This window comes from Rhizobium sp. BK661 (assembly GCF_024808825.1).
Classification (GTDB): Bacteria; Pseudomonadota; Alphaproteobacteria; order Rhizobiales; family Rhizobiaceae; genus Rhizobium.
Genome location: NZ_JANTYT010000021.1, coordinates 1 through 56,727, shown reverse-complemented (window position 1 = coordinate 56,727; position 56,727 = coordinate 1). Strand labels below are relative to the sequence as shown.

Genomic DNA, 56,727 nt, shown 5'->3' with positions numbered 1-56,727 from the left:
CCGCGCCAAGTCAGAGATCGAGGCGTGGATCGCAAGCCTGGAAGCGGTTGCAGCCTGTGGCATCCCGATCGTCTGTTACAACTTCATGCCCGTCGTTGACTGGACGCGCACGGACCTTGATCACGTCATCGAAACCGGTGCGACAGCCATGCGGTTCGATCATGAGAAATTTGCTGCCTTCGATCTTTTCGTGCTGAAGCGCGCAGGCGCCGAAAAGCAATACTCTAAAGACGACAAGGCACGCGCCGCTGAGGTGTTCAAATCCATGGACGAAGTCGAGGTTGCGGAGATCACGCGGATCATCACCTCCGCGCTGCCTGGCTCCACGACAGAGCCGCTGACCATCCCTGCGTTCCGCGACAAGCTCGCCGCCTATGCCGGGATTGATGCGGATCGGTTGCGCCAACACCTCATCGAATTCCTGCAGGCGGTAACACCGGTCGCCGAAGCCCGGGGAGTGAAGCTGACGCTGCATCCCGATGATCCACCCCGCTCACTCTTCGGCCTGCCGCGCATCGCGTCGACGGAACAGGACTATGCGGCACTCTTCGACGCAGTTCCATCAGCCGCCAACGGCATGTGCTACTGTACTGGCAGTCTTGGTGTGCGTGCAGACAACGACCTGCCGGCGATCGCCCGGCGCTTCGCATCGAGGATTCACTTTGCGCATTTGCGTGCGACGAAGCGGGAAGGCGACGGAAGGACATTTCACGAGAGTGCGCACCTGGAGGGCGACGTCGATATGGTTGCGGTCCTCAGGGAGCTTGTTGCAGAAGACCGGCGCCGCAGTCCGAGCCAGTCGATTGTCTTCCGCTCAGACCACGGACACAGGATGCTCGACGATCTGAACAAAAATGTCACGCCTGGCTATCCGGCAATTGGACGGATGCGCGGCCTCGCCGAGCTTCGCGGCATATTGTATGCCTTGGACGCAAGGCCGGACTGACAGATATCACCACCTGCTCGCGCGCATCCCTGGGACCAAACATTGGGGATAGCGGGCGGACCATCCCGGCCAGGCTCGGCCGGGATGGGAGATCCACTATCGGGAACAAACTTGCGCACAAACCATTTCTCTTCCTGCAGAGAGGAGAAAACGATGACGTATGACCCCAATGATCCCGTTCGAAACCCCGATCCCAATCCGGATCTGCGCACCATGCCCGTGCGTCGAAAAGGCCCCTCATGGCTCGGATGGGTTGTGGCTGCCGCGGTGATTCTCGTCGCAGCCTTTGCGATCACCGAATGGTTTGATCGCCCTGGCACTGACCCGAATCCGACGGCCTCAACGACCCAGACCGAGCCGGTGAAGCCGCCGGTAGCGCCTGCCCCGGCTGCACCATCCAGTGAACCTGCAGCACCGGCACCGGTAAATCCGTCGACGAGCGGCACCACGCAGCCGTAAGTCGCAGGAATACGGCAACTCGCATTAGAGGACCCGTGCCCCGGAAAGCGCTGACTTTCCGGGGTCTTTCGTCTTTTGAGGGCAGTCCTTAGGATCTTAGCCAGCACACCGCTTCGCTTCGCTTCGATAGGAAGGCGCGAGGCGGGATTCTTTCACAATGACAGCACTCTCTACCGGATGCATCATCGCCCTGCTTCTGGCGTCGGGCGCACTCGTCGGTGCGCTGATCAGCCGCCGCCTTCCCAACCATCACCTTTCGACGGAGTCCAAGGAGGCCATCAAGCTTGCGACTGCGATCGTTGGAACTCTCGCGGCCCTCGCGCTCGGCTTTCTGGTCGCGTCTGCGAAGACGACATTTGATGACGCCGAAACCGAACTCAGGGAATCGGCTGCAAGGCTGGTCCTCCTGGATCGCGTCCTGGCGCAGTATGGTTCAGGGCTTGTCGAGGTTCGAAAGCAGCTCTCGGCCCTCGTTTCGGCTCGCATTGAGCGCAGTTTCGAAGGGGGAAAGCGGACCGCGATCGCCAGTTCACCCGAGGACGACCCTGGTATCGAACCGGTTCAGAGGGCATTGAGAGCATTGACGCCTGACGATGAGGTCAAGCGCCTTCTCAAGAACCGGGCGCTTGATATCAGTGGTGCCATAGCAGAGTCCCATTGGCTGGTCCTTGAAACAGGCGAGGACGGTCTGCCGGGCGCATTTCTCGTCGTGCTGACGTTCTGGCTGATCGTGATCTTTTTCACGTTTGGCCTGCTATCGCCCTTCAACGGAACGGTCATATCGATCGTCGTGGTCTGTGCGATATCCGTGGGCGGAGCGATCTTCATCGTCAACGACATGGCCCACCCCTATGGAGGGCTAATATCGGTATCGGACGAGTCTCTGCGAATTGCCCTGTCACGCATGGGTCGCAACTGAGCCGTTTATGAAACGGTTCAAGGCGCGGCGCGCTCAGTGTGTTGCGGCGCGCTTCCTCGAGGCTGCAAGTATATAGTCGTCCGCAATGTCGGCGATCGCCATGGCGATTTCGGTCGGCGTGAAATCCAAAACCTTGTCACCCTTGATGATCTGGTAGACGGCCTCTTCCAGTTTTTCCCGGCAGGCAGAAAGCCTGTCCGCATGATTGACCTCTATGGCTCGTAGTTGCATGCTCTTTCTCCCGCCAATCGGGCGCACGCGATGTGCGCTTTACGCTGAAATGAGTTGAGCAAGGCGCCCGGACCTCAACTTACCCTAGCCATGACCATAATCAGAAAAAAAGGAAGCGCTTGTGAAATCGACGTGACACCAGCATAGATAGAGTCGCGAACTGTATATCACCACCGATCGGTGTCGGTTGGCCGCGTTCTGTTGGTCGTTCCCACGTTTTGAAGCAGAGTAGGGACGCGACATTCACGCCTTTTACAAGAAATTGTGGCAATAGCATTTCGGTTCTTGAATAAATTTACTCTCGGTTGTATTTTTCGGCAAAATTCATATAATGCTAGTCTGACACGAGCAACGGGGATTGTCATGAAGGCCAAAACTCCAAACGCCATTGACGCCTATGTTGGTGATCGGGTCAGGCAGCGGCGAAAGCTTCTTGGCCTCAGCCAGGTCAGTCTTTCGGAATCACTGGGCATCACGTTCCAGCAACTGCAAAAATACGAAAAGGGCGTCAATCGTATCGGCGCCAGTCGTCTGCAGCGGATCTCGGAAGTCCTCGGAGTTCCGATCGGCTTTTTTTTCGAGGAAGGCAATGACCGTGGCATGGGACAGCACCTCAGCCCGCATGCAGACGAGGTGGCAAGCTTCATCGCATCGAAGGAAGGCCTTGCCCTCACGCGGGCCTTCATCGCGATCGACGATCCGAATATCCGCCGCACCCTGCTCGCACTCGCAAGAAGCCTCGGCTCATCACAGGCCGCCGCTGACGAGCCCGAAAGTTGGGACCGAGTGGACAATCTGAGAGGATAGTCCGTGCTGTATCTCCGGACCTTCGGCGAATTGCGCATGACCGATGGTACGGGCAATGCCTTGGCATATCCCGCAAAGGCATTGCTGACGATAGCCTATCTTTTTACCTGCACCGATCATACGCTGACGCGTCAGGAGATTGCCGCCTTTCTCTGGTCTGACGCGGAGCCGGATCAGGCGGGTCTCAACCTCAGGAAGCTGATTTCACGCATACGCCAGATCGATGAAAGCGATAGGGCACCACTCGAAATCACGCAATCGGCTGTCCGGTTGCGAACCGGAGTGCTGAGCGCCGACCTGCAGGTATTCGACGAGCTTCGGCCACCGATGGAGAAACTCAAGGCGGTCAGCGAACTACTTCAGCGTGATTTCGCCGGCAGCGTGAGATCGGTCAACAAGGCCATCGACAACTGGATCGCAAGGCAACAGGAAATCCATCTGACCAAGATGCGCCAGGTGCTCTTGGAGGCAGCCGGCTCTGCTACCAGCACTGAGGATTCGCGCACTATATCTGGAGCAGCCGTCCAGATCCTCGAACAGAATCCGACCGATGAGCCGGTTCGTGCAATCCTGCAATCACTTCCCGGAATTGCAGCGAGCCGTCAGCAGCCGGCAATGCCATCATTTCGAGCGATGGCTGAGGCCAGCTCCCCAACGGCTGACGGCGATCCGCCGGACCAGCGTGGGCTTGGCCGCCTGCCGCGGTTGGTGCTACTTCCCCCGACATCGCAGGGAGGCATTGGCGGGCTTCAGCTTGCCGCTGCGCTTGTCGAGGATGTGACGATCGAGTTATGTGCACTGCGCAACCTTTCCATCGTCGCTCCCCACACCGCAGAGCAGATCCGTCGCGATTCCGACAAGGCGGCCATCATCGCGCGCCACTCGATCTCCTATCTCCTCGACACGCGACACTCAGGTGAAGGACTTTATGCCCAGCTCGTCTTTTTCCCGACCGACGAAATTATCTGGGCGATGCGATTTCCGATGGACGCGGCAACGTTGCCGACCCAGCGGCGTCTGATCGCACAACACCTGGCATCCTCTGTTGCTGATGAACTTGCCAGGAACGAGCAAGGCCGGTTGAGCCTGGAAGCCAATCCGCAGGCCTATCATGCCTACCTCGTTGGTGCGAGCCTCATTGGGAAATTGACGTTGCCCCACATCCGAAGGGCCCGGTCAGCCTTCAAGGAGGCGTTGAAATACAACCACGGTTTCGCCCCGGCATTCACGGGCCTGGCCCGAAGCTATACCAGCGAGTGGCTGGTGACTGCTCAGGGCAATTCGGAGCTTCTGAACCTCGCCGAGCAGAACGCAGTCAAGTCCATCGAGTATGATGAGATTTCTGCCGGGGGGTTTCGCGAGCTCGGCGTGACAAAGCTCTATCTCGGGGACGTCGATGAGAGCGTCGCTGCGCTCAGCCACGCAGAGAATTTGAGCCCCCACTTCGCCGATGTGATCTACAGCCATGCCGATACGCTGGTCCATGCCTCCCGACCGGGGGACGCACTGGAAAAGATCAAGAAGGCGATCGCGCTTAATCCGCTGGCGCCGGACAGCTACCTCTGGTGTGCCGCCGGGGCGAGCTACTTTCTCGAGCAGTACGAGGATGCGGTTGCCTACGTCGAAGCGATGAAGGACAAGACACCGGCCCATCGCATCGCGGCTGCAAGCTTGGCAATGATGGGCGATCGCAGGCGGGCACATGTCTACCGACAGCGTGCTGCGGCTCTCAATCCGGTGTTCGACGTCGAAAAGTGGCTATCCGTCGTGCCGTTCAAGGAGCAGTGGCAGAAGGATCTCTACCGTGAGGGTCTCTTGAAGGCGGGATTTTAACGGGCTTATCAACTGGAGAGGGAATGTCATGACAAAGGCAGTTGTGTTCGGCGTCGAAGGAGACGACACGCTCTATATTGCGGATCTGGAAGCGGGGACGGTGAAAGCACTGGATTCTGCCCCTGGCGACCTGGGCAAAATAGCAGCAATGAGGAAGGGCGGCGTCAAGGTCGTCAAGAAGGTGGATTTCGCTGTGGCGGTTTCTTCGGCGAAGGCAGCCTTCTCCGGTCACGTGGAGCCTTGAGTTCTGGTCCTGTCTGATCGTGCGCGTTACACCGACCGTACCGTTGCGGCCAGCGAGACGCTGTTGCGCACCGTTCCGCTCCTGGCGGGCTTCGGCATCACACGTGTGGCGCGGCACACCGGACTAGACTTCATCGGCCTTCCCGTGTGGTGCGCCTACATTCCAAACGGTCGGTCGATTGCCATCAGCCAGGGCAAGGGGCTGACCGACGAGGACGCCAGGGTGTCGGCCATCATGGAGGCGCTGGAGCGGGTGGTGGCGAACGCCCCGTCTGTTTCAGTGCGCCGTGCATCGGCGAGGAAATTGAAGGCCGAGGGTCTGGCGTTCGATTCCCTTCCCTCCCTGATTGGTCGCCATCAGCAGGAAATCCAACCAGACGAGGAGGTCGACTGGGGGCTTGGCGCTGATCTGTTGGCCGACAGGGGGGTCTACGTCCCGGTCGATGCGGCGGTGCTAGACAGAACAAGACACAATCGCTTCTGGATGTCATCCGACGGGCTCGCGTCCGGCAATACGCCTGAGGAAGCCATCCTGCATGGCCTACTCGAGCGGATCGAACGGGACGCCTATTGTCTTTGGCAGGTTGGAAGCGAGGAGGATCGGCTTGCAAGTTGTCTCGATGCCGCCTGCATCGGAGACCCCGTTCTGGACGGACTGCTTGCGACCATCGAAACAGCGGGACTTGATATCAGGCTGTTCGATATGACGACCGACATCGGGGTTCCCTGCGTCACGGCAGTCATGGGTGCGCGTGAACCGCACCGTCAAGGCGCGCGCTTTGTCGAAGTCACCGGTGGCAGCGGCGCCCACCTTTCCATGGCAAGGGCGGCGATCAGGGCCGTTACCGAGGCTGTCCAGTCCAGAATGACCTTCATCAGCGGCGCCCGGGACGACATTCCGGCCGAGCTGTTTCGCACGCCGGCTCCCGCCGAGACCTTGCGCCTCCTGGATGCCGTTCCGCTTGGCCGCGACAGCCTCGCCCCTTTTTGCCCGGGCAACGTCACGGACCACCTCCGCGTGGTGCTCGATATCTTGCGTTCTCATGACGTCGGTCCGGCGATTGCCTTGTCGCTCGCGCCGCCGTCCCTCCCCTTCCATGTGGTCAAGGTCTTCATGCCAGCGCTCGAGAACCCCGAGGGGGCGCGTGCACACCTTTACGGTCCGCGTGCGCTTGCAAAGGCAATTTGCTCATGAGGGTCGTGTTCGTCGGGCCGAGCCTGCCTGCGAATGCACACCCCATGGCGACCGACATCCTTTTCCGCCCGCCGGCGGTTCAGGGCGACGTGCTTGCTGCCGTCCGCAGCGGGGCACAGGTCATCGGTATTGTCGATGGAGGGTTCGAATACACCGCCCCGGTGCTGCACAAGGAAATCCTCTATGCCCTCTCGCACCGGGTTCATGTCTTCGGAGCGGCAAGCATGGGAGCGCTTCGGGCAGCCGAGTGCAGGACCTTCGGCATGGTTGGGATCGGCCGGATCTATGAAGAATATGTGTCCGGCGCAATCGTTGACGACGCCGACGTAGCACTGCTGCACGGGCCATCCGAGCTCGGCTACCGGCCACTCACCGTCCCGATGGTCAATGTCAGGGCGACACTCGATGCCATCGAGGTTTGCGGCGAACTTGATCCGGCCCACCGTCTGGAAATCGAGCGCGCTGCGTCAGTGACGTTCTTCAAGAAAAGGACATGGAAGACGGTTCTTGAGAATGCAAACATGACCAATGCGGAAAGAAGGGCCTTGTTACCTGTCCTCATTTCACGGGAGGTCGATCAGAAAGCAGCTGATGCGGGCGCGCTTGTAAGGGCGGTCAAGGATGCGGATCTCGAGGCAGCGCCACACGCACCGCAATGGATTTTCAACAACACGCTGCCGTTATGGAACGGTGAATAGTCACTGGCTACGGCACAATGCAACAAGAACGTGTGTCACGGGTTTTTCACGGGCCTTTTGCGCGTGCCGCGACTAATCTCCATCCTGTTCGAGGGAGAGCAGAGATGAGTGCGACATCAGAATGCCGGACGATCGGTTTGCGGAGCGATGAGCGGTCCTCCGACGAGTTGGACGAACTCGTCGCGCTGGCCCGGATGATCGCCTTCGCCAAGGGCGCTGCGGAGGATATCGATCTTTCCGGGGCAATGCATTGCCTTGGCATGGCATTGAATGAGGTTCTGCGCGAGATCGGCGACGGTTCGCATGATGGATTGGCGGATGCGATAGCCACCAAGGGCTCGATCTGCCTGAACTGATAAAGATGAGGGGACGTTGGGGGAGAGGCCGGCGCATGTTGCGCCGGCCTATTTCAATTTCTTGGAATAGACACAGAGCTTTTCGGAGTGCTCGTAGTCATTGCTCTTGTAGTACTCCGCAACCCCGCCGGTGCTGCGGGAGACGAGCCAGACAAAAACGAACCCAAGAATACGGGCTTCTGCTTCCAGATGGTTCAATAGGCGCGAACCGATGCCTGCGCGCTGGTGCTTCGGCCTTATTGCGATCTCGGCAATATGGATACCCCGTCCCATGACGGAGGTGTGAGGAAGTCCGAAGGCAAAACCGATCGGCTGTGTTCCATCGAATGCCGCCACGGCCAGGCATTTGGGTGTCGTCGTCAGTTCGTCGATCCGCGAAACTGCGTTGTCGATCGTCCACTCTTCATGCCAGGGATGCTTGGCGTAGGCTTCCACAATTATATCCGCGCTTTCCAGCGCCTCTTGCCTGGTCATGCGTCTATAAACAATCGGCATACACCCACTGTCACCGTCAGCGTGGTTTACGCTACTGGTGCCTTCCTGTTCACTCTACCCCGGAAACCTTAGACCATAGGCCGCGCGCTGTGTGTCGTGACTTCGCCGTGACACTCGTTTTGCGCGAGATCAAACAATGAAATCATTGGATAAGTTCCAGACCGTCGCCACGGATGCACCCTTTGTATATGGGGCATTGGCACTTTTTTCCTCGCGAGATCGCGGTCTGCGTTGATACCAAAGGAAAGCCCCGTAATCGTTCGCCAGGCCCCATGCGTGTGCCTTGAAGCGACCTGCCAAGCATTCGGCCATCCCTACCTTCTCTCCTTCAAGCCCATCACCGATGGAATGGCGACCGGTGCCCTTAAGAACTGATCCATTTTCAGATCGCAGGAAGACCTCAGGCCGCTTACATTGCATCAACGCCTCGAGCGCACGGGCGTCCGCGACGCGGAATGGAATACCGGCGCTCGCGCGCAGTGCTCGGGGCCCGCTGCTGGTCCATTCGATCTCGAGCTTCACGCCAATTGGCGCAAGTACCGGCAGGTCAGCCTCCTCGAGGATACCATGCCCGACAAGGCAGCGGCGGGGTTGTTCACGTTCGAGGACAGGAGCTGGCGAATCTCGAGGGCGTGAACGGCGTCACCGCGTCAACTCCTTACGGTTTCGGACGGGGCAGCAGCTTTAGCCCCGCCCCCAGCTACGCCAGCCAAGCCGACACAGGTCATGTGGCGCAATATTGCGACACATGACCCACTGCAATCACGGCAGTCCAAAACACAACCGGGCGGCCGAGAATTGCCAAAGCGGCGGCTTTGAGCCAAGCTGCAATGAGAATTGGTTGGAGGAGCCAATGCACGAACTCGCCGCTCATGCAGAGCACGTCTATACCTCAGCTCAAAGGGATTCTGCCGCCGCAAACTCGTCTGTCGTTGCGTCATGGCGGCGATGTATCGCCATGCACAGACTCTCGCCCGAACAAATGCGACCGCCGATCCGTGTTAGTGAGCATGAGCTCCAAGAGGCCCGTGATGCTTCGCAAAGCCTGATTGCAGATGCTTCGGTCGAACTCGATCGGTTGTTCGCGACAGTTGGCAAGAGCGGTTGCTGCCTGATCTTGAGTGACCATAAAGGGGTTGCGCTGGAACGCCGCGGCATCGCGGGGGATGACAGGCACTTCCATGAACTTGGACTGTGGCCCGGGTCCATCTGGACCGAAGCCAGCATCGGTACGAACGGGATCGGGACTGCGATCGCGGATGAGAGGCCCGTCACCATTTTGCGGGATCAGCATTTCTTCAGCTCCAACATCAGCCTGAGTTGCACGACTGCACCGATTCGCGATCACCGCGGACAATTGGCTGCTGCGCTGGACATCTCGTCATGCCGCGACGACGTAAACGAGGTTACACTGGGTATTCTCGCACAGATGGTTCGCGACGCGGCGTTGCGTATCGAAGTCAATCTGTTCCGGAGCGCTTTTCCAGGTGCCCGCTTCCTTGTCGTTCCGACGGCTGGCAATCCGACCGCGGCGCTCCTTGCCGTCGACCGCCATGATCTCGTCCTTGGCGCGACGCGGGCTGCGCGACTGGCCCTTAAGCTGGACGACAGGCGTCTTTCCGCGGGACTGCCCGCGGCCGATGCACTGCAGGAACAGAACCCGGCACCAAACCAGGACCTCGTCGACGCCGAGCGCGCGGCATTGTTGCGTGCCCTGTCCCGTACAAGCGGAAACGTCTCCCAGGCAGCCGTTGCACTCGGCATGAGCCGGTCGACGCTGCACCGGAAAATGAAAAGACTTAACCTGCATTGATGGCGACAGCGCCAGCGCCGCGCTGTCGCAGGAGTGCTACACAGTGCACTGCGGTATCCCTTGGCGGCGCTTTCACACGCCGCAAAACTCGCGCAGGCTTCCTCTCACCGGTTCACTCCAGAACCTGGACCTTTGAAGGGAGGATGACATGCTGCATCAGAAGATCGTCGAGTCGCCATTCAGGACGAGTTACGGCAACTTCATAGGGGGCGAGTGGCGCGAGCCTATCGAAGGACGCTATTTCGACAACATCACCCCTGTCACCGGAGGCAAGCTTTGCGAGGTGGCGCGTTCGAGCGAACTCGACGTCAATGCCGCACTCGACGCCGCACATGCCGCCAGGCCGGGTTGGGCACGGACATCGGCGACCGAGCGATCCAATATCCTGATGAAGATCGCTCAGCGAATGGAAGACAAACTCGAGCTTCTGGCGCGAGCCGAGACGTGGGACAATGGCAAACCGATCCGCGAGACAATGGCGGCTGACATTCCGCTGGCTATCGACCACTTCAGATACTTTGCCTCCTGCATCCGCGCGCAGGAAGGCTCTATCGGCGAGATCGACCACGATACGGTTGCCTACCATTTTCACGAGCCGCTCGGCGTTGTTGGCCAGATCATACCCTGGAATTTTCCGATCCTGATGGCGGCGTGGAAACTCGCTCCCGCTCTTGCTGCCGGCAATTGCGTGGTCATCAAGCCAGCCGAACAGACGCCTGCATCCCTGCTCGTCTGGGCAGAGCTCGTCGGTGACCTGTTGCCTCCGGGCGTGCTCAACATTGTCAACGGGTTCGGCCTGGAGGCTGGAAAGCCGCTGGCCTCCAGTCCTCGCATCGCAAAGATCGCCTTTACCGGCGAAACGACGACGGGCCGACTGGTCATGCAATATGCGAGCCAGAACCTTATCCCGGTGACGCTTGAACTTGGCGGCAAATCGCCGAACATCTTCTTTGCCGATGTGATGAGTGAAGAGGACGATTTCCTGGATAAGGCACTCGAAGGCTTTGCTATGTTCGCGCTGAACCAGGGGGAGGTCTGCACGTGCCCCAGTCGCGCTCTGGTTCAGGAATCGATCTACGACCGTTTCATGGAGAAAGCCGTCAGGCGCGTCGAAGCCATCAGACAGGGAAATCCCCTGGACCAAGCGACGATGATCGGAGCCCAAGCCTCGAACGAGCAACTCGAGAAAATCCTTGCCTACCTGGATATTGGCAAGCAGGAGGGCGCCGAGGTCCTCGCAGGTGGATCGCGCAATGAACTCGGCGGTGAGCTCGCCAACGGCTACTACGTGAAGCCCACCATCTTCAGGGGGCATAACAAGATGCGCATCTTTCAGGAGGAAATCTTCGGGCCGGTCGTTGCTGTTACCACGTTCAAGGATGAGGCCGAGGCACTGGAGATTGCCAACGATACACTCTACGGGCTCGGTGCCGGCGTCTGGAGCCGTGACGCCAATCGTTGCTACCGGTTTGGCCGCAATATCGAGGCCGGACGGGTATGGACGAATTGCTATCACGCCTATCCTGCCCACGCCGCCTTCGGTGGCTACAAGCAGTCAGGCATCGGTCGCGAAACCCACAAGATGATGCTCGATCATTACCAGCAAACGAAAAACATGCTGGTGAGCTACAGCCCAAAGGCGCTCGGTTTCTTTTGAGGTCACTCCTGCGGCGAATGGCCCGCTCCACTGAAGGAGCGGGCCGGAAGAAGGAGGAGAAGGATGGAATTGAGCATGAAGGATGAGCCCCGTGTCATCGCGACGGACAACGCGATAGCATTGATTAAGGAGATCCGGCGGGATCATCCGGATATTCTGTTTCATCAGTCGGGCGGTTGTTGCGATGGCTCGTCGCCAATGTGCTACCCGTCGGGTGATTTCGTCGTCGGCGACCACGACATCAAGCTGGGGGAGATTGCCGGGGTCCCTGTCTATATCAGCGCCACCCAGTTCGAGGCGTGGAAGCACACGCAGCTGATCATAGACGTCGTTCCCGGTCGTGGCGGAATGTTCTCACTCGACAATGGACGGGAGAGGCGGTTCCTGACCCGGTCACGTCTTCTTGGGCGGACCCCGTGACGAGACGACACGATCGCAGATTGCTGCTCTGGTCGACCGGATTGCGGGAACCGTCGATCGGACGACCGGAAACGGCGCCCGGGCGCAAGCGTGGAGCCGTTTTCCAGGCCGTATCATTTTGTTCAGCCCGCACGCGCCCGTTGAATTGATGATTTGCTCGCCCGTTGTTCCACCTGGTCCTTCCTCATCGCTCCCGGCACGTCGACTTGCGCGTGCCCGGGAAAGCATAGTGAAAATGTCTGACAATCGGAATAATCAATCCGGCCCGCGATATGAACTGAAACTGAATTTTCCGCGGCCTCTTGATATTTCGAAGAAGGGGTGCCATTTACCGCTCACCGCCCGTATCGACGGCCTGCAGACCTGCCCGCAGAGGCTGGTCGCGTTTGCTGTCCGGGAAAGAAAAGGCGCTCCCCGACCGGGTTGAGCGCCTTTTTCTTTTTGACATCCGCCACGGTTCGCCCGAAACAGGTAGGCCTCGACGGAGAAGCCTGCAGATGAACGACAATGTTATCCAATTCCGACGTCCAAAGCCGCCAAGGCCACCAAGGCCGCGTTTGCGGAAGCTTGCCATAGCAGCCGGCGTGCTTGCCCTGCTTGTCGCCGCCTGGGGGTACTTCACGCTTTTCGGTGCGCCGACCTGATCGACGACATCGGCGCCGCGGCTCGGGACAGCTCGGCGCGGTTCCTTGGGAACGTTCTTTTTCGTCGGGACTTTTCTCGGTGTCTTTCTCGTCACAGCATTGCGCTGTTCACTGCGTGCATCGTGCATGAGCATGTCCGGATGCGGCGGGATTCAGCCAGAATACCACTGCGCCAGAAATGTGCATCGACACCGAGAGAAGCTGATGAAATCGTCTGAACTCGACAATGTGGACCGCAAGATCCTTCAACTGCTGCAGGTGGATGGCTCCCTCAGCCACGCGGCGCTCGCGGAGCGCGTGGGTGCCTCCGCTGCCTCCTGCTGGCGTCGGATCAAGGCGCTCGAGGCATCCGGAATGCTTGGACCAACCGTCAGGCTTGTCAGCCCCGAGGCGGTCGGCCGCGGCCTGACCGTGTTCTGCCAGGTTCGCATGAAGTCGCATGATCCGGCCGCGAGGAGCGACTTCGAGCGTTTTGCCGAAAGTCACCAGGAAGTCCTCGAATGCTACTCGATGTCAGGAGACTGGGACTATCTCTTGCGTGTCGCTGTCGCTGACGTAAAGGACTACGAGCGCTTGCTCATGAAAGGCATACTGACACACCATGCGGTGGCAACGTCATCGTCGCATTTCGCGTTGAAACGGGTCAAATATTCGACGTCTGTCCCGGTTTGAAATGTGCAATGGACTAGTGGTCGTTCTGCTCGTCAATGACATCGCGCAAGGTCATGGCAGCCTCGGTTCGATTTCCAACGCCGAGCTTGGCCATGATCTGGGTCATATGATGCTTGATTGTCTTTTCATGCAACTCGAGCTTGCGTGCAACAAGTTTGTTGCTCATTCCCGACGCAACAAGGTGAAGCACCTCCTGCTCACGGTTTGTGAGCATTGAGATCGCGCTTTGCTTGCTCGGTTCGGGCGCGGCACGGTTGGACAGCAACCGTGCCGAAAGGGCCGGCGCCACATAGCTTTCACCATCTGCGACATTGCGAATGATTTCTGCAAGGGTTCTTGCCCCGACGCCTTTCAGGACATAGCCCTTCGCACCACGATCAAGTGCTGCCGTCACGTCGTCACTGGACTCCGACACGGTCAGCATGACGATCTTCTGCGTCGGTAGACGGTCCAGAATCGCGGAGATTGCATTCAAGCCGCCACCGGGCATCGAAATATCGAGGAGCAATACGTCGGGCTGCTGATCCTCTGCAACTTTGATGGCATCGTCCTTCGAGCTTCCTTCCGCGACGATCTTGAACCCCTCGATTTCTGACAGGCTCCGCGCCACTCCTTCCCTGAACAGCGGATGGTCATCGACCACTGCAACGCGGATTGCTGTTTTCATGACTGGCCGATCTCCTCAATCGTGACAGGTGGCACCGTGCTTTGGTAATCGAAGCCGGGGCCCGCATCGTCGGGCCGTCCAGTTTCGTCTGGACCGTGAACATTATTCCGATCGGCCTGCGCGTCAAACATTACGATGGTATGACGGTCCAGTTCAGACCATAGGTCCATGGCAGACCAGACCTTGGTCCTGCAAAGGCGGCCAAATTGGACTGACCGAGTGCCATCCCGCGGGCGCTTTTTGGCCGTTTCCGGAGAGACGCGGCCGGAGCCAAGCATTTGCCGAATCTCTCGAATCGAGCTAGTTCTCAAACTACGGAAATTTATCGAATTATCGCCATCTGGCGAAACAACTGGCAAAACAATCATTCGCGAACGATGTCAGCATCTGGGTCATTGAAGCGAACTGAGGGAAGAAACGTGAATCGGCATCTGAGCAGCCTCGACTTTATGCAGAGCTTTTCCACCAAATTGGAGCTTGCCCTGCAAAATCTTTCGATGGCGCAGTACCCACCTGACGCGCGCCGCGAGATGCGAAAATTCTCTTCGTCAGAGGTCGCAGGGCTTCTCGACGTGTCGGAAGCCTATATCAGGCAGATCGTTCTCAAGGAAAAAGGGCCAGCGCCCGAGACCACCACCAATGGCCGGCGCATGTACACGCTCGAGCAAATCCTCGAACTGCGCCTGATGCTCGCCGAAAAGGGCCGCAAAAAGTGGATGAACCCGAGACGCGTGGCCGGTGAAGAGTGCCAGATCCTCGCGGTCACCAACTTCAAGGGCGGATCGAGCAAGACGTCCACGACAATTCACCTTGGCCACTACCTCGCTCTGAAGGGCTATCGCGTCTTGGCAGTCGATCTCGATCCCCAGGCGTCACTGACCAGCCTGCATGGGATGCTTCCCGATTTCGATCCGCGCGAAGATGAGACGCTTTATGCGGCCATCCGCTTCACGGACCCGAAACCGACAAAGTCCCTCATCCACTCCACCCATATTGCTGGCTTCGATGTGATCTGTGCCGGTCTTGATCTGACCGAGTTCGAGACCGCGGTTGCACTCGAGATGCGCAAGAACGGGGGCACCAGCTTCCTGCTGCGCGTATCCCAGGCGCTTGAGCAGGTTGCCGATGATTATGACGTCATCCTGATGGATTCGGCCCCTTCCCTGAACTTCCTCACACTATCGTCCCTGACGGCTGCCACCGGCGTGATCATTCCGGTCCCCGCGCACATGCTGGACGTCGATTCAACGGGAAAGTTCCTGGAACTTGCTTCGTCCTACATGCAGATCCTGAGCGAGATGGGGACTTCTGCACAATGGGATTTTGCAAAGTTTCTCGTCACGAAGTTCGAGGCCAACGATCATCCACAAGCCAACATGACCGCATTGATGCGGCAGGTCTTCGGTGAGGACCTGCTGTTGAACATGGTAACCAAATCGACCGCGGTTGCCGATGCCCTGACCTGGAAGCAAAGCCTTTACGAGGTGCAGCGTTCGCGTTTCTCGGCACCCAAAACCTATGACCGAGCCATGGAGTCCATCAACGCTGCCAATGCCGAGATCGAGAAGCTGCTCTGGGCGGCATGGGGGCGCGAATGAGCCGCAAGGATTCCCGCGGAATGTTCGCCAACGTGCTCGGTCAGCTTGAGCAGCCGAGCGCCGCGCCGAGCGTGAAGCCCACCTCGTCACCGCACCTCCTCAAGGTCGCGGCGGGGGTTCGGCAGATCCAGGAAAAAGGCGAGGCTCTCGACAGGCTCCTGAAAGATGCAGACCATGTCGTGGACGTCGACCCGATTGACGTCGCGCCATCCTCCATCCCGGACCGCTTTGATGGCGCCTACGACGAGGCCGCAGTCGAGGAAATAGCTGCGTCGATAAGGGAGCGCGGTCAGATCGTCCCCGGTCTCATCCGTCCTTTCAAGGGTGATGGTGCACCCTATCAGATCGTGTTCGGGCGACGTCGCCTCGCCGCAGTCAAAATGCTCGGGTTGAAGTTCCGAGCAATCGTGCGTGAGCTCAGCGATGAAGAAGCAATCATCTTTCAGGGCGAGGAGAACGCCAGCCGCAACGATCTGTCCTTTATCGAGAAATGTGCATTTGCGCTCTCGCAGGAGCAGGCAGGCTACCGGCGCGATGTCATCTGCGCATCACTTGCGACCGGAAAGTCGCATCTCTCCGAGATGCTGCGGATCGCAACGGCAATCCCGCGAGACGTTTTGGTGCAAATTGGTCCCTCGCCCGAGATTGGCCGTCGTCGCTGGATTGATTTCGCCGATGCATTCGCCGCCAGCCCGGGCGGGGCAGACCGTATCCGCCAGGCGCTCGGCCAGGACAGACATGGCGGCCCCAAGGATCGGTTTGCCGTCGCTCTCGCGGCTCTGAAGTCCGAAGCTGGCCCGGCGTCCTCACTGAAAGCCGCCACCGAAATTCGCGCAAACGGTTTTCTGATTGCGACTGTCAGTCATGCCAAGTCTGGGTCGAAGATCAGCTTCAACAAAGCGGTTGCGCCCAGTTTTATCGATTTTCTCAACGATCGCATGGAGTCGCTTCACAGCGAGTTCGTTCAGTCGACACAACGCAACAGCAAAGGATGATCATCGCAAAAGAAAAAAGCTCCCGAACGTTGCCGTCGCGGAAGCCCTTCTCATAGGTTAGCAGCTAGAGAATCGCATTTCCGTGAATCCCTGTCAAGTATGGGCACCTTTTTGGTGAGTGGATTTCTTTTGCCTTCGTCAAGGTGAAGGTGATGGAAACAGGACATGTGACGACGCCTTTCGGGCGGCGGCCGATGACGCTTGGCATGCTCTCCAGCCAGAAGGCGGCGAGCGAGCTCAAGCCCGATCAATCGGTCGACAAATGGAAGATTTACAGGGCGCTTTGCGAGGCAAAGCCACTGCTCGGCGTAACCGACCGGGCGCTGGCGGTCCTCAACGCCCTGCTCAGCTTCTACCCGGCAAATCTCCTTTCCGAGGAAAGCGGTCTTGTCGTCTTTCCGTCAAACAGCCAGCTTTCGCTGCGTTCGCACGGCATGGCCGAGCAGACCATCCGTCGCCATCTCGCCGTGCTTGTGGAGGCCGGCCTGATCATCCGCAAGGATAGTCCGAATGGAAAGCGGTACGCGCGCAGAAACAAGGAGGGCTCGGTCGGAGATGCGTTCGGTTTCTCCCTCGCTCCCTTGATCGTCCGGGCTGAGGAAATCGAGGCGCTGGCAGCTGAGGTCGCGGCGGAACGGCTGCATTTGCAAAGACTGCGCGAACAATTCACCCTCTGCCGCCGGGATGTTTCCAAACTGATCGAGACCGCGATCGACGAGGAGCTTCCGGGCGACTGGGAAACGGCCTTCACCTATTTCCGTGAACTTGTCGACGCCGTGCCGAGAACGCCGGCAGCCGATGAAATAGCCGCAGCGCTGGAGGCAATGCAGATCTTGCGTGACGATATTGCCAACAGGCTGGAAACATTGTTGAAAGCAAAAAAACCGAGCGGCAATCCCGCCCGAAATGAACGGCACATACAGAATTCAAACCCCGACTCTATTTTTGATCTTGAACCCGCTTTTGAAAGAAAGCAGGAGGCAAATCCGGCGTCCCCGATTGAGCCCCCCGCTGAAAGGACGAGACAGAGATCAGATGGGCGCAGTGGGGTCAATCCGCAGGAGCGCGCCGGCAACGACAATTCGTTAAAGTCGTTCCCGCTCGGAATGGTTCTGCAGGCCTGCCCGGATATGGCAGGCTATGGCCCCGGGGGCTCGATTACCAATTGGCGAGACATGATGGCGGCAGCGGTTGTGGTTCGGGGCACCCTCGGTGTCAGTGCGTCAGCGTACGAGGACGCGTGCAACACGATGGGACCGGAGAACGCAGCGACCGTTATGGCGTGCATTCTCGAACGAGGCGGACACATCAATTCAGCTGGCGCATATCTGCGTGATCTGACGCGAAGGGCAGAGCGCGGCGAGTTCTCGATCGGTCCAATGTTGATGGCACTGGTTCGTGCACGAGGGGCCGGATCGCGCCGGGCCGGGTGAGGTCGACCTCGTGTCTCGAATAAGGCTGAACAGCTGGATGTGCTGGGACGAAGATCGATGCCTCGCCAACGGAACGGACACGATGCGAATAGGTCGCAACGTTGAATTGCTGTCGAAGCGGCCAGGGAGATGGGGCCGCCTGCGTGTGCCGAGGATCTTGGACCGACCCAAGCAGGGCCGGTCTTTAACGTGCATAGAGCTTTTAGGCTGGGCGCTTGTGAAGCGGTACGGCCCTGTGCCAGTTCTCGAGGATCCGGCCATCGGTATGGGACTGCGTCGCCCAGCGGATCCCGTTCGAAATCACCTTGTGCACGGTCTTGTCGTGGTAGATCGGATAAGTCTCGTGCCCAGGACTGAAGAAGAAGATGCGACCGCGGCCACGTCGGAATGTGCATCCGCTGCGGAACACCTCACCCCCAGAGTACCACGAGATAAAAACCAGTTCGTCGGGTGGAGGAATGTCGAAGGGTTCGCCGTACATTTCGGAAGCATTGACTTCGAAATAAGGGGGCAGCCCCTCGGCGATCGGATGGGATGGATCAACGACCCATACCCGCTCGAGATCCCCTTGTGGCGTTTCGCGCCAGGAGAGGTTTGCGTTGGTTCCCATCAAACGGCGAAACAGCTTCGAGTGATGGCCGGAATGAAGAACGAGCAGACCCATTCCCTTGAGGACACGTTGCTGGATCCGGTCGATCAGCGCGTCGCTTACCTCTTCATGCGCCATGTGCCCCCACCACAGAAGGACATCGGTGTCGTTGAGAAGAATGTCCGGCAATCCCTCATGCGGGTCATCGAGCGTTCCCCTGCGTATCTCGAAGTCGGCATTGGCGATCCCGGTCGCAATCGCGCCGTCGATACGGTCGGGATAGATTTCCTGAACCTCCTTGTGGAGTTGCTCGTGGCGGCCTTCGTTCCAGATGGTGACCTTGATTGTCATGGTATCCTCGATGTTATGAAGCTTTTGCCGGGCGAATGACGCGGCCGGCGGAATCGAACAGGTGGCAGGCGGAGGTGTCGACCGCCAGGGACACGCGATCGCCCGGTCGCACTGTGATGTCACCTTCGGAGCGGACAACAATCGGCTGTTCCTGCGAACCGACAGTCATGTATGTCTCGACGCCCAGCCGCTCGACGATCATGACCTCGGCCGAAAAGTCCCCCTGCCCTACCGCTGCGATCTTCAGGTGCTCAGGCCGGATGCCAAGAGTAGCCTCACCCTGTGGCACTATCCCACTCGCGTCCGTCAGGTCGAGCGAGAGACCAAACGGGCTCCGGACATGGGCCTGACCGGCGGTCGATCTGGTGATCGCGATCGGGATAGTGTTCATCTTCGGGGAGCCGATGAAAGTCGCAACGAATTCATTGTCAGGCTGATGGTAGAGCGTCATTGGAGCACCCTGCTGGGCAACGACACCTTTGTTGAGGACGACGATACGATCGGCCATGGTCATCGCCTCGACCTGGTCATGCGTCACGTAAACGACGGTTGCCTTCAGCTCGCGATGCAGGCGCTGCAATTCGGCACGCATCTGCACGCGCAGGGCGGAATCGAGATTGGACAAGGGCTCATCGAACAAGATCAGTGACGGCTTCTTGATGATGGCCCGACCGATCGCAACGCGCTGGCGCTGGCCGCCGGACAGGGCGGCCGGCCGACGATCGAGATAGTCGGTCAGTTGCAGGATCTCGGCGACCCCCTCGACCTGCCGGCGGATTTCGGCCTCCGGAACCTTCTTCAGGCTCAGTGAGAAGCCGATGTTCTCGGCCACGGTCATGTGCGGATAAAGGGCGTAGGATTGGAAGACCATGGCGATGCCACGCTTGTCGGGCGGCACGTCGTTGATCCGCTTGCCGTCAAGCATGAGATCGCCGTCGTCAATGCCCTCAAGACCGGCGATCATGCGCAGCAAAGTCGATTTTCCGCAGCCGGACGGGCCGACGAAAACCGCGAATTCGCCGTCTTCCACCGTGATGTCGACGCCCTTGATGACCTCCAAAGCGCCGTAGAATTTGCGAACGTTCCTGAGATTGATCATCGTAATGTACTTTCTGGTGTCAGCCTTTGACGCCGCCGGCAAATGTTTGCACGAGGAAGCGACGCGCAAAGCCGAAGGCTACGACTGCCGGCAGGAGGTAGATAAACGCGAGTGCCGCAAGCAGCCCGTAGTCTATCTCGTTGATGCGCAGAAATGCGCGGAACAGGCCGAGTGGCAGGGTCTGCAATTCCGGCGAAGAGAGGAAAATCAGCGGAAGCAGGAAGTCGCCCCAGGCAGACATGAAGGCGAACAGTCCGGCGGCAGCCAACCCCGGCAGCGCCAGCGGGATCAGCACACGGCGAATGCGCTGTATCAGGGTGGCGCCGTCCATCAGTGCCGCCTCTTCGTAGTCGCGTGGCAGACCGTCGAAGAACGTCTTCATGATCCAAAGGGCCAATGGCAGCTGCATTGTTGCAAGCACGAGGATCAAGCCGAGATAACCATCGATGAAACCGGTCCAGCGCATGATCGGTCGAGTGTATTCGCCGAAGATCGGCCTCAGAATGGCACCTTCAGCATTGTTCAATGTCAAAAGGAACTTGTAGAGCGGCACAACGAGCGCCGTCGGCGGAAGGACACGGATCAATAGGATGGCATAGAGAAACGGCAGCTTCCACCACGCTCGGGTTCGCGACAGCGCGTAGCCGCCAAGGCCGGCCAACACCATCACCAGCACGGTCGCTCCACCGACAACGAAGAGCGAGTTGAACAGCCACTTCGCGCCGTCCTCCTTGGTAAACACGCGGAGGTAGTTGGCGAAGCTCCACTGCTCGGGCCAGCGAAGGAACAGCTGCGCGTTGCCGTCGAAGGAGGCGAGAAGCACCCAGAAGAAGGGAACGGCGCAAAAGATCGAGATCAGAGACAGCGTTGCGTAGGCAAGCAGGTCCGATCGGGTCTTGTTGGCATTTTCGCTCGGCGAGATCACTGCCATGTTAGACTTCCACCTTCATGGCCCTGACATAGCCGACGCCGAGAACCAGCGAGATCAGTAGTGCTACGACGGCGACAGCTGCGCCATAACCGAGTTGGAACGCTGTGAAGGATTGATTGTAAATGTAGATGCTGACCAGCTCCGTCGCCCCGCCGGGGCCACCGCGGGTCAGCGCGTAGACGAGGCCGAAGACGGCGATGGTCGAGACGGCGGAGATCAGCATATAGAGAAGGATCGTCGGCATCATCAGCGGCAAGGTGATGCGGCGGAACATCTGTGAAGGCGTTGCGCCATCCATACGGGCGGCCTCATATATCTCGTTTGGGATGGTGCTCAGACCAGCAGTCAACAGGATCATCGCCGTCGCGATGCCGCGCCACGTGTTGACGATGATGATCATCGACAGCGGAAAGATCTGCAACCAGTCGGCCGGCGTCACGCCGAAGAAGCTGACGATGCGGCTGAGCGTTGCCTGCTCGCCTCCGGCCAGCATCGAAATCCACATAAAGCCTGCAACCACCTCTGGTGCTGCGTTCGGAAGAAGGATGATCGAGGAGAAGAGGCGGCGGAAATGGATACGACGACGCAGCGCCATCGCCGAGACGAGGCCAAGCACGAATTGTCCGATGACTGCGGAGCCGACGACGAACAGGAAGGTGACGAGCAAGGAGTTCCAGAACTTCGCGTCGTTCAGAAGCCGCGCATAGTTGCGAATACCGACGAAGCGCGGCCGCAGTGCGGCAGCCCCAGTCAGCGCTTCATTGGTGAAGCTTAGGTAGATGGAGTAAAGCGCGGGATAGATCACGAAGGCCAGAAGCAGTGCAAGCGAGGGCAGCAGGATCAGAAGAAGCTGCCGTTCGGCGCGCCTTTCGTGGACGTTTCTGGCCATTGAAAGCTCTATAACTCATTTCGGAAGGGAAATCTGGAAACGCGGGCGGGCCCGCGTTTCCCTCGCAATGAGTAAGTAGACGCTTACTTTATGACCTCGTCGCCGAGCGTTTCCTTGACGTAGTCGACCAGGATTTTCTGTGCGCCGGCAGCATCGGTTTCCTTACGCAGGAGCGCTTCCGTTGCGCGGGCAACACCTTCGGAAACGGTGCCGAAGCCGGAAGCCTGCTTAAGGAAGGTGCCGTTCTCCGCCGCGGCATGGATCGGAACGAGTTCCGTCAGCTTCTGGAAGTCGGCGTTCTTCGCCGCATCCTTGCTGGACGGGATGTTGCCGATACGGGCCGCGTAAGAAACCTGTGTCTCCACCGAACCAATCTCCATCAGAGCCTTCTTGGCGAGTTCCACGTTGGCGGACTTGGAGTTGACGGCCCATGGGGCTGCCAGGTTGGCGAGAACATACTGACCGCCGGTTTGGCCGGGAACGGTCCAGGTGCCGACAACCTTGGTCACCTCAGGAATGGGGTTCTTGCTTTCACGACCCCAGTCGAAAATATAGCACCAGGAACCGCAAGTGGTTGCGGCCAGTTTGCCGGCCGGGAACATCTGATACTTTGGCACAACCCAGGGTTCAGGTCCGAGCAACGGCTGCGTTGGCATCAGGTCGTTGTCGATCAGCTGCTTGTAGACATCAAAGACATCCTTGATGCCCTCACCATTCAAATCGAGCTTACCGTTGGCATCAACGAGCTGCGGCGTCTTGGAACCGACGACCAGATGCTGAAAGCCTTCGTCGAAGGCGCCGCTTCCCCAGGAAACGCCGGCCGGGAAGAGCAGACCATATGCGCCGGTCTTCTTCTTGATTTCAGCGGCGCGATCGAGCAGTTCCTTCCAGGTCTTCGGCTGCTCGGTGGAGATGCCGGCCTTATCGAGAACGTCCTTGCGATAGTAGATTTCCTGAATGCCAAGCATGAACGGCATCACATAGGTTTCGCCATCCGGGCTGACGGCCAGCTGCTTGGCGACATCATAGAAATTGGCGTAGCCGTCCCATGCCTTGATTTCCTTGGTCACCGGCGCGAGGTAACCGGCCTCGACCATGTCAGCGACAGCGGCCGTCGTCGGGATGGAAAAGAGGTCCGGGGCGTTGCCGGCGCCGAGCTCGGTCAACAGCTTCGTCAGATAATCCTTGTCAGGCGCAGGGTATTCGACGACCTCGACGGTTACACCGTATTTCTTTTCGATCTTCTCGACCGTCGACTTCATGGCGTCGATGCCGGCCTGACCGTGATTGGCAATTCGGATTGTCTCGGCATGCGCCAGCGTGGAAACAGCGCCGAGCAGAATGGCGCACAGGCCACCAATGACCGTCTTCTTCAACGGAAGTCCTCCCTTTTGGTTCGCGGCGCCCTCCAGCACCACAGTCAAAAATGTACACGCATTCTTATTACTGGCAAGATGGATTTTGATGCGTTTTTTTATCTAACGCTAACGCATTGAAAAGACGAGTTTTAATAAATCTTGTCTTCATTCGTTCATTTGTGTAACCGTATACACACTGCATTCGGGAGGATTTTGGATGTCACAAAAATTGCGGCTTGGCGTCATTGGCGCAGGCCTGAAGGCGGCCGAGTATGCGGCAAGCTGGGCACGCATGCCCGAGATCGAATTTGTCGCGCTTGCCGATACGATGCCTTCCTCCCGAAAGCGCCTGATTGACGTATGCGTTGCCGCTGGAGCAGGCGCGCCGAAGAGCTTCGACGACTACCGAGAGATGTTGGCTTCCTGCCGAACGGAGCTGGATGTCGTCTATGTCTCCACGCCGCATGCGTTTCACGGTGAGCAGGCAACGGCTGTCGCGGAAGCCGGCCTCGACCTCTTCCTTGAAAAGCCGATGGTGACGACGGTGGCGGAAGCCGAACGGCTGATTGGGGCGCAGAAGAAGAGCGGTGTGACCATCGTAACCGCTTTCCAGGGCGGTCTTTCGCCCCTCGTGATCGATACGCGCAAACGGGCGCTTGCCGGGGAGTTCGGCCACCTGATTGCAATATCGGGGATGATCTGGGAAAGCTGGTCCGGCAACTATGACGGTCACTGGAAGCAACAGCCGGAGATTTCAGGCGGCGGTTTCATGTTCGACACCGGCGCCCACATGATGAACACTGTCTGCCTGCTGGCCAACTCGGACTTCGAGAGCGTGTCGGCCTATATGAACAATCACGGCAAGGAGGTCGACATTGCCACCGCGGTCTCGGCCCGCCTCAAGAACGGCGCGCTGGCGACGCTGACGGCTGCCGGCGAGGGTCCTCCCGGCTGCGCTTCCTACATCACCTTCTTCTATTCGAAAGCAATCGTTCGCATCGATGCCTGGGGCGGATGGCGCGAGATCAGCCTCGGGCGAAACGCCGAGCCGCGAGAAGAGGCGGAAATTCTCGGCAATCCGATGAAAAACTTCCTGGCCATTCGCGAAGGGACAATGGAAAACACCGGCTCCGTTGAAATGGGCCTGCGATTCGCTAGGCTATGGGATGCAATCAAGGAATCAGCTGCGGCAGACGGGCTCCCCGTCCGGATCTCCGCGCCATAGACGTGGAATGTAGAAATGAGCAAGCGACGGGTCACCTCGAAGGAACTGGCAAAGCTTGCTGGGGTGTCGTCTGCGACGATCTCGCGTGCCTTCTCGCCCGATTCCAGAATCGGAAGTGCAACGCGCGACCGCATCCTGGCCGTTGCTCGCGAGTATGGATACCAGCCGAATGCCATTGCGCGCTCACTCAACAACCAGCGATCGAGGCTGGTGGCGCTGGTGGTCAACGCAATCGGCAATCCGTGCGAAGCAGAAGAGCAGCAACTACTCGTTCATCGCCTCCAGGCCAGGCAACTTCTGCCTATCATTCTGTGTTGTGCCGACCACGATGATCGGTTGCAGCTCATGCGCTTAGCCTCGACCTATCAGGTTGATCATGTCGTCGTCTTCTCCGACATGGTCTCGATGCAGGACGCGATCGACATCTTCCATACGACGAAGCCGATCATCGTCTCCTTTGAACCGCTCGACAATGAGAAGGTCTCAAGCGTCCGGATAGACGGATCGGCCGCCGCTGACGAGATCATCGGCAAGATTGTCGGTGATGGGAAGAAGCGGTTCGCCTACCTCGCGGGAACAAAGTCAAGCTGGATCGACAAGCTGAGGCGCAGGTGGTTTGTCGAGGGCCTCGCCAAGCGCGGCCTGACGCTACAGGCCGAGGCCTTTGGCGACTACAGCTACGATTCCGGTTTCAAGGAAGCTGTTTTGCTTCTTCACCGCGCCAAGGTGGATGCCATCATCTGCGGCAACGACGTCATGGCAATTGGTGCGCGCGATGCGGCACGGCGCGTACTCGGGAAGAACACGCCCGACGATATTGCCATCGTTGGACAGGACGGAATCGCGATGGCGGCTTGGGATTGCAATGACCTGACGACGCTGAGCCTCGACCATGTGGCCTTCATCGATGCAGTTATGGAGCTCATCGAGCGCCATGACGCCGAACTCGAAGGCCCCCACAGCATTACTCTGACCTGCACGGCCCGCTGGGGCTCTACTGCATAGGAAAGAGCTATCGAGATCGCGCGATCATAACGTCTTCCGCCTCTTCGCGGCTCATACCAAGAACAGCCCTGCCTATGTCGAAGCTGAAACCGTTGCGTGCGAACGCCGCCATCTCTTTGGTCACACGGTCGCGATCGCCGTCGCCTCGCCGAAATGGCCCGAACGCGCGTTTGCGCGCCAAGACCACGGCGGCCAGCAAGTCGTCTGCCTCATCGAGCGCGGCCGTGATGACCTCGCCATCGACACCCTTCTGTGACAGTTTCTGAGCGATGTGTCGCTTCGATCTGCCACTGCGAACCCCGGAGCGCGTCCTGATTTCAGCGTAGGCAGTATCGTTCAGGCCCGCATGCTCGTAGGCGAACGCGACGGCGAAGTTCGCAATCGCCTTGAGTTGCGCCTCGTTGATGTCTGTGAATTTTTGCTTCGCCTTACGGATGATGGCATCGAACAGTTGTCTTTCCGTCATCATCTGCCGCTCGAGCCGATAGATCGTCGAGTTTCTGGCCCAGCTCAGCATGCGTGCAGTCGGGATATCGGATGGTGTCGGCTCGTTGCTCACGATTGAATGGCGTCCTTGTTGCTTATCTGTGAGAGGAGCCAAGCCGTGAACGCCAGGCCGAGCGTATGTTCTCGCTTACCATCCGGCGTCACCACATAGTAGTTGTTCTCGGTCGACATCGGTCGGTCGACAACGATTTTGAGTTTTCCGGAGCTCAGCTCCTGTTCGATCAGATATAGTGGCAGAAGCGCAAACCCCAGTGCCATTGAGGCTGCTTCGATGATCATCGAAAACTGGTCGAACCGGTTGCCTCGATAAGACGGATCGGCGTCGATGTCGCAGTGTTCGAACCACTGGCGCCAAAGTCTCGGGCGCGTCGCCAGATGCAGGAGAGGCTTGTCTACAAGTTCCGCTGCGCTCGCGACTGGATCAGATTTCAGCAGGCTCGGGCTGGCAACCGGAACGATCTTTTCGTCGCAGAGAAAGGTGCAGGTTGCGCGTGCCCAAATCGGCTGGCCGTAGTGAATGGCAAGATCAAAGCCTTCCTCCTCAAAGTCGAACGGCTCTGAGCGAGAGGCTATGTCGACGAGGGAACCTGGATGGATCGCCAGAAAATTTGGCAGCCGAGGCGTCAGCCAGCGGCTGCCGAATGTCGGCAAGGTGGCGATCGAAAGGGTTGCCGTGGCGCCGGAAGCCGCCCGGATCATCATCTCTTCCGTCTGGTGCAGGAGACGTCGTGCCTCCGGCAAAAGCCGCTTGCCGGCTTCCGACAGGATCGCTCGCTGCCGCACGCGTTCGAACAGGAGGACACCGAGCTGCGTTTCAAGGTCCTTGATTTGCCGGCTGACGGCGCTTTGCGTCAGGTTCAGTTCGAGGGCTGCCCTGGTGAAGTTGCCGTGGCGGGCGGCCGACTCGAAGGACTGCAGTGTAGTCAAGTCAGGCATGAGCTTTCGAGGCAAGATCATTCCGAAACCGCATCATCTTAGCTTCATTTATCGTTATTCATCTACTCCAGGCGCGATATGATCGCAATCCAGAATGAACTCTTCCTACAGGCACTGTGAGATAGATATGTCGACCAGAAGTTTCGTCTCCTCCTGCAGCATCCGCTCTGCATTTTCCGCGGCTATGTCTGCCATGTATCGGACCGAGGTGCCGGCCTACGGCACGCTGATGAATATCGTGGCCAGGGTAAACACGGCAACGCTCAACGCCGATCCGGCGCTTAAGCAGAGGCTTGAAGAAACCGATTCCCTGGAGCGTGTATCTGAAGAGCGACACGGCGCGATCCGTCTTGGGACGGCTGCAGAACTTGCGATGATGCGGCGCGTCTTCGCCGTTATGGGCATGTTTCCGGTCGGCTACTACGACCTTAGCGAGGCCGGGGTGCCGGTCCATTCCACCGCGTTCCGGCCGGTGGGCGATGCGGCCTTGAAGCGCAATCCGTTCCGCGTCTTCACCTCTCTCCTGCGTCTCGATCTGATTGCTGACGAGGCACTTCGCGCCGAAACCGAGACGATCCTGCAGAAGCGTCAGATCTTCACCGCCGGTGCTGCCGAACTGACGGAAAAGGCCGAACAGCAAGGCGGTCTCGACGCGGACGATGCCAATCGCTTCGTTGCCGAGGTTCTGGAGACTTTCCGTTGGCACAATCAGGCCGATGTCGACCTCGCCATGTACAAGCGCCTGCATGATGCGCACCGGCTGATCGCCGATGTTGTCTCCTTCAAGGGCCCGCACATCAATCACCTGACTCCGCGCACGCTCGATATCGACGAAGTACAGCGCCTGATGCCGGAATATGGCATTGCGCCAAAGGCCGTTGTCGAGGGTCCGCCAAGCCGGCGCTGTGCCATTCTGTTGCGGCAGACGTCGTTCAAGGCGCTCGAGGAAGCCGTCTCTTTCCAGGGTGCGGATGGGACCTGGCAGCAAGGAACACATACGGCTCGTTTCGGCGAGATCGAAAGCCGCGGTATCGCCCTGACGCCGAAGGGCCGCGGCCTTTACGACAAGCTTTTGACGGAGTCGCGCAAGGTGGTGCGCCCGGCAGCCGATGGCTCGAACGCGAGAGCTTATGAAAAGGCGCTCGCCGATGCGTTCGTGCCTTTCCCTGACAGTTGGGCCGAAATTCGCGACCAGGGCCTTGGTTACTTCCGCTACTCGCTCACCCCAAAGGGCCAAAGCACGATTGCCTCGGCTGATGTGAGCATTGATCAACTCGTGGCAGATGGTCTCGTCTGCTTCGACCCGATCGTCTATGAGGACTTCCTGCCCGTCAGCGCGGCTGGCATCTTCCAATCCAACCTCGGCGATGAGGCGGCGCAGGATTTTACCGCAAACCCCAACCAGCAGCGCTTCGAGCGCGATCTCGGTGCCTCGGTTTTTAACGAATTCGACCACTACGCCGGTATCGAGGCGCAATCGATGGCTGAGTGCCGGGCCCTTCTGACTGCGGCGCAAGCGGCTGAATAAAGCGACAGCTGAAACCGACAATCCTCCAGAACATCAGAGAGTTTTTCACATGACCATCGCAGCAAGAACAGTGAATGTAACCCAGGAAACCGTCGCACTTCTCGACAAGATCGGCGTCGACAAGGCGCTCTACACCGGTGGAGACATGGCCTCTTACAGCCCGGTCACGGGTGAACAGCTCGCTGCCCTGAAGACGGACAGCCGTGATGCCGCGACCGCGAAGATCGAAAAAGCCGCCCGCGCCTTTCAGGCCTGGCGCCTGGTTCCCGCGCCCAAGCGCGGCGAACTCGTTCGCCTGCTCGGCGAGGAACTGCGCGCGGTGAAGACGGAGCTTGGCCGACTGGTGTCGATCGAGGCCGGCAAAATTCCGTCCGAAGGTCTTGGTGAAGTGCAGGAAATGATCGACATCTGCGATTTTGCCGTCGGTCTGTCCCGCCAGCTCTACGGCCTGACGATCGCAACCGAACGCCCCGGCCATCGGATGATGGAAACCTGGCATCCGCTCGGTGTCGTCGGTGTCATCTCCGCCTTCAACTTCCCGGTTGCCGTCTGGGCCTGGAACGCCGCGCTGGCGTTGGTTTGCGGCAATGCCGTCGTCTGGAAGCCTTCGGAGAAGACGCCGCTGACCGCGCTCGCTTCGCAGACGATCCTGCAGCGTGCCATTGCCCGTTTCGGCGACGCGCCGGAGGGTCTGAGCGAAGTGCTGATCGGCGATCGTGCCATCGGCGAGATTCTGGTCGATAACCCGAAGGTACCGGTGGTATCCGCGACGGGCTCGACCCGCATGGGCCGGGAAGTCGGTCCGCGGCTGGCGCGCCGTTTTGCCCGTTCGATCCTCGAGCTCGGCGGTAACAACGCGGGTATCGTCTGCCCGTCTGCCGATCTCGACATGGCGCTGCGCGCCATCGCCTTTGGTGCCATGGGCACGGCAGGCCAGCGTTGCACGACGCTTCGCCGTCTCTTCGTGCACGAAAGCGTCTACGACCAGCTCGTGCCGCGCCTGAAGAAAGCCTATGCCAATGTCTCGGTCGGCAACCCGCTCGAAACGACGGCGCTTGTCGGTCCGCTGATCGACAAGCTTGCCTTCGACGGCATGCAGAAGGCGCTTGGCGAGGCGAAGGCCCATGGCGGCGCCGTCAACGGCGGTGAGCGCGTCGCAATGCCCCACGACAAAGCTTACTACGTCAAGCCGGCGCTGGTGGAAATGCCCGCGCAGGTCGGCCCAGTGCTGGAAGAAACGTTCGCGCCAATCCTTTACGTGATGAAATACAACGACTTCGACAAGGTGATCGAAGACCACAACGCTGTCGGCGCTGGTCTCTCCTCCTCGATCTTCACGCTGGACCTTCGCGAAGCCGAGCGTTTCCTTTCGGCCGACGGATCCGATTGCGGCATCGCCAACGTCAACATCGGGACTTCGGGTGCCGAAATCGGCGGAGCGTTTGGTGGTGAGAAGGAAACCGGCGGCGGTCGCGAGTCTGGCTCCGACGCGTGGAAGGCTTACATGCGCCGCGCTACCAACACGGTGAACTACTCCAGGGCTCTGCCACTTGCGCAGGGCGTCTCCTTCGAAATCGAATAGGAGCTGATATGACGATCGATGTGAAAATGGAGGCGGGTTTTAGGCCCGCCTCGAGGATATCTTCTATCGGTGTCTCCGAGATCCTGCAGATCGGTGCACGCGCCGCGGCCATGAAGCGGGAAGGCAAGCCGGTCATCGTCCTTGGCGCCGGCGAACCTGATTTCGAAACGCCCGACCATGTCAAGCAGGCAGCCTGGGACGCCATGCAGCGTGGGGACACCAAATACACCGCGCTCGACGGCACGCCGGCGCTGAAGGAGGCGATCCGCACCAAGTTTCAGCGCGAGAACGATGTTTCTTTCGACGTGAGCGAGATAACGGTCGCCACCGGTGCAAAGCAGATCCTCTTCAACGCGATGATGGCGACTATTGATGCGGGTGATGAGGTTATCATCCCCACGCCCTACTGGACGTCCTATTCCGACATTGTCCAGATCTGCCAAGGAAAGCCGGTTCTCGTCCCCTGCGATGCGCAAAGCGGCTTTCGGCTTACGGCCGAGAAGCTCGAGGCGGCGATCACGCCGCGGACACGCTGGCTATTATTGAACTCGCCATCCAACCCATCCGGCGCAGCCTATAGCGCCGCTGACTACCGCCCGTTGCTGGATGTGCTCCTCAGACATCCGCATGTCTGGCTGATGGTCGACGACATGTACGAACACATCGTCTATGACGATTTTCGTTTCGTCACGCCGTTGCAGTTGGAGCCGCGTCTGCGTGAACGCACGCTTACGATCAACGGCGTCTCCAAAGCCTATGCCATGACGGGCTGGCGCATCGGCTATGCCGGCGGCCCGAAGGCGCTCATCAAGGCGATGGCGGTCGTACAGAGCCAGGCAACGTCCTGCCCCTCCTCGATCAGTCAGGCGGCGGCCGTTGCGGCACTCAGCGGACCGCAGGATCTTCTTGCGGAGCGAACCGAAAGCTTCAGGCGGCGTCGCGATCTGGTCGTTTCGGGGCTCAACGCCATCGATGGTCTTGATTGCCGCACGCCCGAAGGTGCTTTTTATACCTTTTCCGGCTGCGGTGGAATTCTCGGCCTGACAACGGCAAGCGGCCGCAGGATCACGACGGACAGCGAGTTCTGCGCCTACCTGCTCGAAGAGGCGAATGTCGCCGTTGTGCCGGGCTCGGCCTTCGGCCTGTCTCCCTTCTTCAGGATCTCCTACGCCTCGGCGCAGGCAGATCTCAAAGAGGCGCTGGAGCGTATCGCGGTTGCTTGCCAACGGCTCGGTTGAGCCACGGCGTGCGAGGCGGGTTTTGCCGGCTTCGCGCACTGTCTGCCTATCGTTGACGGAAGTTCGGCCTTCGCCAGAGTTAAAATGCAAAAACGCCCGGATCGTCTCCGGGCGTTTTCTCTTGCTTAAGTTTTGGCCGGCTGATCAACCAGCAATCTTTTCGCCGTAAGCCTTCTGCGCATAGTAGTGGCCGAAGCGGCTGTCGAGGAACGCATCAAGTCCGACATCTTCCTGGCGGATGAAGCCCTTCGCCGGCAGATCGCCCTTGGCCAACATGTCGAGAACGGCGCAAATGCTGCAGGCGGTCGTGATCTGGATGGCGCTCATCATGCGGCCGGCAACAACGGCGCTGTAGACCTTGTTGGCATAGGTTTCCTGTACAAGGCGACCGGTCTTCCAACCGGACACGGTGACGAAGACGATGACGACGTCCTGCATGGTGGACGGCAGTGCGTGCTCGAGGATATCCTTGAGGACTTCGCGGCGATGGCGCAGGCCGAGATCGCTGAGCAGCGCCTTCATGATGGCGGCGTGGCCGGGATAGCGGATGGTGCGATAATTCAGCGTGCGAACCTTGCCCTTCAGCGTCTCGCAGAGCGTGCCGAGTCCACCCGAGGTGTTGAAGGCCTCGTAGGTCACGCCGTCGAGCGAGAATTCTTCGCGCTCTTCCAGCGCCGGCACTTCGATCAATTGTCCGTCGACGATCGCTTCACACGGCTCGATGTATTCGTTGATAACGCCGTCGGTGCTCCAGGTCAGATTGTAGTTGAGCGCATTCGACGGATATTGCGGCAAAGCCCCAACGCGCATGCGGACGCTATCGAGTTTGTCGAAGCGGCTGGCAAGATCGTTGGCGACGATCGAGATGAAGCCTGGCGCGAGGCCGCATTGCGGGATGAAGGCGGTGGACGCGTTCGCAGCAATCGCCTTGACGCGGCGGGTGGATTCGACGTCTTCGGTTAGGTCGAGGTAGTGCACGCCGGCCTCGGCGGCAGCCTCGGCGATCGCGATCGTCAGGTGGAACGGAGCAGCACTCAGGACGGCGAATTTGCCGGAGAGCAGTTTGACCACGGCGGCATGGTCAGCGATATCGATTTCCGCCAGGCTGAGGGCGGAATTCGCCTCCATGTGTTCCAGTTGCTGCTTGCTGCGATCGGCAAGCGTAACGTGATAGTCGCCGGAATGGATGAGAAGGCGGGCAATCGTTGAGCCGATCTTGCCGGCACCGATGACGACGATGTTTTTCATATGTGTTCCCCTAACTGGATCCAAAAATCTTTATGGCCTTTTTATTCACGTCAGGTTGGTTGATTCAAAGCGCCATATTGATAAGAATGACCGCCGTATTTTGGCGGATTGCCGCCGGAGATGGTCAATATGACGATGAGCGACAAAGATCGGCAGCTTTTGTCGATCCTCAGCGAGAATGCCCGCATACCGACGGCCATGTTGGCCCGCAAGCTTGGCCTGTCACGCACGACAGTCCAGGCGAAGATTGAGCGGCTGGAGCGGGACGGCGTCATTGCGGGCTACGGTGTGCGCCTGTCGGAGTCTTTCGAAAGCGGGCAGATAAAGGCGCATGTGCTCATCACGCTGGCAGCGAAGGCACTTGGGCGCGTGACGCTTGAGCTACAGGCGATCGCGCACGTCCGCGTCGTCTATTCCGTTAGCGGCAGCTTCGACATGATCGCAATCGTTGCCGCGGAATCCATCAGCGAGCTCGATACGGTCATTGACAAGATCGGCGAGATCGAGGGGGTCGAAAAGACCCTCTCGTCGATTATCCTATCGACGCGCGTCAACCGTTAGAGTAGTCCGGTCGCATTGCGCGCACCATTTTGGTGGCTGGCCGGTGGGGCGTTGCGCCCCTGACATCGGCGCTGGTGGCTGACAATGATTGGTTTCGGTCGATCGAAGACGGGCCCGACGTATTCGCGCTGCAACGCGTGACGGAAGATGCTCGGTTGTTTCTCCGGATTGTCCAAGCGTTAAGGTCGCCCGTTGCAGCGCTTAAGGTAACTGCCTCCGGTGCGTTCATCGTGTGACGATGCCCGCGACTGTCTGCCGATTGTCGCTTCCGGGCGGGTAGCATGCGCGCCGCTGCCAAGGATTGTTTTGGGTGCTGACACAGGATCCAGGCCGCTGGCATGGTATCTCGGAAACGTCGAATTGATGTGGCTGCTCGAACGCCAGTGTGCCGAGGCGCCGTCATTTCAGTTGCGTTGACGGCGTGTGTGGACAAGCGGGAGACGATGCCCGCACTATTCGCGGCGGGCTTTCACCGGGGTCACGTCTTTCCCTGCGCATTGGTGGAGAGGAGGTATGAATTTGACGAGCGGCGCTCGATGGTACGTCATCATCATCTGGCAGATTAGGGCCGTCGCATCAGAAGTTTGCCGAGGATGAACTCACGTTGGTGATACGTCCGCGCCGGCAGGTTAACGCTTTTCTCGAGCCATGAATTTGTTTTGCCGTCGCAGCAACAGGCCTGTTGCCGGATCATTGTGAGAGAGAGCCGATGTGCGTGAGATCGTCGGTTTCTGGACGCGCCTGGAACGCGCAGCTTTTTGCATTCTGTCACAATTAGCGGCGCGGTGGTGATCTAGGCTGGAACATCCTCACCGCTGGCGCACGGCTCCAAGGACCGTCGATTGCAGACCACGCTCCCGTTTCTGGAGGTTCGGGGGCGGCCGCCTATGTATGTCAACCGAAGTCCTTTTGGCGGCCACGTCGACCTGGACCCGTCGGAAAGTTCCCCGCGGGGAACGATCCAAGCTTGAGTTCGAAGCGCGCCAGAAACCGATGTCGGAATTCTGCAGGGCGGTTTAAGTGGCTAAATGTTCAGCAGCAAGCGCTTCCTGCTCCCGTTTGGTTCTGGATGCGCGTTGGCTTCGATCCGGTGATGACACTAATGGTCAGGGTGCCAGACCAAAATGGCCTGTCTGATAGGACGGGGTCGCTCTGAGCCTGCGGTGGAGGCCCCGGTTGGCATGCAGCAATGGGGTCGTTTTTCAGAGTGTGATGGACAACACGGGCCGGCCAACGCTGACTGCCAATAGGGCGCGTACCGTGGGAATGGCGAGGCGTCGGGTTTGTGCTGGCAGCCGCAGCGCGATCAGGGTTCATCGGGCACTTGCTCATCGGGCACTTGCCGTCGCGATATTTGAGAGTTCCCCGCGGGGAACCTTGGCATGGCTCGCATGCCCTCGACTGCTCAGGGTCTCATGCGTGCCTCTGGAAATGATGGTTGGCGACACTTCGGTGCGCGGACTAACCGAAGGCTGTCTCCTGTCCTCGGCAAGGATTGATCAGTTTATTCAGTAGAAAGTTCCCCGCGGGGAACTGCAGGATATCGATCGGAGGATGGTTGTCGTGCGGTGAGCAGACGCGTCTTCCTGGCCCAGAACCACGCACTCATAAAGCCGCCGGACGGGGAAGATTTGTCGTAACTGCGGTTGACAAATCACCCCCCAATCCGGGATTCTGAAAGAGCGGAATGACCACGGCAGCGAAAGAATCGACTCTGAGAGACCGATTTTTGTCCCTTGACCGACGCTTGTCGCCCGCAAGCACGGCCCGAAAGCGCAAGTCCGGGAAAAGTTGCGTCATGCATAGCGGAAGTAACGACCGTATTTGCTGCCGTAACGAAAAAACATCATGGTTAACCAAGTATTTAACGGCGCCTCTCGCAGACTCAGCAGACACTCCTGAAACGCTCAACACATGTCGAAAGTACCTGTTCGCCAGGCTGCTTCCACCAGTTCCCGGCCGAAAAGATCTCGACCTCCTGCGCTCCATGGTAGCCGGCGGCCTCAATCGAACGGCGGATTCCTCTAAGGTCGATCACGCCGTCCCCCATCATCCCGCGATCGAGCAAAAGGTCCGTTGTTGGCACCAGCCAGTCGCAGATGTGGTGGGCGAGGATCCGGCCAGCTGCTCCCGCCCGGGAGATCTGCTGTTCGAGTTTGGGGTCCCACCACACATGGTACACGTCGATTGCGACACCTATCCCGTCACCGAGAAGATCGCAGATGTCGAGCGCCTGCTCGAGGGTATTCACACAGGCTCGGTCGGCTGCATACATCGGATGGAGAGGTTCGATGGCGAGCGGTATGCCGGCGGAGCGTGCGTGCGGGAGGATCTGGGCGATACCGTCGGCCACCATCTCGCGGGCCTCAGCGATGTTTCTTGATCCGACAGGCAGACCACCGACAACAAGGACGAGGCAGTCGGCGTTAAGAGCCGCTGCCTCGTCGATGGCCTTCCTGTTGTCGTCGATTGCCGTGGCGCGGGCCGCTGGATTGCCAGCAGGAAACATGCCGCCGCGGCATAGTCCCGTCACTTTCAATCCGTTTTCGGCGACAATGCGCGACGCCTCCGCAAGACCGATCGCGTGAACCTGGTCGCGCCATGGAGCGATCGCGACGATATCCTGTCTGAGGCATGCATCGACGGCCTGCCGCATGTTGTACTGTTCGCGGACGGTCGCGAGGTTGATCGATAGGCCGTCGACTGGCATGCGCGTTTCTCCCTTCCCACGTCATTGCGTGACGTGCTCTTGGTTTTTCAGATTCCAGCTGTTGCGAGGATTGTCTTCATTCGTTCAGTTGCCAGATCCGGGTCCCGAAGCACCCGGGCCTGGTCGGCAAGCCGGAACAACTCGGCAAGATGAACCATCGAGCGAGTGCTCTGCTGACCGCCGAGCATCTGGAAATGGCTCTGGAAGCCGTTGAGGTAGGCAAGGAAGACAACGCCGGTCTTGTAGAACCGCGTCGGCGCCTTGAAGATGTGCCGAGACAACGGCACGGTCGGGGCGAGAATGGCGTGGAATCCTGTGAGGTCGTCTGCTGCGAGCCTATGCAAGGCGGCGCTGGCCGCAGGGGCAATGGCATCGAAAATTCCAAGCAGCGCGTGAGAATATCCCTTCTCGTCGCCTGCGATGAGTTCTGCATAGTTGAAGTCATCGCCGGTATACATCTTTACCGCAGGATCGAGCCGGCGACGCATGACGATTTCCTTCTCGGCCGAAAGAAGGGAAATCTTCACGCCATCTACCCGGCTCGCGTGGTCGTTGATGATGGCGAGCGCTGTCTCCATGGCCGCCATATCGTCACGGGATCCCCAATAACCCGCAAGAGCGGGGTCGAACATGTCACCGAGCCAATGGATGATCACCGGTTCGCGGACCTGTCGCAGGATCCGGTCATAGACCCGGACATAGTCTTCGGGACTTTTCGCTGCGGCGGCCAGGGCGCGGCTCGCCATCAGAATGATACGACCTCCCTGCCCCTCGATATAGTTCACCTGTTCTTCATAGGCCCGAATCACGTCGTCGATGCCGACGTCAGGCCCGGGAATGAGATGATCCGTGCCTGCGCCGTAGGCGATCAATGCATCGGAACGATTGCGCGCGGCGGACTGGACCTCTGCAATCAGCTCCCTGGCTCCCGCCCAGTCGAGCCCCATGCCGCGTTGGGCTGTGTCCATGGCTTCTGCAACGCCAAGGCCGAGGTCCCACAGGTGTTCGCGAAACGCCACCGTGCGCTCCCAATCTATATTGCGGTCGAGCCAGGGATCGTTGTCGGCCAGGGGATCGACGACCACGTGTGCTGCTGCATAAGCGACGCGATTGAATGCATGTCCGCCGGCCGGGCGCTCGGGCGCGGCCAGTGGTTGGTTGGCGATGGTGTAGTGCTGGAGCGTGCGGCCAGAAACAGGAAGGTGGAGTGTCGTCGCCATCCTCAGGCAACCTTGCGAGCGACGGAGCCAGCGAGCGGGGGCACATTGACCCAGCGTCGCTCCTTCCAGCTCTTTTGCGCAAGCTCGGCGAGTTGAACGCCCTTGGCCCCTTCCCTCAAGGTGAACTTCCATGGCGCGTCCTCGACGACGTAACGCAGGTAGTCCTCCCACTGCGCCTTGAAGCCGTTGTCGAAGACCTGTGTTTCGGGAACTTCGTCCCACGTCCTGTAGAAATCGATCGTTTGTGGCTGGTCCGGGTTCCACACCGGCTTGGGGGTGTTGACGCGATGCTGGGTCCAGCACTTGGTTAGGCCGCAAACCGCCGATCCATGAGTGCCGTCGACCTGGAAGGTCACGAGGTCATCACGACGGACGCGAACCGCCCAGGACGAGTTGATATGAGCAACGATGCCCCCCTCGAGTTCGAAGGTCGAATAGGCGGCATCATCAGCGTCAGCCTGGTAGACTTCGCCATTTTCGTCGACGCGGCTTGGAATGTGGGTTGACGCATAGCAGCTGACGGCCTTGACCTCGCCGAAGAGGTTGTCCAGCACATAACGCCAATGCGGCAGCATATCGAGGATCATACCGCCGCCATCGGCAGCGCGGTAATTCCAGGAGGGCCGTTGCGCGGCCACTCCCCAGTCCCCCTCGAACACCCAGTAGCCAAACTCCCCACGCACTGAAAGAATCCTGCCAAAGAAACCGCTGTCCTTCAGCAAGGCGATCTTTCGCAGGCCCGGCAGATAGAGCTTGTCCTGAACCACGCCGTTCTTGACGCCGCGCTCCTCTGCGAGGGAAGCAACGGAGAGCGCTTCCTCTAAAGTCTCCGAGATCGGTTTTTCGCAGTAGACGTGCTTTCCGGCTTCGATGGCCTTCCTCAGCAAGGCGACGCGCATCTGGGTCGAGCCTGCGTCGAAAAAGATCTTGTTGTTCGGATCGGCAAGCGCGCTATCGAGATCGGTGGTCGTTCGGGTCAGTCCATGCTTGCGGGCAACCGCCTCGATCTTGTCCGCGTTGCGGCCGACGAGGATCGGGTCCGGCATCAGGCGATCGCCATTTCTAAGCAGGAGCCCGCCCTGCTCCCGGAACGCCAGGATCGATCGCACCAGGTGCTGATTATAGCCCATGCGGCCGGTAATACCATGCATGATGATGCCAAGCGAAATCGTCGCCATCTGTTCTTCCTCCCAATAAATAACTATTTAGTTACATAAGTGACATGCGCGATCGGAGCTGTCAACCCGGACCTGGCGCGTGCTCACTTCTCAAACAATGCGGGCAATATCAAAATCTAGCGCCCCCGGAACAAGGCCGACCGGAATCCCCACGCGGACAAGAGGCTGGATATCGCACGTCGAACAACGTAAGCGAAAACTGACATGCCTTTTTTGAACTGACGCATCGAGCATATGAAGCCAATTTCAAGAACCAACCTCGAGCAGGCCAAATCGCACAATCGGCGTGTGGTGATTGAAGCGATCCGAACGAACGGTCCCCTGTCGCGGGCGGCAATTGCGCGGTTGACGGCCCTCACGACGCAAACGGTGTCGAATATCGTCGAGGAGCTGGAAGTGGCGATGCTCCTCACGGCGGACGCTGCCAAAAAGATCCCACGCGGGCAGCCTGTCAGGCTCTATTCGATCAACCCGGACGGGGCCTACTCCATTGGCCTGGACCTGGAGCGCGACCTTGCGGTGGGCGTGCTGACCGATCTTGCGGGACGCGTTCGGGCGCGAGTGGAAAGAGCTGTCGAACGGCCAACGCCAGCCGAGGCGATGCCTGTTCTTGCCGAAATCGTGCTGGAACTCCAGCAGGCCTTCCCGCTCGATAGCGCTCGCCTGCTTGGCGCCGGCATCGCAATGCCCGGTCGCTACGCTACCGAGGTGTGACATTACTTAGTCCGGTAACGTTGCCCGACTGGCAGGACTTTCCCGTGGCGAGCAAGCTTGCGGACCGTCTCGGTATGCCGGTCCTTGTCGAAAACGACGCGGCCGCAGCGACAATCGGGGAGCGGCTTTACGGCGTGGGGCGCGGCCTGACCAGTTTCGTCTATCTCTTTCTTGGCGGAGGCATCGGCGCCGGCCTGTTCCTCGACGGCCAGCTCTACAAGGGCAGCCGCAGCAACGCTGGCGAGATCGGTCACATGATTGCTGTCTCGAACGGTCTGCCTTGCGTCTGCGGCAAGCGCGGTTGCCTGGATCGTTATGTGTCTCTCGGGGCTGCCTATGATTATCTGAATATCACAGCCCATGGACAGGCCTGGACCCGTTCCCCCGACATCGTGGCCGGGCTTAGCCAGGACCGGATCGACGCATGGGCAGAAACTGCTGCCGAAGCCATGCGGCAGACGATCGATGTTCTCGAACTCGCCTTCGACCCCCAGACGATCGTTCTCGGCGGCTCGATGCCGACGCGTTTGCTAGAAGGACTCGCGCGCCGTCTCCAGCCCTTGCACCGGCCGGTCGATCCCGGCCAGGAACGTGTTCTGTCGCGCATCATGACCGGTGCGATCGGTAGGGATACGGCCCTTCTTGGTGCCGCGGCACTGCCGATCTTCTCGGAAACGAATCCACAGTTCGACGTTTTGCAAAAGCCGCTCAGGCAAAGGCCTCAGGAGTAGCCGTAGAGGATCGGCATCAGGCCCGCGAGCGCCTTGAACCGCTCCCAGGACTTGTCCTCGGGTCTTGTCCAGGCACTCTCGGCCAGCGCCGAGACCCGTGGGAATACCAGGCGGTCGAAGACGGCGCGGTCGGTCATCGGTTCCGACCAGATGCAGGCCTGGATGCCACGCAGCTTCTTTTTCTGCTCAGCGCTCCAGCCTTCGACCGGATCGAAATTATAGAGCGTCTCGGGCTCCGACCATCCTGCCCAGCTGGCGCCGGGCTCATCCCAATCCGGGCTGTTTGCCATGTCGAGGTAGTAGACCTGTCCGGGGCAGACAACCATCTCGTAGCCTTGCCCGGCAAGCGCTGCTGAGACTTCGACGCTCCGCCAGCCGCAGAGGTAGCTTTTGTCCTTGTCGATGACATTGCCATGCGCGGCTTCCTCCCAGCCGCCGGTGATGCAGCCTTGCTCGGCAAGGAACTTTTGGATCCTTGCGAGAAAGATGGATTGCAAAACGGCCGCACCCGACCCGTCGATATCATCTGCTCCATGGGTATTGGTGATAACGTTGAGCCGCTTGGCGTGCTGATTGGCAACGATGTCTCCACCGATCTCTTTGAGCTTCGCTAGCGCTTCGGGCGAGCCCGACCAGGCGCCCAGCGGAACTTCATCCGCCCCGATATGAATCGTCCTGAAGGGAAAGAGTTCGATCAGTTCGCGGAAGATGGTTTCCAGTACCTGATAAGTCTGCTCGCGCGCCGGATTGATGCAATTGTCCGGAAAGCCCTGGACGGAATAGTAGCTTCCGGCTTCCTGCGGATCGCGAAGCTCCGGGATCGCCTGTTGCATGGCATAGCAATGTCCAGGCACATCGATTTCAGGAACAATTTCAATGCCGAGCCCACCTGCATGCGCAACGATCTCTCGGACCGCCGCCTTCGTGTAATATCCGCCTGTCCGCGCCGCACCCGATCCTAGGAGCGGCGGGATCGCCAGCCCGTGTCCGCGCCAGGCGCCGACTTCGGTCAGGGCAGGATAGGCGTCGATTTCCACGCGCCAGGCCTCGTCGTCCGAAAGGTGCCAGTGGAAACGGTTGATCTTGTTCCAGGCAAGGATGGCGAGCAGTTTCTTGATTTCGGACGTCGCATAGAACTGTCGAGCAACGTCGAGATGCAGGCCGCGCCAGCCCATGGTCGGCTCGTCGCGGATCTTGCCTTCGACAGGAAAGCGGAAGGAGTGGGGATGAAGATGTGCACCTCGCCAGATCTGACCAAGCGTGATCAGGCCATAGAGGAGGCCGGCGCGAGTGCTGGCCGAAACCTGTATTGAATCTCCGGCGAAAGATATGTCGTAGGCCTCCGCGGCAAATCCGTCGACGACATCAAGATTGACGGGCATGCCGCCTTCAGAGGCTGGCCGAACAATTCCCTCGACAGCAAACAGCTGCTCGACGAGGGTAACAAAGGCATCAGCCGCGGCATGTGCCAAGGGGTTGCTCGCGTTGATCGAGAAGCCGGGTGGGGCTTGCCGCTTCCCCGATACGGACACCTCTGAGGGCCAAGGTACGATCGCGACCGGCACCGGTGGATCGGCTGGAACGGGATAGATTTGCGCGCCGCGCTTCAAGGGAGCATTGTTTGCGAGTGATCGGGTCGGTTCGACCGAAAGCGATAGCGTGCTGCCATCGGCAAAGGCAAGATAGGCACCCGTTGCACCGTCCGTCCAATGCTGGAACGGCCAGCTGAGTGCGGAGATCGCCAGTGACCAGGTCTTGCCCGCGCCCAGCTCGAAATTTTCCGGCGGCAGGAACTCGGTAAAGTTCGACAGTCTGCGGCTGACGGTCCCGCCCTCGATCCGGACGGCCGGATCCACCCGGCCGGGACCGCTGATGCAGAGGGTGAAATGGGAGATCGTCTTGGTCGACAGGTTCTTGAGATTGAGCGTGTAGGCCTGTGGTGCTTCGTCCGTCGCAGGCCGCCATGTGGCCTCGAGCCGCAGGGCGTGCTGGCGCTGTGTCAACATGAATATCTCTCGATCGTGTTGGTTGGTTCCAACATTCGCTACGAATGCAGGACGCGGATAGTCACTTAGTCAATCAACTTGATTTAATCAGGCAACCGTTGACAACGTCAACCCGCTGCCATCTACGCTTCGCACGAAAGTTGCCGTTGCCCAGGACAACGTCCGGACGGGCGCTCACGGAGCGGGAGGAAGCGAAGCGGTCTGGCGGGCAACATCGGGATGAGCGGCCTTGAAGGGCGTCAGCGCACTGCAGGCTTCGGCGATCTTTTCGATACGCGGGAAAGCTGAAATGTCGAGGCCCCAGCGGCGGGCGTTGTAGACTTGCGGCACCAGACAGAGGTCGGCCATGGTCGGCTCGTCTCCGACGCAGAAGCGACCCGTCCGTGGATCGTCGAGCATTCGATCGAGCCCGCGAAGCCCGTTCCCGATGAACTTTTTCATCCATTGGCCTCGCGCATCCTCGTCGCCTGTGAGACGCACGACATGTGCTGCGACATGCAGATTGCATATAGGATGAACGTCCATTGCGACAGCGTAGGACAGCGCCCTCACCCGCTGCCGTTTTTCGGGGGTATCGGGCAGCAAACGCGCGTCCGGTCGGGTCTCTGCAAGGTATTCGATGATCGAAAGCGATTGGGTCAGTGTTTGCCCGTCGATGCTAAGGCTGGGGACCAGCCCTTGCGGGTTGACGTCGAGGTAGGTTTCGGTCTTGTGCGCAAAGGCAAGCAGATCGATCGGTACGGTCCTGTAGGCAAGCCCCAGGAGTTCGAGTGCGATCCGAACCCGGTAGCAGGCCGAGGAGCGCCAGTAGTCGTAAAGGACGATCTCTGTCATGGTTGCTGCTCCAGAGTTTGACGCTGCACCGTTTGCTCGATCGCACCGAAGATCGATGCGCCGCTCATGTCGGTCATTTCGATACGAACGGTATCACCGAATTTCAGAAAGGGCGTGGCCGGCCGACCAAGGCGGATGGTCTCGATCATCCGGATCTCGGCGATGCAGGAATATCCATCACCACCTTCGGAAATCGACATACCGGGCCCACCGTCCTTCTTGTTGGAAACGGTGCCCGAGCCGATGATCGAGCCCGCCGACAGCGCACGTGTCCTGGCGGCATGCGAGACCAGTTTTGCGAAGTCGAACGTCATATCAATGCCGGCATTGGCGCGACCGAAAAGTCTCCCGTTGACGCTGACGAGAAGAGGAAGGTGGACCTTTCCGTCCTTCCAGGTGTCGCCGAGTTCATCCGGCGTCACTGCGACTGGCGAAAAGGCCGATGCGGGTTTTGATTGAAAGAAACCGAATCCCTTGGCGAGTTCATCCGGGATGAGGTGGCGCAGCGAAACGTCGTTGGCGAGCATGACGAGCCGGATTGCGCTGAGTGCCTGATCGGGCGCAGCCCCCATCGGGACGTCGTCGACGATCACCGCAACCTCGCCCTCCATGTCGATGCCGTGGCCTTCATCGCAGGCAACGATCGGATCGCAAGGGCCGAGAAAACTGTCAGAGCCGCCCTGGTACATCAGCGGGTCGGTCCAGAATGTCGACGGCATGGCTGCATTGCGTGCTTTTCTGACCAGTTCGACATGATTGACGTAGGCCGATCCGTCGGCCCATTGATAGGCGCGCGGCAACGGTGAGTGCACGTGCCTCGCATCAAAGGCTTCGGATGGCGCGGTGCCCTCCTCCAGCCGTTCTGCCAGTTGGGCCAGCTGGGGCGCGGCCGTCATCCAGTCATCAAGTGCAGCCTGCATCGTGCGGGCGACCTCGCCCGCGTCACTATAGCGCCTCAGGTCACGTGTGACGATGATCAGCCGGCCGTCGCGGGAGCCATCCTTGAGTGTGGCAAGCTTCATGGGATCAGTCCGTGATTCATGGCTTGATGCCGGGGGTTCCGTCGAAGCGCCGCTCGAGCCCCTCCCAGCAATCGATGTAGTCATCCTGGAGGGTCTCCAGTTCCGCTGCATATCGGGTTAATTGCTGTGGAAAACGGGTTTCGAACATAAAGGCCATCGTGTGATCGAGCTTGACCGGTTTCAGTTGGCTGTTTGAGGCCTTTTCGTATCCAGAGGCGTCAGGACCATGCGGCAGCATCATGTTGTGCAGGCTCATGCCACCCGGCACGAAACCCTTTTCCTTGGCATCGTATTGCCCATGGATCAGGCCCATGAACTCACTCATGATGTTGCGATGATACCAGGGTGGTCGGAACGTATGCTCGGCCACCATCCAACGCGGCGGGAAGATCACAAAATCGACATTTGCGGTTCCCTCTTCGCCGCTTGGCGCCGTAAGCACAGTGAAGATCGAGGGGTCCGGGTGGTCGAAGAGAATGGCTCCTACCGGCGAGAAGGTCTTCAGATCATATTTGAACGGCGTGTAGTTGCCATGCCAGGCAACGACGTCCAGCGGCGAATGTCCGATCTCCGTCACGTAGAACTTGCCGCACCATTTCACATGGACGCGGCACGCCGCCTCCTTGTCCTCGAAGGCGGCGACGGGCGTCTTGAAATCCCGGGCATTCGCCAGGCAGTTGGCACCGATTGGACCGCGATCCGGCATGGTGAACTTCGCACCGTAGTTTTCGCAGATGTAGCCCCGCCACTCCGATCCCTGTCCGAGAGTGGTCACCTTGAACATCATTCCACGGGGGATGAGGCAGATTTCGGTTGGCTCGACCTCCATGATGCCCATCTCCGTGAAGACCTGGATTGTCCCGACCTGCGGAACGATGAGGAGCTCGCCATCGGCATTGAACGCATAGTCGTCGATCATGTCGTCCTTGAAAGCGTAGGCATGTGCGGCCATGCCGACCTGGGTCATGATGTCGCCGGCTGCCGTCATCGTCCTGATGCCAGCAAGAAAATCGGTGTGCCCGGCGGGGATCGGGATAGGATCCCACCTGAGCTGGCCAAGCGGCAACGCGTGGTCATCAAGGCAGGGCGCGGACTTCCAGAACGGATAGCGTTCATTATCGAAGCGCCGCGTGTGACGCACGCTCGGCCTGATCCGATAGAGCCAGGAGCGCTCATTTGTTCCTCGAGGCGCAGTAAATGGCGAGCCGGAAAGCTGTTCAGCATAAAGACCGTAGTTGCATTTCTGCGGGCTGTTCTGGCCTTGGGGCAAAGCTCCTGGCAACGCCTCGGTCTCGAAATCGTTGCCGAAGCCGGGCATGTAGTCCAGCTCGCTCGTTCCAGCCTGTGCACGGGATCGCGGTGCGTCGGTCGTGTCCATGCTTGCATCTCCTCCACTCATATAGTTACAAACGTAACCGTCGATTTTGTAACTATCAAGGAGCGGCCATGGCGGGTGAATTCGAGCTCGACGGTTTCATTCCCTACCGACTCAACCGCGCGTCGGAACTGATAAGTCTTTCGTTTGCGCGCCAATACAAGTTGGAGTTCGATCTGACGCGGCCTGAATGGCGCACGCTGGCCGCACTCGGCAGTGTCGGCGTGATGACGGCGACGGAAATCGGTGCACATTCGCACATGCATAAGACCAAGGTCAGTCGTGCCGTCCGCGCACTCGAGGAGCGGCATTGGCTAAAACGCATTCCGAGCGAAACCGACAGACGTTTCGAGCAGATCGCGCTCACGTCGCAAGGGCAGCAACACTATCGAAAGATTACCCTGCTGGCCCGCAAGTATCAGGAGACGGTGCGAATGACGCTTGGCGAGGAGGCCATCCGGCACCTCGAACTTGCGCTTTCGGCAATCGAGACCTCTGCCGGGCTGCACCGTAGATCCAGGTGAGCTACGCTACGCTCCGCCGAGGGGATAGCCTTGGAAGTTCTTTAACGTGTCGAGCACGATCGAGGTTTTCACATGCTGGACGGATTCATGCGGCAGCAGCACCTCGTTGACGAAGCGTGAAAGACCCGAGAGCCCGCGGGTCGCGATCTTCAGGTGATAGTCCATCTCGCCAGTCAGCGCATAGGCTTCGAGAACCTCGGGAAGACCGTTCACCAATTGCGCGAACCGCCGGGCGTTGTCGCGATTGTGGGTCGCCAGCGTGACCGAAATGACGACGAGCAGGTTGAGCCCGAGCTTGTCCGGATCGAGGTTTGCCTGATAGCCGCGAATGAAGCCTTCGGCTTCCAATCGCGTTCGTCGCCGCGAGCATTGGGAAGCCGACAGGGCGATGCGTTCGGACAGTTCCATATTGGTCAACCGTCCGTCGTTCTGAAGCTCGGCGAGGATTTTGAGGTCAAATCCATCCAGCTGCTCAGACATTGTATAATCCGCCGCTCTTGTGCATGTTTCGTGCGCATATGTTGCAAATTGCACTCACAATGCAAGTACATTGCACGAAAGAAAGCCCATAATTTGCATCAAATGGCTACTGCCGCAGGAGGAGCAAATGGGCCCGTATCCACACGACGCACCGCCGTCAAAAATCACCGCGGACAATCCCGCCGGAACGGATGGATTCGAATTCGTCGAGTTCGCGCACCCGCAGCCCGAGAAACTGGCCGAACTGTTCACCCGTATGGGCTATCGGCCGGTCGCAAAGCACAAGAGCAAGGACATCACCGTCTGGCGCCAGGGCGACATCAACTACATCGTCAATGCCGAACCGGATAGCCACGCCATGCGCTTCGTCGACGATCACGGCCCTTGCGCGCCGTCGATGGCGTGGCGCGTCGTCGATGCCAGGCATGCCTTCGATCATGCCGTTGCCAAGGGTGCGACACCTTACGAGGGCAACGACAAGACCCTCGATGTGCCGGCGATCGTCGGTATCGGTGGGTCGCTTCTCTATTTTGTCGAGCGCCACGGGAAGAAAGGCTCGGCTTATGATCTGGAGTTCGATTGGCTCGGCGAACGTGATCCGCGCCCCGACGGTGTCGGTTTCTTCTATCTCGACCACCTGACCCATAATGTCTATCGCGGCAACATGGACAAATGGTGGGATTTCTACCGCGAACTCTTCAATTTCAAGCAGATCCACTTCTTCAATATCGACGGCCGCATCACCGGCCTGATGAGCCGTGCGATCACCTCGCCCTGCGGCAAGATTCGCATTCCGTTGAATGAATCGAAGGACGAGACCAGCCAGATCGAGGAGTATTTGAGGAAGTACAGGGGGGAAGGCATCCAGCACATCGCTGTCGGCACCAATGCCATCTACGAGGCCACCGACAACCTTGCCGAGAATGGCCTACGCTTCATGCCCGGCCCGCCCGAAACCTACTACGACATGTCCGTCGAACGCGTTGCAGGCCATGACGAACCGCTACATCGGATGCGCAAGCACGGCATCCTGATTGACGGCGAAGGCGTACTCGATGGCGGCACGACAAAGATCCTGCTGCAGATCTTCTCGAAGACCGTGATCGGCCCGATCTTCTTCGAATTCATCCAGCGCAAAGGCGACGAAGGTTTCGGCGAGGGCAACTTCCGGGCGCTCTTCGAATCCATCGAAGCCGACCAGATTCGCCGCGGCGTCATCAAACCGGCCGCCGCCTAGCGACCGACGCAAACTGCAAATCAGTGGCCGTCGGGGGCAACAGCTTCCGGCGGCACTGTTTCGAGCAGGTTCTTGCGATGAAAGATGAACAGACCGGCGACAACGATGATCGTGCCTCCCGTGATCACATAGAGATCCGGAACATCGCCGAAGAACAGATATCCGAGCGCGATCGCCCAGATCAGCAAACTATATTGCAACGGTGCCAGCAGCGACGCCGGGGCGAGCTTTAGCGAACGCGTGATCAGGAGGTGGGCGCAGGAGGCAACGACACCGAGGGCCAGCATGCCGCCGAGTTCGACCGGCGAAGTGGGCTGCCAGGCGCCGATCGAAAGCACCGCACCGACAATGAGGGCGGCGATCATCTGCCAGGTTACCAGCGTGGTGTCGCTGGTATTGCGGAGATATCGGTTCAGCACCAGCGCCATCGAAAACGAAAGGCTGCCGACAATGCCGAAAAGCGAGGGTAGCGACAGCATCGCCGAGGATGGACGTAGCGCGATCACCACGCCGCAGAAGCCGACAAAGACTGCGAGCCAACGGCGCCAGCCGATCCGCTCGTTGAGGAAGAAGTGCGAGAGCGCGGCGACATAGATCGGCCCCGCCATGTAGAAAGTCATGACATCGGCGAGCGGCAGATAGGCGACGGCGGCATAGAACAGGCCGACATCGAGCGTGGCCAAAAGCACGCGCAGAAACTGCAACCCCTTCTGCTCTACCCTGAAAAGCTGGGCAGGGCCTTGCCTCGCGATCAGCGGCCCAAGGATGATGAAGCATCCGAGCGAGCGGATGAGCAGCACCTGCCCGACCGAAAAGCTCGTCACCAGCCACTTACCCATCGCGTCGTTGAGGGCGAAGAGAAAGTCTCCGAGCAGCATCAGGACGACGCCCATCAACACGAGGTTCTTGAGGCCCGTCGCGGTAGATTGTGGCTGCATAGTCGGAATTCCCGTCACCCATCGCTGCCTTGCTGCAGCAGGTGGGGCCGTCGCGTATATCGACCGGAGTGTCAAGCCGAGGCAGCGGCTATTCCGTCTTGCCCCGCAGCATTTCGATGATTGCGGAGAAATCGCGTCCGCCATTCCCCTGCTTCTCGAAAAGAGCATAGAGCTGCGACGCTTCGGCGCCGAGCGGTGTGGAAGCACCGGTCGATAGCGCCGCCTCTTGTGACAGGCGCAGGTCCTTCAGCATCAGCGCCGCGGCAAAACCCGGCTTATAGTCGTTGTTCGCCGGTGAGGTCGGGACGGGGCCTGGGACCGGGCAATAGGTGCTGATCGACCAGCATTGCCCCGACGAGGTCGAGGCGACATCGAACAATGCCTGATGCGAAAGGCCGAGTTTTTCACCGAGCGCGAAGGCCTCGCAGACACCGATCATCGAGATGCCGAGGATCATGTTGTTGCAGATCTTGGCCGCCTGCCCGGCGCCTGCCTCCCCGCAATGGACGATCTTCTTGCCCATCGCTTCCAGGATCGGCTTTGCCTTTGCGAAAGCCTCGGCAGAACCTCCGGCCATAAAGGTCAGCGTGCCCGCTGCCGCACCACCTGTGCCTCCGGAAACGGGCGCATCGAGAGAAAGGCACCCGGCGCTGACTGCCATCTCATGGGCCTTGCGAGCGCTGTCGACGTCGATCGTGGAGCTATCGATGATAAGCGTACCGACGGGGATCGAGCGAAGGATATCCGTCCATGCACTGAGCACATGCTTACCCTGTGGCAACATCGTCACAACGATCTCGGCGCCCGAAACCGCCTGACTGATGTGGCTTGCCGCCTTCACGCCGTGTTCTTCCGCGGCTTGCAGGACAGGCGCGGCCAGGTCGAAGCCGGTGACCTCATGGCCCGCCTTGACGAGGTTGGCGGCCATCGGCCCACCCATGTTGCCAAGGCCGATGAAAGCGATCGTTGCCATGCCGTTCTCCTATCTGTTGTCTTCCAGGATCATTGCCGCCGCCTTTTCGGCGATCATGATCGTCGGCGAATTCGTGTTGCCCGACGTAATCGTCGGCATCACCGAGGCGTCTGCGATCCGAAACTTCGCCAGCCCCCTGAACCTCAGGCGCGGATCGACGACGCTTTCGCGATCGGCGCCCATCCGGCAAGTTCCGACGGGATGAAAGATCGTCGTGCCGATGTCGCCGGCGGCCTGCGCCAGTTCTGCGTCCGTGTGGTAGTTCGGGCCAGGTTTGAATTCCTCCGGGTGGAACCGCGCGAATGAAGGCTGCGCGACGATCCTCCGTGTCAGGCGTATCGAACGGATAGCTATGTCGCGATCGCGTTCGGTCGAGAGATAATTGGGACTGATTGTCGGCTGGGCGGCAAAATCCGGGCTCGTCACGTGTACCGAGCCGCGGCTCTCCGGCCTCAGATTGCAGACGCTTGCAGTGATCGCCGGGAACGGATGGACCGGATCGCCGAACTTGTCGAGCGACACCGGCTGCACGTGATACTGCAGATCGGGTGTTTCCTTATCGGGGCCGGAGCGGGTGAAGACGCCGAGCTGGCTTGGTGCCATGGCCATCGGGCCAGAGCGCCTGACAAGGTACTCCAGACCGATCGCCGCCTTGCCGATCAGCCTCGTCGCCTTCTCGTTGAGGGTTGGAACGCCGGTCACCTTGTAAGCCAGGCGCAGTTGCAGGTGATCTTGCAGGTTTTCGCCAATGCTCCTCACCTCCTTAACGACGTCTATGCCCGCATTTTTGAGCACCTCACCGCGGCCAACTCCCGACAGTTCCAGAATGTGCGGGGACCCAATCGCGCCCGCCGCAAGGATCGTCTCCCTTGCCGCGTAGGCACGTTTGGTGCTGCCACCATAGTTATAGTCAACACCGCTGACGGCGCCCTCCTCGATCACCAGCTTTGATACCTGGGCCTTTGTCAAAACGGTCAGGTTGCCACGCCGTATCGCCGGACGCAGAAAGGCTTTGGCGGTGTTCCAGCGAATGCCGGATCGCTGGTTGACGTCGAAATAGCCTGATCCCTCGTTGTTGCCGGTATTGAAATCCGGGCTCTGCGGAATGCCAGCCTCCTTGGCGGCGGCCTGAAAGGCGTCGAGCACGGCCCAGCGGACGCGGGCTTTCTCGACGCGCCACTCCCCGCCCGCACCGTGCAGTTCACTCTCGCCGCGATAGTGGTCTTCCGATTTGCGGAAAAACGGCAACACATCGTCCCAACTCCAGCCGGCGCATCCCATCTGTCGCCAGAGATCATAGTCGCGTGCCTGGCCGCGCATGTAGATCATGCCGTTGATCGAGGAGCAGCCACCGAGCACCTTGCCACGCGGATAGTTGAGCACTCGTCCATTCAGTCCATCTTGTGGCGCGGTCGTGAAACACCAGTCCGTGCGCGGGTTGTTGATGCAGTAGAGATAGCCGACAGGAATGTGGATCCAGTGGTAATTGTCGCTGCCGCCGGCCTCCAGCAAAAGAACGCGTGTGTTGCGATCCTCGGACAGCCGGTTGGCGAGCACGCAGCCGGCGCTGCCGGCACCGATGATGATGTAGTCGAAGCGATCCATGTAATTGCCACCCCGCAGGTTAGCGGCGGTAGACGAAGCCGAGCTTTCGACCGAGGCGCGACGCATAGAATTCACCGATGATGCCGCGGCGGAAGATCAGCACGCAAATCATGAACACGACACCCGTGATGATCGTCACCGGGAATTCCGATGTCGCCAGGTAGTTTTCCAGCGTGACCACCAGGCCTGCGCCAAACAGCGGGCCGATCAGCGTGCCGATGCCGCCGAGCAGCGTCATCAGGATCACCTCACCCGACATCTGCCAGGCGACATCGGTCAGGGTCGCGAACTGGAAGACCAGCGACTTCACCGCGCCCGCCAGCCCTGCAAGCGCCGCCGACATCACGAAGGCGCCAAGCTTGTAGCGGGCGACGGAATATCCGAGCGATATTGCCCGCTGCTCGTTCTCGCGGATCGATTTCAGGATCATTCCGAACGGCGAGTTGATGAAGCGCCAGATGATGAGGATACCGACGACGAAGACGGCCAGCACGAAGTAATACATGTTGGTGGAGCTGTTGAGATCGAGGAGACCGAACAGCTGGCCGCGTGGGACGGACTGGATTCCGTCCTCGCCATGGGTGAACTCCGACTGCAGGCAGAAGAAGAAGAACATCTGCGACAGGGCGAGCGTAATCATCGCGAAATAGATGCCTTGCCGACGGATTGCGAAGAACCCCATGACGAGACCGAGGACCGCGGCACCCGCGACGCCGACGAGAATGCCGAGCTCAGGCGAAAATCCCCACTCCTTCACGGCATGAGCCGTAAAATAGGCCGCGCCGCCGAAGAAGGTCGCGTGGCCGAACGACAGGAGCCCGGTGTAGCCGAGCAGGAGGTTGAAGGCGCAGGCAAACAGAGCGAAGCACAGGAGCTTCATCAGGAAGATCGGATAGAAGAAGAACGGTGCCAACAAGAGGAGCAGCAGCCCGATGATCAGGAAGGCCGTCTGCACCGAAAGGGCGGTCCGGCTCTTTTCCGTCCTGATGGTTTCGGTGATCTCTGTCATCGTCATGCATCCCGGCCGAAGAGGCCCGCGGGCCTGATGAGAAGAACGATTGCCATGATGACGAAGATCACGATGTTGGACGCCTCCGGATAGAAGACCTTGGTCAGGCCTTCGGCAATGCCGAGTACATAGCCCGTAATGATCGCACCCATGATCGAGCCCATCCCACCGACCACGACGACGGCGAAAACGACGATGATCATGCTGGATCCCATCAGCGGCGACACCTGATAGATGGGTGCGGCCAAGACCCCGGCAAAGGCGGCAAGCCCCGCCCCAAGAGCGTAGGTCAATGTCAGCAGAACCGGCACGTTGACACCGAATGCCTGAACGAGCGTCGCATTCTCGGTGGCGGCTCTGAGATAAGCGCCGAGCTTCGTTTTCTCGATCAAAAGCCAGGTGCCAAGGCACACTACCAGCGACACGACGACGACCCAGCCGCGATAGATCGGCAGGAACATGAAGCCGAGGTTGACTGCGCCGGCCAAAACGGGGGGCTGCGCGTAAGGCTGTCCCGATGAGCCATAGAGGTAACGGAATGTCCCCTCGACAGCCAGGGCAAGGCCGAAGGTGAAAAGCAAGCCATAGAGCGGATCGAGGTCATAGAGCCGTCGAAGGAACAAGCGCTCGATCACCGCACCCGCCAGTCCAACGATGACCGGTGCCAGGATCAGCGACGGCCAATAGCCGATGCCGCCATAAGCAAGCAGAAGATAGGCGGCAAAGGCGCCGAGCATATATTGCGCGCCGTGTGCGAAGTTGATGACACGCAGCAGGCCGAAGATGATGGCAAGACCGAGGCTCAAAAGGGCATAGAAAGAACCGTTGATCAGCCCGATCAGCAACTGACCCATGAACGCCTGCAGGGGAATGCCGAAGATCATCGTCATCAGATCACACTCCCAGAACCTTATGCAGTGTATCCATTCGCTCCGGCAGCTCACCCACCGGGAATTCCGACACCATCTGTCCGTGGTCCATAAGATAGAAGCGATCGGCGATCTTGCTAGCGAAGCGGAAATTCTGTTCGACGAGCAGGATGGTCATGCCGCGCTCCTTCAATTGCTTCAGCACCTCGCCGATGCGCTGGACGATAACCGGCGCCAGGCCCTCGGTCGGCTCGTCGAGCAACAGCATGCGAACGCCGGTGCGCAGGATGCGCGCGATCGAAAGCATCTGCTGCTCGCCGCCCGACAGTTTCGTGCCCGGACTGTTGCGCCGCTCGTAGAGGTTCGGGAACAGCTCGTAGATCTCGTCGACCGCCATGCCACCCGAGGCCACCACGGGCGGCAGCAGCAGATTTTCGGACACTGTCAACGTCGAGAATATGCCCCTTTCCTCCGGCACGAAGCCGAGGCCCCGATGCGCCGTTTTGTGTAGGGGCACTTGCATCATGTCTACGCCGGCGAAGGTCAGCTTGCCCCTGCGGGCGCGTACGATGCCGGTGATGGTGCGCAGCGTCGTCGTCTTTCCGACGCCGTTGCGCCCAAGGATGGTCACCGTCTCACCCTCGCCGACCCGCATGTCGACGCCGTGCAGGATGTGGCTTTCGCCGTACCAGGCATTGAGCCCCTCAGCCTCCAGCAGTGCCGCCATTAGCCCTCCTCCGTGCCCATATAGGCCTGGCGCACCCGCGCATCGGAACTGACCGTTGCATAGTCGCCCTCGGCGAGAATTTCTCCTCTTTGCAGCACTGTCACGTGCTGGCAGATGTTGGCGACGACAGACAGATTGTGTTCGACCATGAGGACGGCGCGGTCGCGCGCCACATCGCGGATGAGTGCCGATACCACGCCGACATCCTCGTGGCCCATGCCCGCCATCGGCTCGTCGAGCAAAAGCACCCTCGGATCAAGTGCAAGCGTCGTCGCGATCTCAAGGACGCGTTTGCGGCCATAGGAAAGATCCGCCGCGATCGCGTCGCGCTCCTTGGAGAGGCCGACCCTCGCCAGCAACTGTTCGGCGCGGTCGTTCAACGCGTCGAGCGCAGACAGCGGGCGCCAGAACTGTGTCGACAGGTTGTTGGGCCGTTGCAGCGCCACGCGCACATTGTCGAGCACGCTCAGATGCGGGAAGACCGCGGAGATCTGGAACGATCGCACCAGTCCCATACGCGCCACCTTGTCCGGTGCCGTTTTGGTGATGTCCGTGCCCATCAGTGTGATGGTGCCTGATGTCGGCTGCAGGAACTTCGTCAGCAGGTTGAAGACGGTCGTCTTGCCAGCGCCATTGGGGCCGATCAGCGCATGGACGCTCGCGTCGTGGACATCGAGATCGACATTCTTGACGGCACTAAAGCCGCCGAAGTCGCGGCGCAGGCCGCGGGCGGAAAGAACCACCCGCGGTGTTGCGCTCGATTGATGTGCGGAAACCGCCATGGGTTCAATTCGTCACGGTGCAACCGCTTTTGGCGGGATCGATATAGGCTTCCTTGCCAGGAATTGTTGCGAGAACGTTGAAGTAGTCCCATGGCTCCTTGCTGTCGGCCGGCTTCTTGACCTGCAGCAGGTACATATCGTGGATCATGCGACCGTTCGGGCCGACAGTGCCGCCGCGACCAAAGACATCGTCAACCGGCAACTCGTGCAGTTGCTTGGCAACGGCGTCGGTGTCATCGGTGCCCGCCTTGTCGATGGCCTTGAGATACTGGAGGACGGCGGAATAGGTGCCCGCGTGGATCATGTTCGGCATCTTGCCGGTGCGGGCAAAGAACTTCTTGCCGAATTCGCGGCTCTTGTCATCGAGGTTCCAGTAGTAGCCCTCCGTCAGGGTCAGGCCCTGCGCCGCGTCCAGGCCGAGGCCGTGAACTTCAGCCAAGGTGAAGAGCAGAGCGGCCAGGTGCTGCCCACCCTGGGTGATGCCGAACTCGGCGGCCTGTTTGATCGCGTTGGAGGTATCGAGACCGGCATTGGCAAGGCCGATGACCTTGGCGCCCGAGGACTGAGCTTGCAGCAGGAACGAGGAGAAATCCTGGTTCGACAGCGGATGGCGGACGGAGCCGACCACCTTGCCGCCGTTTGCCTTGACGAAGTCACTCGTCTGCTGTTCCAGCGAATAGCCGAAAGCGTAGTCGGCGGTGAGGAAGAACCAGCTGTCGCCGCCCTGCTTGACGAGCGCGCCACCGGTGCCGACGGCAAGAGCGTGTGTGTCATAGGCCCAGTGGAAACCGTAGGGCGAGCAAGCCTTGCCGGTCAGATCGGTCGTGGCCGCGCCGGTGACGATGTCGATCTTCTTCTTCTCCTTCGCAATCGCCTGAACTGCGAGCGCGACCGACGACGTGGTCAATTCCATGATCGCGTCGACCTGCTCGGTGTCGTACCACTGGCGGGCAATGTTGGACGCGATATCGGGCTTGTTCTGGTGGTCGGCATCAACGATCTCGACGGGCACGCCGAGCACTTTACCGCCGAAATCCTCGACCGCCATTTTGGCTGCTTCAACGGAGGACTTGCCGCCGAAGTCGGCGTAGACGCCGGACTGGTCGTTCAGGATCCCGATCTTTACCTTGCCGTCGGATGCACCATCGGCGAGTACCGCGGTACTGCTTGCAAGCAGAAATGCCAGGCACGCAATGAGACTCTTTCGCATATTTCTCTCCTCCCAGAGATTGACCAGAATGCCGTTCTGTTCAGATTTGGCCAGCCGCTCTCCTCAAAAGCCGCCGGCGCGTGCCTTACGATCATGGAATTGCACCGATCAGGCAAGGCCGCTTTACAACCAATTCCAAACAGTATCTGTTCATTTTTGAACAGAACTATTGCTTTACCGCGCCACCGACCCAATGAATGCAGATCGTTAGGGCGCTTTTGTTGGAACTTAGGGCGGCGCGGGCTGCGGCGCATTAGACGAAAGACCAATATCAGCGGCCAATGCCACGGCCGACGGGGGCAGCATGAACAATTCACCGCAATTCACCTGGGATGACCTGCAGTTCTTTCTGGCGGTGGCCCGAACCGGCCAGCTGTCGACTGCCGCGCGGCAATTGCGCACCAGTCACGCGACCGTCTCACGCCGCATCGATCGGCTGGAATTCGCGCTCAAGGTCAAGCTCTTCGAGCGCAACCCGCGAGGCTACGTGATGACGGCGATGGGTGCGCGCTTCGTCGAGACCGCCGAGAAGATGGAGCAGGAGACCGAACGGCTGCGCGCCGACCTGATCGACGGCGCAATGACGCAGCGCGGTGTGGTGCGGCTCAGCGCACCGGAGGGTTTCTCGAACTTCTTCTTTGCGCGCGTGCTGCCGAAGTTCGTCGCGCGCCATCCGAACCTGTCGCTCGAGCTGGTGACGATCCAGCAGATCATGTCGCTGTCGCGCAAGGAGGCCGACATCACCGTCGTGCTCGATGAGCCGAAGGGCGGACCTTATTTCTCCGACAAGCTCACCGACTACCATCTTCAGCTCTACGGCTCGCGGGACTATCTACAAAGGAGCGCGCCGATTACCTGCCGCGACGATCTGCTGGAGCATCCCTTCATCAGCTACATCGAGGAGATGATCTTTGCGCCCGGCCTCGACTATCTTGGCGACGTGCATCCGCGCATCAAGCCGCAGTTCCAGAGTTCCAGCATCTTTGCGCAGCTGACGGCGACCAGAAACGGGCTTGGACTGTGTGTGCTTCCCTATTTCTTCGCCAGCCGCCATCCCGAACTCGAACGGGTGCTTCCCGACGAGGTCGATCTCAGGCGGCACTACTGGATCACATGCCATCGTGATCTTCGCCAGTCGCCGAGGGTTCGGGCGGTGATCGACTTCCTGCGCGAGGCGGTGGCTGGCGACGATGTCAGGTTCATTCCGCCTTGGGCCAAGCGTTAGATCGACGTTGAAATCGTCCGGCGAGTTGACCCTTCCAGACTGCGGGTCTATGCCCGAAGGATAGTCGCGCCGGCAGGCGAACGAGGAGGAACGACCATGCAGCATACCCGCGAGATCTTCGACTGGGCCGATCCGTTCCGGCTGGTGGAGCAGCTGACGGACGAGGAGCGCATGGTGCAGGAGACTGCACACGCCTATGCGCAGGAGAAGCTCTTGCCGCGCGTGCTCGA

The 56,727-nt window shown here is 59.6% G+C and carries 54 protein-coding genes and 2 pseudogenes (1 of these 56 only partly in view); 29 read left to right on the top strand and 27 right to left on the bottom strand.

Going from position 1 to position 56,727, the window contains the following annotated elements; translation table 11 throughout:
* From uxuA to FHX16_RS26645, 3 genes are all read left to right on the top strand, one after another.
* Window positions 1-946: the 3' portion of a mannonate dehydratase gene (uxuA, locus tag FHX16_RS26655; protein WP_183758155.1), read on the top strand. The gene continues 242 nt to the left of window position 1, outside the view; the window shows 946 of its 1,188 coding nt (coding positions 243-1,188); its start codon lies off the left edge, out of view; the stop codon is at window positions 944-946.
* 153 nt (window positions 947-1,099) lie between these two features.
* The gene (locus FHX16_RS26650; RefSeq protein ID WP_259131294.1) at window positions 1,100-1,405 is read left to right on the top strand and encodes a hypothetical protein; all 306 of its coding nucleotides are present in this window, start codon (window positions 1,100-1,102) and stop codon (window positions 1,403-1,405) included.
* Window positions 1,406-1,562: 157 nt separating this feature from the next.
* A complete protein-coding gene (locus FHX16_RS26645; protein ID WP_259131291.1) occupies window positions 1,563-2,324 on the top strand; it encodes a DUF4239 domain-containing protein in 762 nt (253 codons plus the stop codon).
* Window positions 2,325-2,357: 33 nt separating this feature from the next.
* Here the strand turns inward: FHX16_RS26645 and FHX16_RS26640 are convergent, their stop codons facing one another.
* The gene (locus FHX16_RS26640; RefSeq protein ID WP_183758150.1) at window positions 2,358-2,555 is read right to left on the bottom strand and encodes a hypothetical protein; all 198 of its coding nucleotides are present in this window, start codon (window positions 2,553-2,555) and stop codon (window positions 2,358-2,360) included.
* Between the two features lie 363 nt (window positions 2,556-2,918).
* On the opposite strand from FHX16_RS26640, the gene FHX16_RS26635 reads away from it, so the two are divergent.
* The 6 genes from FHX16_RS26635 (at window position 2,919) to FHX16_RS26610 (ending at window position 7,687) form a co-directional block, all read left to right on the top strand.
* Window positions 2,919-3,362, top strand: coding sequence for a helix-turn-helix domain-containing protein (locus FHX16_RS26635; RefSeq protein ID WP_183864751.1), 444 nt, complete (start codon window positions 2,919-2,921; stop codon window positions 3,360-3,362).
* A gap of 3 nt (window positions 3,363-3,365) precedes the next feature.
* The gene (locus FHX16_RS26630) at window positions 3,366-5,195 is read left to right on the top strand and encodes a peptide antibiotic resistance protein (protein ID WP_259131289.1); all 1,830 of its coding nucleotides are present in this window, start codon (window positions 3,366-3,368) and stop codon (window positions 5,193-5,195) included.
* A 28-nt stretch (window positions 5,196-5,223) separates the two neighbouring features.
* Complete coding sequence (locus FHX16_RS26625; protein ID WP_183758144.1) at window positions 5,224-5,439, top strand: hypothetical protein; 216 nt, start codon at window positions 5,224-5,226, stop codon at window positions 5,437-5,439.
* Window positions 5,440-5,448: 9 nt separating this feature from the next.
* Window positions 5,449-6,633, top strand: coding sequence for a YcaO-like family protein (locus FHX16_RS26620; RefSeq protein ID WP_259131317.1), 1,185 nt, complete (start codon window positions 5,449-5,451; stop codon window positions 6,631-6,633).
* Complete coding sequence (locus FHX16_RS26615) at window positions 6,630-7,331, top strand: TfuA-like protein (RefSeq protein WP_259131287.1); 702 nt, start codon at window positions 6,630-6,632, stop codon at window positions 7,329-7,331. Before FHX16_RS26620 ends, FHX16_RS26615 begins: the two co-directional genes overlap by 4 nt.
* 104 nt (window positions 7,332-7,435) lie before the next feature.
* Window positions 7,436-7,687 carry a hypothetical protein gene (locus FHX16_RS26610; RefSeq protein ID WP_183758140.1) on the top strand — a complete coding sequence of 84 codons (252 nt, stop codon included), beginning with the start codon at window positions 7,436-7,438 and terminating at the stop codon, window positions 7,685-7,687.
* Between the two features lie 48 nt (window positions 7,688-7,735).
* On the opposite strand, the gene FHX16_RS26605 is transcribed toward FHX16_RS26610, so the two are convergent.
* Window positions 7,736-8,122, bottom strand: coding sequence for a GNAT family N-acetyltransferase (locus FHX16_RS26605; protein ID WP_259131284.1), 387 nt, complete (start codon window positions 8,120-8,122; stop codon window positions 7,736-7,738).
* 474 nt (window positions 8,123-8,596) lie between these two features.
* Between FHX16_RS26605 and FHX16_RS26600 the strand changes: the two genes are divergently transcribed.
* The 6 genes from FHX16_RS26600 (at window position 8,597) to FHX16_RS26575 (ending at window position 13,388) form a co-directional block, all read left to right on the top strand.
* Window positions 8,597-8,818 carry a hypothetical protein gene (locus tag FHX16_RS26600; RefSeq protein ID WP_259131281.1) on the top strand — a complete coding sequence of 74 codons (222 nt, stop codon included), beginning with the start codon at window positions 8,597-8,599 and terminating at the stop codon, window positions 8,816-8,818.
* A 217-nt stretch (window positions 8,819-9,035) separates the two neighbouring features.
* Window positions 9,036-9,995, top strand: coding sequence for a helix-turn-helix domain-containing protein (locus FHX16_RS26595; RefSeq protein WP_259131279.1), 960 nt, complete (start codon window positions 9,036-9,038; stop codon window positions 9,993-9,995).
* A gap of 148 nt (window positions 9,996-10,143) precedes the next feature.
* The gene (gene adh / locus FHX16_RS26590) at window positions 10,144-11,652 is read left to right on the top strand and encodes an aldehyde dehydrogenase (protein ID WP_259131278.1); all 1,509 of its coding nucleotides are present in this window, start codon (window positions 10,144-10,146) and stop codon (window positions 11,650-11,652) included.
* 75 nt (window positions 11,653-11,727) lie between these two features.
* Window positions 11,728-12,072: a DUF779 domain-containing protein gene (locus FHX16_RS26585; RefSeq protein WP_405049327.1), complete on the top strand. Its 345-nt coding sequence runs from the start codon at window positions 11,728-11,730 to the stop codon at window positions 12,070-12,072.
* A gap of 497 nt (window positions 12,073-12,569) precedes the next feature.
* A complete protein-coding gene (locus tag FHX16_RS26580; RefSeq protein ID WP_183758128.1) occupies window positions 12,570-12,716 on the top strand; it encodes a hypothetical protein in 147 nt (48 codons plus the stop codon).
* A 204-nt stretch (window positions 12,717-12,920) separates the two neighbouring features.
* Entirely contained in the window at window positions 12,921-13,388 is a 468-nt protein-coding gene (locus tag FHX16_RS26575; RefSeq protein ID WP_183758127.1) for an Lrp/AsnC family transcriptional regulator, read from the top strand.
* Window positions 13,389-13,401: 13 nt separating this feature from the next.
* On the opposite strand, the gene FHX16_RS26570 is transcribed toward FHX16_RS26575, so the two are convergent.
* Entirely contained in the window at window positions 13,402-14,055 is a 654-nt protein-coding gene (locus FHX16_RS26570) for a response regulator transcription factor (RefSeq protein WP_183758125.1), read from the bottom strand.
* A 419-nt stretch (window positions 14,056-14,474) separates the two neighbouring features.
* Between FHX16_RS26570 and repA the strand changes: the two genes are divergently transcribed.
* From repA to repC, 3 genes are all read left to right on the top strand, one after another.
* A complete protein-coding gene (gene repA / locus FHX16_RS26565) occupies window positions 14,475-15,653 on the top strand; it encodes a plasmid partitioning protein RepA (RefSeq protein ID WP_183758123.1) in 1,179 nt (392 codons plus the stop codon).
* Entirely contained in the window at window positions 15,650-16,648 is a 999-nt protein-coding gene (gene repB, locus FHX16_RS26560) for a plasmid partitioning protein RepB (protein WP_259131272.1), read from the top strand. Before repA ends, repB begins: the two co-directional genes overlap by 4 nt.
* A gap of 152 nt (window positions 16,649-16,800) precedes the next feature.
* The gene (gene repC / locus FHX16_RS26555; RefSeq protein ID WP_259131269.1) at window positions 16,801-18,081 is read left to right on the top strand and encodes a plasmid replication protein RepC; all 1,281 of its coding nucleotides are present in this window, start codon (window positions 16,801-16,803) and stop codon (window positions 18,079-18,081) included.
* A 202-nt stretch (window positions 18,082-18,283) separates the two neighbouring features.
* Here repC and FHX16_RS26550 read toward each other — a convergent pair whose 3' ends face one another.
* The 5 genes from FHX16_RS26550 to FHX16_RS26530 form a co-directional block, all read right to left on the bottom strand.
* On the bottom strand, window positions 18,284-19,021 hold the full coding sequence (locus FHX16_RS26550; protein ID WP_183758117.1) for a ThuA domain-containing protein: 738 nt from the start codon (window positions 19,019-19,021) through the stop codon (window positions 18,284-18,286).
* Window positions 19,022-19,034: 13 nt separating this feature from the next.
* Window positions 19,035-20,120 carry an ABC transporter ATP-binding protein gene (locus FHX16_RS26545; protein ID WP_183758115.1) on the bottom strand — a complete coding sequence of 362 codons (1,086 nt, stop codon included), beginning with the start codon at window positions 20,118-20,120 and terminating at the stop codon, window positions 19,035-19,037.
* A 19-nt stretch (window positions 20,121-20,139) separates the two neighbouring features.
* Window positions 20,140-21,051: a carbohydrate ABC transporter permease gene (locus FHX16_RS26540; RefSeq protein WP_183758113.1), complete on the bottom strand. Its 912-nt coding sequence runs from the start codon at window positions 21,049-21,051 to the stop codon at window positions 20,140-20,142.
* 1 nt (window position 21,052) lies between these two features.
* A complete protein-coding gene (locus FHX16_RS26535; protein ID WP_183758111.1) occupies window positions 21,053-21,940 on the bottom strand; it encodes a carbohydrate ABC transporter permease in 888 nt (295 codons plus the stop codon).
* A gap of 83 nt (window positions 21,941-22,023) precedes the next feature.
* Complete coding sequence (locus FHX16_RS26530; RefSeq protein ID WP_183758109.1) at window positions 22,024-23,316, bottom strand: ABC transporter substrate-binding protein; 1,293 nt, start codon at window positions 23,314-23,316, stop codon at window positions 22,024-22,026.
* Window positions 23,317-23,515: 199 nt separating this feature from the next.
* On the opposite strand from FHX16_RS26530, the gene FHX16_RS26525 reads away from it, so the two are divergent.
* Both FHX16_RS26525 and FHX16_RS26520 read left to right on the top strand, forming a co-directional pair.
* Window positions 23,516-24,523 carry a Gfo/Idh/MocA family protein gene (locus FHX16_RS26525; protein ID WP_183864763.1) on the top strand — a complete coding sequence of 336 codons (1,008 nt, stop codon included), beginning with the start codon at window positions 23,516-23,518 and terminating at the stop codon, window positions 24,521-24,523.
* A gap of 15 nt (window positions 24,524-24,538) precedes the next feature.
* Window positions 24,539-25,528, top strand: coding sequence for a LacI family DNA-binding transcriptional regulator (locus FHX16_RS26520; RefSeq protein WP_183864764.1), 990 nt, complete (start codon window positions 24,539-24,541; stop codon window positions 25,526-25,528).
* Window positions 25,529-25,535: 7 nt separating this feature from the next.
* Here the strand turns inward: FHX16_RS26520 and recX are convergent, their stop codons facing one another.
* Complete coding sequence (gene recX / locus FHX16_RS26515) at window positions 25,536-26,087, bottom strand: recombination regulator RecX (RefSeq protein ID WP_183864765.1); 552 nt, start codon at window positions 26,085-26,087, stop codon at window positions 25,536-25,538.
* The gene (locus tag FHX16_RS26510) at window positions 26,084-26,992 is read right to left on the bottom strand and encodes a LysR family transcriptional regulator (protein ID WP_183864766.1); all 909 of its coding nucleotides are present in this window, start codon (window positions 26,990-26,992) and stop codon (window positions 26,084-26,086) included. Before FHX16_RS26510 ends, recX begins: the two co-directional genes overlap by 4 nt.
* A gap of 106 nt (window positions 26,993-27,098) precedes the next feature.
* Between FHX16_RS26510 and FHX16_RS26505 the strand changes: the two genes are divergently transcribed.
* The 3 genes from FHX16_RS26505 to FHX16_RS26495 are packed head-to-tail and all read left to right on the top strand — an operon-like array spanning window position 27,099 to window position 31,319.
* On the top strand, window positions 27,099-28,499 hold the full coding sequence (locus FHX16_RS26505) for a VOC family protein (protein ID WP_183864767.1): 1,401 nt from the start codon (window positions 27,099-27,101) through the stop codon (window positions 28,497-28,499).
* Between the two features lie 49 nt (window positions 28,500-28,548).
* The gene (locus FHX16_RS26500) at window positions 28,549-30,081 is read left to right on the top strand and encodes an aldehyde dehydrogenase family protein (protein ID WP_183758099.1); all 1,533 of its coding nucleotides are present in this window, start codon (window positions 28,549-28,551) and stop codon (window positions 30,079-30,081) included.
* An 8-nt stretch (window positions 30,082-30,089) separates the two neighbouring features.
* A complete protein-coding gene (locus FHX16_RS26495) occupies window positions 30,090-31,319 on the top strand; it encodes a pyridoxal phosphate-dependent aminotransferase (protein ID WP_183758097.1) in 1,230 nt (409 codons plus the stop codon).
* A 144-nt stretch (window positions 31,320-31,463) separates the two neighbouring features.
* On the opposite strand, the gene FHX16_RS26490 is transcribed toward FHX16_RS26495, so the two are convergent.
* Window positions 31,464-32,567 carry a saccharopine dehydrogenase family protein gene (locus tag FHX16_RS26490; RefSeq protein ID WP_183758096.1) on the bottom strand — a complete coding sequence of 368 codons (1,104 nt, stop codon included), beginning with the start codon at window positions 32,565-32,567 and terminating at the stop codon, window positions 31,464-31,466.
* Between the two features lie 129 nt (window positions 32,568-32,696).
* Between FHX16_RS26490 and FHX16_RS26485 the strand changes: the two genes are divergently transcribed.
* A complete protein-coding gene (locus FHX16_RS26485; RefSeq protein ID WP_183758094.1) occupies window positions 32,697-33,128 on the top strand; it encodes an Lrp/AsnC family transcriptional regulator in 432 nt (143 codons plus the stop codon).
* 1,885 nt (window positions 33,129-35,013) lie between these two features.
* Here the strand turns inward: FHX16_RS26485 and FHX16_RS26480 are convergent.
* From FHX16_RS26480 to FHX16_RS26470, 3 genes are read right to left on the bottom strand one after another with little or no spacing between them, the layout of a single operon-like run.
* Window positions 35,014-35,838, bottom strand: a complete 825-nt coding sequence (locus FHX16_RS26480; RefSeq protein WP_183758092.1) for a sugar phosphate isomerase/epimerase — start codon at window positions 35,836-35,838, stop codon at window positions 35,014-35,016.
* Between the two features lie 47 nt (window positions 35,839-35,885).
* The gene (locus tag FHX16_RS26475; protein ID WP_183758090.1) at window positions 35,886-37,058 is read right to left on the bottom strand and encodes a dihydrodipicolinate synthase family protein; all 1,173 of its coding nucleotides are present in this window, start codon (window positions 37,056-37,058) and stop codon (window positions 35,886-35,888) included.
* Between the two features lie 2 nt (window positions 37,059-37,060).
* Window positions 37,061-38,236 (bottom strand): Gfo/Idh/MocA family protein, encoded by a 1,176-nt coding sequence (locus FHX16_RS26470; RefSeq protein ID WP_183758088.1) that lies wholly within the window; start codon window positions 38,234-38,236, stop codon window positions 37,061-37,063.
* Window positions 38,237-38,470: 234 nt separating this feature from the next.
* Here FHX16_RS26470 and FHX16_RS26465 point away from each other — a divergent pair.
* Window positions 38,471-39,681 (top strand): annotated as a pseudogene (locus FHX16_RS26465) (ROK family protein).
* On the opposite strand, the gene FHX16_RS26460 reads toward FHX16_RS26465, so the two are convergent.
* From FHX16_RS26460 to hmgA, 4 genes are all read right to left on the bottom strand, one after another.
* Window positions 39,672-41,687, bottom strand: a complete 2,016-nt coding sequence (locus FHX16_RS26460; RefSeq protein ID WP_259131260.1) for a beta-N-acetylhexosaminidase — start codon at window positions 41,685-41,687, stop codon at window positions 39,672-39,674. The pseudogene FHX16_RS26465 and the gene FHX16_RS26460 overlap by 10 nt on opposite strands.
* Before the next feature lie 174 nt (window positions 41,688-41,861).
* Window positions 41,862-42,521, bottom strand: a complete 660-nt coding sequence (gene maiA / locus FHX16_RS26455) for a maleylacetoacetate isomerase (RefSeq protein WP_183758084.1) — start codon at window positions 42,519-42,521, stop codon at window positions 41,862-41,864.
* Window positions 42,518-43,543: a fumarylacetoacetate hydrolase family protein gene (locus FHX16_RS26450; protein ID WP_183758083.1), complete on the bottom strand. Its 1,026-nt coding sequence runs from the start codon at window positions 43,541-43,543 to the stop codon at window positions 42,518-42,520. Before FHX16_RS26450 ends, maiA begins: the two co-directional genes overlap by 4 nt.
* Window positions 43,544-43,559: 16 nt before the next feature.
* Window positions 43,560-44,921 carry a homogentisate 1,2-dioxygenase gene (gene hmgA, locus FHX16_RS26445; protein WP_183758081.1) on the bottom strand — a complete coding sequence of 454 codons (1,362 nt, stop codon included), beginning with the start codon at window positions 44,919-44,921 and terminating at the stop codon, window positions 43,560-43,562.
* 68 nt (window positions 44,922-44,989) lie between these two features.
* Here hmgA and FHX16_RS26440 point away from each other — a divergent pair, with 68 nt between their 5' ends.
* Window positions 44,990-45,442, top strand: coding sequence for a MarR family winged helix-turn-helix transcriptional regulator (locus tag FHX16_RS26440; protein WP_183758079.1), 453 nt, complete (start codon window positions 44,990-44,992; stop codon window positions 45,440-45,442).
* A gap of 6 nt (window positions 45,443-45,448) precedes the next feature.
* On the opposite strand, the gene FHX16_RS26435 is transcribed toward FHX16_RS26440, so the two are convergent.
* Window positions 45,449-45,922 (bottom strand): Lrp/AsnC family transcriptional regulator, encoded by a 474-nt coding sequence (locus FHX16_RS26435; RefSeq protein ID WP_183758077.1) that lies wholly within the window; start codon window positions 45,920-45,922, stop codon window positions 45,449-45,451.
* Window positions 45,923-46,049: 127 nt separating this feature from the next.
* Between FHX16_RS26435 and hppD the strand changes: the two genes are divergently transcribed.
* On the top strand, window positions 46,050-47,159 hold the full coding sequence (hppD, locus tag FHX16_RS26430; protein WP_183758075.1) for a 4-hydroxyphenylpyruvate dioxygenase: 1,110 nt from the start codon (window positions 46,050-46,052) through the stop codon (window positions 47,157-47,159).
* A 20-nt stretch (window positions 47,160-47,179) separates the two neighbouring features.
* On the opposite strand, the gene FHX16_RS26425 is transcribed toward hppD, so the two are convergent.
* From FHX16_RS26425 to FHX16_RS26390, 8 genes are all read right to left on the bottom strand, one after another.
* Window positions 47,180-48,097, bottom strand: a complete 918-nt coding sequence (locus FHX16_RS26425) for a DMT family transporter (RefSeq protein ID WP_183758073.1) — start codon at window positions 48,095-48,097, stop codon at window positions 47,180-47,182.
* A gap of 88 nt (window positions 48,098-48,185) precedes the next feature.
* Entirely contained in the window at window positions 48,186-49,070 is an 885-nt protein-coding gene (gene mmsB, locus FHX16_RS26420; RefSeq protein WP_183758071.1) for a 3-hydroxyisobutyrate dehydrogenase, read from the bottom strand.
* Window positions 49,071-49,079: 9 nt separating this feature from the next.
* The gene (locus tag FHX16_RS26415) at window positions 49,080-50,675 is read right to left on the bottom strand and encodes a GMC family oxidoreductase (protein ID WP_183758069.1); all 1,596 of its coding nucleotides are present in this window, start codon (window positions 50,673-50,675) and stop codon (window positions 49,080-49,082) included.
* Between the two features lie 19 nt (window positions 50,676-50,694).
* Window positions 50,695-51,684 (bottom strand): branched-chain amino acid ABC transporter permease, encoded by a 990-nt coding sequence (locus tag FHX16_RS26410; RefSeq protein WP_183758067.1) that lies wholly within the window; start codon window positions 51,682-51,684, stop codon window positions 50,695-50,697.
* A gap of 2 nt (window positions 51,685-51,686) precedes the next feature.
* Complete coding sequence (locus tag FHX16_RS26405; protein ID WP_016557637.1) at window positions 51,687-52,574, bottom strand: branched-chain amino acid ABC transporter permease; 888 nt, start codon at window positions 52,572-52,574, stop codon at window positions 51,687-51,689.
* A gap of 4 nt (window positions 52,575-52,578) precedes the next feature.
* Window positions 52,579-53,280: an ABC transporter ATP-binding protein gene (locus FHX16_RS26400; protein WP_183758065.1), complete on the bottom strand. Its 702-nt coding sequence runs from the start codon at window positions 53,278-53,280 to the stop codon at window positions 52,579-52,581.
* Window positions 53,280-54,062, bottom strand: coding sequence for an ABC transporter ATP-binding protein (locus FHX16_RS26395; RefSeq protein WP_183758063.1), 783 nt, complete (start codon window positions 54,060-54,062; stop codon window positions 53,280-53,282). Before FHX16_RS26395 ends, FHX16_RS26400 begins: the two co-directional genes overlap by 1 nt.
* A gap of 4 nt (window positions 54,063-54,066) precedes the next feature.
* The gene (locus FHX16_RS26390) at window positions 54,067-55,272 is read right to left on the bottom strand and encodes an ABC transporter substrate-binding protein (protein ID WP_183758061.1); all 1,206 of its coding nucleotides are present in this window, start codon (window positions 55,270-55,272) and stop codon (window positions 54,067-54,069) included.
* A gap of 304 nt (window positions 55,273-55,576) precedes the next feature.
* On the opposite strand from FHX16_RS26390, the gene FHX16_RS26385 reads away from it, so the two are divergent.
* Both FHX16_RS26385 and FHX16_RS26380 read left to right on the top strand, forming a co-directional pair.
* Window positions 55,577-56,497, top strand: coding sequence for a LysR family transcriptional regulator (locus FHX16_RS26385; RefSeq protein ID WP_259131252.1), 921 nt, complete (start codon window positions 55,577-55,579; stop codon window positions 56,495-56,497).
* 96 nt (window positions 56,498-56,593) lie between these two features.
* A pseudogene (locus FHX16_RS26380) lies at window positions 56,594-56,727 on the top strand (acyl-CoA dehydrogenase); the annotation flags it as partial.

Bases quoted from the DNA above. Each gene is read 5' to 3' on its own strand.
- FHX16_RS26505 (WP_183864767.1), top strand. From the start codon at position 27,099: ATGTCGACCAGAAGTTTCGTCTCCTCCTGCAGCATCCGCTCTGCATTT.
- FHX16_RS26545 (WP_183758115.1), bottom strand. From the start codon at position 20,120: ATGATCAATCTCAGGAACGTTCGCAAATTCTACGGCGCTTTGGAGGTC.
- FHX16_RS26645 (WP_259131291.1), top strand. From the start codon at position 1,563: ATGACAGCACTCTCTACCGGATGCATCATCGCCCTGCTTCTGGCGTCG.
- FHX16_RS26635 (WP_183864751.1), top strand. From the start codon at position 2,919: ATGAAGGCCAAAACTCCAAACGCCATTGACGCCTATGTTGGTGATCGG.
- FHX16_RS26450 (WP_183758083.1), bottom strand. From the start codon at position 43,543: ATGAAGCTTGCCACACTCAAGGATGGCTCCCGCGACGGCCGGCTGATC.
- FHX16_RS26440 (WP_183758079.1), top strand. From the start codon at position 44,990: ATGGCGGGTGAATTCGAGCTCGACGGTTTCATTCCCTACCGACTCAAC.
- FHX16_RS26550 (WP_183758117.1), bottom strand. From the start codon at position 19,021: ATGACAATCAAGGTCACCATCTGGAACGAAGGCCGCCACGAGCAACTC.
- FHX16_RS26410 (WP_183758067.1), bottom strand. From the start codon at position 51,684: ATGACAGAGATCACCGAAACCATCAGGACGGAAAAGAGCCGGACCGCC.
- FHX16_RS26425 (WP_183758073.1), bottom strand. From the start codon at position 48,097: ATGCAGCCACAATCTACCGCGACGGGCCTCAAGAACCTCGTGTTGATG.
- FHX16_RS26520 (WP_183864764.1), top strand. From the start codon at position 24,539: ATGAGCAAGCGACGGGTCACCTCGAAGGAACTGGCAAAGCTTGCTGGG.
- FHX16_RS26510 (WP_183864766.1), bottom strand. From the start codon at position 26,992: ATGATCTTGCCTCGAAAGCTCATGCCTGACTTGACTACACTGCAGTCC.
- FHX16_RS26580 (WP_183758128.1), top strand. From the start codon at position 12,570: ATGAACGACAATGTTATCCAATTCCGACGTCCAAAGCCGCCAAGGCCA.
- FHX16_RS26495 (WP_183758097.1), top strand. From the start codon at position 30,090: ATGACGATCGATGTGAAAATGGAGGCGGGTTTTAGGCCCGCCTCGAGG.
- FHX16_RS26625 (WP_183758144.1), top strand. From the start codon at position 5,224: ATGACAAAGGCAGTTGTGTTCGGCGTCGAAGGAGACGACACGCTCTAT.
- maiA (WP_183758084.1), bottom strand. From the start codon at position 42,521: ATGACAGAGATCGTCCTTTACGACTACTGGCGCTCCTCGGCCTGCTAC.
- FHX16_RS26640 (WP_183758150.1), bottom strand. From the start codon at position 2,555: ATGCAACTACGAGCCATAGAGGTCAATCATGCGGACAGGCTTTCTGCC.
- FHX16_RS26610 (WP_183758140.1), top strand. From the start codon at position 7,436: ATGAGTGCGACATCAGAATGCCGGACGATCGGTTTGCGGAGCGATGAG.
- adh (WP_259131278.1), top strand. From the start codon at position 10,144: ATGCTGCATCAGAAGATCGTCGAGTCGCCATTCAGGACGAGTTACGGC.
- FHX16_RS26500 (WP_183758099.1), top strand. From the start codon at position 28,549: ATGACCATCGCAGCAAGAACAGTGAATGTAACCCAGGAAACCGTCGCA.
- FHX16_RS26540 (WP_183758113.1), bottom strand. From the start codon at position 21,051: ATGGCAGTGATCTCGCCGAGCGAAAATGCCAACAAGACCCGATCGGAC.
- FHX16_RS26475 (WP_183758090.1), bottom strand. From the start codon at position 37,058: ATGGCGACGACACTCCACCTTCCTGTTTCTGGCCGCACGCTCCAGCAC.
- FHX16_RS26525 (WP_183864763.1), top strand. From the start codon at position 23,516: ATGTCACAAAAATTGCGGCTTGGCGTCATTGGCGCAGGCCTGAAGGCG.
- FHX16_RS26480 (WP_183758092.1), bottom strand. From the start codon at position 35,838: ATGCCAGTCGACGGCCTATCGATCAACCTCGCGACCGTCCGCGAACAG.
- FHX16_RS26585 (WP_405049327.1), top strand. From the start codon at position 11,728: ATGAAGGATGAGCCCCGTGTCATCGCGACGGACAACGCGATAGCATTG.
- repC (WP_259131269.1), top strand. From the start codon at position 16,801: ATGGAAACAGGACATGTGACGACGCCTTTCGGGCGGCGGCCGATGACG.
- hppD (WP_183758075.1), top strand. From the start codon at position 46,050: ATGGGCCCGTATCCACACGACGCACCGCCGTCAAAAATCACCGCGGAC.
- FHX16_RS26415 (WP_183758069.1), bottom strand. From the start codon at position 50,675: ATGGATCGCTTCGACTACATCATCATCGGTGCCGGCAGCGCCGGCTGC.
- FHX16_RS26405 (WP_016557637.1), bottom strand. From the start codon at position 52,574: ATGACGATGATCTTCGGCATTCCCCTGCAGGCGTTCATGGGTCAGTTG.
- FHX16_RS26460 (WP_259131260.1), bottom strand. From the start codon at position 41,687: ATGTTGACACAGCGCCAGCACGCCCTGCGGCTCGAGGCCACATGGCGG.
- mmsB (WP_183758071.1), bottom strand. From the start codon at position 49,070: ATGGCAACGATCGCTTTCATCGGCCTTGGCAACATGGGTGGGCCGATG.
- FHX16_RS26535 (WP_183758111.1), bottom strand. From the start codon at position 21,940: ATGGCCAGAAACGTCCACGAAAGGCGCGCCGAACGGCAGCTTCTTCTG.
- FHX16_RS26470 (WP_183758088.1), bottom strand. From the start codon at position 38,236: ATGGCGACGATTTCGCTTGGCATCATCATGCATGGTATTACCGGCCGC.
- FHX16_RS26490 (WP_183758096.1), bottom strand. From the start codon at position 32,567: ATGAAAAACATCGTCGTCATCGGTGCCGGCAAGATCGGCTCAACGATT.
- FHX16_RS26650 (WP_259131294.1), top strand. From the start codon at position 1,100: ATGACGTATGACCCCAATGATCCCGTTCGAAACCCCGATCCCAATCCG.
- FHX16_RS26595 (WP_259131279.1), top strand. From the start codon at position 9,036: ATGCACGAACTCGCCGCTCATGCAGAGCACGTCTATACCTCAGCTCAA.
- FHX16_RS26435 (WP_183758077.1), bottom strand. From the start codon at position 45,922: ATGTCTGAGCAGCTGGATGGATTTGACCTCAAAATCCTCGCCGAGCTT.
- FHX16_RS26575 (WP_183758127.1), top strand. From the start codon at position 12,921: ATGAAATCGTCTGAACTCGACAATGTGGACCGCAAGATCCTTCAACTG.
- FHX16_RS26390 (WP_183758061.1), bottom strand. From the start codon at position 55,272: ATGCGAAAGAGTCTCATTGCGTGCCTGGCATTTCTGCTTGCAAGCAGT.
- FHX16_RS26385 (WP_259131252.1), top strand. From the start codon at position 55,577: ATGAACAATTCACCGCAATTCACCTGGGATGACCTGCAGTTCTTTCTG.
- FHX16_RS26395 (WP_183758063.1), bottom strand. From the start codon at position 54,062: ATGGCGGTTTCCGCACATCAATCGAGCGCAACACCGCGGGTGGTTCTT.
- repB (WP_259131272.1), top strand. From the start codon at position 15,650: ATGAGCCGCAAGGATTCCCGCGGAATGTTCGCCAACGTGCTCGGTCAG.
- hmgA (WP_183758081.1), bottom strand. From the start codon at position 44,921: ATGGACACGACCGACGCACCGCGATCCCGTGCACAGGCTGGAACGAGC.
- FHX16_RS26400 (WP_183758065.1), bottom strand. From the start codon at position 53,280: ATGGCGGCACTGCTGGAGGCTGAGGGGCTCAATGCCTGGTACGGCGAA.
- FHX16_RS26485 (WP_183758094.1), top strand. From the start codon at position 32,697: ATGACGATGAGCGACAAAGATCGGCAGCTTTTGTCGATCCTCAGCGAG.
- FHX16_RS26570 (WP_183758125.1), bottom strand. From the start codon at position 14,055: ATGAAAACAGCAATCCGCGTTGCAGTGGTCGATGACCATCCGCTGTTC.
- FHX16_RS26615 (WP_259131287.1), top strand. From the start codon at position 6,630: ATGAGGGTCGTGTTCGTCGGGCCGAGCCTGCCTGCGAATGCACACCCC.